The organism is Streptomyces sp. NBC_00090, from assembly GCF_045160815.1.
Taxonomy (GTDB): Bacteria; Actinomycetota; Actinomycetes; order Streptomycetales; family Streptomycetaceae; genus Streptomyces.
Map to the genome: position 1 here is coordinate 8,568,545 of NZ_CP108224.1, position 57,671 is coordinate 8,626,215.

General features: G+C 71.2%; 36 protein-coding genes (2 of these 36 running past the window's edge). 26 read left to right on the forward strand and 10 right to left on the reverse strand.

Features of this window, described 5'->3' with window-relative positions:
- Positions 1-958, reverse strand: partial view of an MFS transporter gene (locus OG361_RS38015; protein ID WP_405861023.1) — the 5' portion only. 311 nt of this gene lie to the left of the window's left edge; only the first 958 of its 1,269 coding nucleotides appear in the window; the start codon lies at positions 956-958; its stop codon lies off the left edge, out of view.
- 56 nt (positions 959-1,014) lie between these two features.
- Here OG361_RS38015 and OG361_RS38020 point away from each other — a divergent pair, with 56 nt between their 5' ends.
- Entirely contained in the window at positions 1,015-1,644 is a 630-nt protein-coding gene (locus OG361_RS38020) for a helix-turn-helix domain-containing protein (protein WP_405861025.1), read from the forward strand.
- A gap of 166 nt (positions 1,645-1,810) precedes the next feature.
- Here OG361_RS38020 and OG361_RS38025 read toward each other — a convergent pair whose 3' ends face one another.
- The 3 genes from OG361_RS38025 to OG361_RS38035 form a co-directional block, all read right to left on the reverse strand.
- Positions 1,811-2,794 (reverse strand): class I SAM-dependent methyltransferase, encoded by a 984-nt coding sequence (locus OG361_RS38025; protein WP_405861027.1) that lies wholly within the window; start codon positions 2,792-2,794, stop codon positions 1,811-1,813.
- Positions 2,795-2,933: 139 nt separating this feature from the next.
- Positions 2,934-3,059 (reverse strand): hypothetical protein, encoded by a 126-nt coding sequence (locus tag OG361_RS38030; protein WP_405861029.1) that lies wholly within the window; start codon positions 3,057-3,059, stop codon positions 2,934-2,936.
- Complete coding sequence (locus OG361_RS38035; RefSeq protein WP_405861031.1) at positions 3,056-12,307, reverse strand: amino acid adenylation domain-containing protein; 9,252 nt, start codon at positions 12,305-12,307, stop codon at positions 3,056-3,058. The genes OG361_RS38030 and OG361_RS38035 overlap by 4 nt, the downstream gene beginning before the upstream one ends.
- 276 nt (positions 12,308-12,583) lie before the next feature.
- Between OG361_RS38035 and OG361_RS38040 the strand changes: the two genes are divergently transcribed.
- The gene (locus OG361_RS38040; RefSeq protein ID WP_405861033.1) at positions 12,584-19,624 is read left to right on the forward strand and encodes an amino acid adenylation domain-containing protein; all 7,041 of its coding nucleotides are present in this window, start codon (positions 12,584-12,586) and stop codon (positions 19,622-19,624) included.
- A 206-nt stretch (positions 19,625-19,830) separates the two neighbouring features.
- On the opposite strand, the gene OG361_RS38045 is transcribed toward OG361_RS38040, so the two are convergent.
- From OG361_RS38045 to OG361_RS38060, 4 genes are read right to left on the reverse strand one after another with little or no spacing between them, the layout of a single operon-like run.
- Positions 19,831-20,067 carry a phosphopantetheine-binding protein gene (locus tag OG361_RS38045; RefSeq protein WP_405861035.1) on the reverse strand — a complete coding sequence of 79 codons (237 nt, stop codon included), beginning with the start codon at positions 20,065-20,067 and terminating at the stop codon, positions 19,831-19,833.
- 23 nt (positions 20,068-20,090) lie between these two features.
- Entirely contained in the window at positions 20,091-21,335 is a 1,245-nt protein-coding gene (locus tag OG361_RS38050; protein WP_405861037.1) for a cytochrome P450, read from the reverse strand.
- Positions 21,336-21,341: 6 nt separating this feature from the next.
- Positions 21,342-22,418, reverse strand: a complete 1,077-nt coding sequence (locus OG361_RS38055; RefSeq protein WP_405861039.1) for a methyltransferase — start codon at positions 22,416-22,418, stop codon at positions 21,342-21,344.
- A complete protein-coding gene (locus OG361_RS38060) occupies positions 22,415-23,908 on the reverse strand; it encodes an AMP-binding protein (RefSeq protein WP_405861041.1) in 1,494 nt (497 codons plus the stop codon). The genes OG361_RS38055 and OG361_RS38060 overlap by 4 nt, the downstream gene beginning before the upstream one ends.
- Positions 23,909-24,034: 126 nt before the next feature.
- Between OG361_RS38060 and OG361_RS38065 the strand changes: the two genes are divergently transcribed.
- The 24 genes from OG361_RS38065 (at position 24,035) to OG361_RS38180 (ending at position 52,465) form a co-directional block, all read left to right on the forward strand.
- Positions 24,035-25,138: a VOC family protein gene (locus tag OG361_RS38065; protein WP_405861043.1), complete on the forward strand. Its 1,104-nt coding sequence runs from the start codon at positions 24,035-24,037 to the stop codon at positions 25,136-25,138.
- A complete protein-coding gene (locus OG361_RS38070; protein ID WP_405861045.1) occupies positions 25,135-26,244 on the forward strand; it encodes an alpha-hydroxy acid oxidase in 1,110 nt (369 codons plus the stop codon). Before OG361_RS38065 ends, OG361_RS38070 begins: the two co-directional genes overlap by 4 nt.
- Complete coding sequence (locus OG361_RS38075; protein WP_405861047.1) at positions 26,241-27,569, forward strand: PLP-dependent aminotransferase family protein; 1,329 nt, start codon at positions 26,241-26,243, stop codon at positions 27,567-27,569. Before OG361_RS38070 ends, OG361_RS38075 begins: the two co-directional genes overlap by 4 nt.
- A gap of 5 nt (positions 27,570-27,574) precedes the next feature.
- Complete coding sequence (locus OG361_RS38080) at positions 27,575-28,642, forward strand: N-acetylneuraminate synthase family protein (RefSeq protein ID WP_405861049.1); 1,068 nt, start codon at positions 27,575-27,577, stop codon at positions 28,640-28,642.
- Positions 28,626-29,435, forward strand: coding sequence for an SDR family oxidoreductase (locus tag OG361_RS38085; RefSeq protein ID WP_405861051.1), 810 nt, complete (start codon positions 28,626-28,628; stop codon positions 29,433-29,435). Before OG361_RS38080 ends, OG361_RS38085 begins: the two co-directional genes overlap by 17 nt.
- A 26-nt stretch (positions 29,436-29,461) precedes the next feature.
- Positions 29,462-31,423: a transketolase C-terminal domain-containing protein gene (locus tag OG361_RS38090; RefSeq protein WP_405861053.1), complete on the forward strand. Its 1,962-nt coding sequence runs from the start codon at positions 29,462-29,464 to the stop codon at positions 31,421-31,423.
- Positions 31,399-32,073 (forward strand): RraA family protein, encoded by a 675-nt coding sequence (locus OG361_RS38095; protein WP_405861055.1) that lies wholly within the window; start codon positions 31,399-31,401, stop codon positions 32,071-32,073. The genes OG361_RS38090 and OG361_RS38095 overlap by 25 nt, the downstream gene beginning before the upstream one ends.
- The gene (rfbD, locus tag OG361_RS38100) at positions 32,073-32,963 is read left to right on the forward strand and encodes a dTDP-4-dehydrorhamnose reductase (protein ID WP_405861057.1); all 891 of its coding nucleotides are present in this window, start codon (positions 32,073-32,075) and stop codon (positions 32,961-32,963) included. The genes OG361_RS38095 and rfbD overlap by 1 nt, the downstream gene beginning before the upstream one ends.
- Positions 32,963-33,607 carry an HAD family hydrolase gene (locus OG361_RS38105; RefSeq protein ID WP_405861059.1) on the forward strand — a complete coding sequence of 215 codons (645 nt, stop codon included), beginning with the start codon at positions 32,963-32,965 and terminating at the stop codon, positions 33,605-33,607. Before rfbD ends, OG361_RS38105 begins: the two co-directional genes overlap by 1 nt.
- A 1-nt stretch (position 33,608) precedes the next feature.
- Positions 33,609-34,892, forward strand: a complete 1,284-nt coding sequence (lat, locus tag OG361_RS38110) for an L-lysine 6-transaminase (protein ID WP_405861061.1) — start codon at positions 33,609-33,611, stop codon at positions 34,890-34,892.
- 247 nt (positions 34,893-35,139) lie between these two features.
- Entirely contained in the window at positions 35,140-35,355 is a 216-nt protein-coding gene (locus tag OG361_RS38115; protein ID WP_405861063.1) for an MbtH family protein, read from the forward strand.
- A 363-nt stretch (positions 35,356-35,718) separates the two neighbouring features.
- A complete protein-coding gene (locus OG361_RS38120; protein WP_405861065.1) occupies positions 35,719-38,484 on the forward strand; it encodes an AAA family ATPase in 2,766 nt (921 codons plus the stop codon).
- Between the two features lie 228 nt (positions 38,485-38,712).
- Complete coding sequence (locus OG361_RS38125; RefSeq protein WP_405861067.1) at positions 38,713-41,766, forward strand: AfsR/SARP family transcriptional regulator; 3,054 nt, start codon at positions 38,713-38,715, stop codon at positions 41,764-41,766.
- Between the two features lie 305 nt (positions 41,767-42,071).
- Complete coding sequence (locus tag OG361_RS38130) at positions 42,072-42,389, forward strand: hydroxyisourate hydrolase (protein WP_384565499.1); 318 nt, start codon at positions 42,072-42,074, stop codon at positions 42,387-42,389.
- A 620-nt stretch (positions 42,390-43,009) separates the two neighbouring features.
- Positions 43,010-43,372 (forward strand): hydroxyisourate hydrolase, encoded by a 363-nt coding sequence (uraH, locus tag OG361_RS38135; RefSeq protein WP_405861069.1) that lies wholly within the window; start codon positions 43,010-43,012, stop codon positions 43,370-43,372.
- A 372-nt stretch (positions 43,373-43,744) separates the two neighbouring features.
- Positions 43,745-44,767, forward strand: a complete 1,023-nt coding sequence (locus tag OG361_RS38140) for a helix-turn-helix domain-containing protein (protein WP_405861071.1) — start codon at positions 43,745-43,747, stop codon at positions 44,765-44,767.
- A gap of 532 nt (positions 44,768-45,299) precedes the next feature.
- A complete protein-coding gene (locus OG361_RS38145; RefSeq protein ID WP_405861073.1) occupies positions 45,300-46,082 on the forward strand; it encodes a 2-keto-4-pentenoate hydratase in 783 nt (260 codons plus the stop codon).
- A 52-nt stretch (positions 46,083-46,134) separates the two neighbouring features.
- Positions 46,135-47,028 carry an acetaldehyde dehydrogenase (acetylating) gene (locus tag OG361_RS38150; protein ID WP_405861075.1) on the forward strand — a complete coding sequence of 298 codons (894 nt, stop codon included), beginning with the start codon at positions 46,135-46,137 and terminating at the stop codon, positions 47,026-47,028.
- Positions 47,025-48,062 carry a 4-hydroxy-2-oxovalerate aldolase gene (dmpG, locus tag OG361_RS38155; RefSeq protein WP_384565341.1) on the forward strand — a complete coding sequence of 346 codons (1,038 nt, stop codon included), beginning with the start codon at positions 47,025-47,027 and terminating at the stop codon, positions 48,060-48,062. Before OG361_RS38150 ends, dmpG begins: the two co-directional genes overlap by 4 nt.
- A gap of 55 nt (positions 48,063-48,117) precedes the next feature.
- A complete protein-coding gene (locus tag OG361_RS38160; protein WP_384565344.1) occupies positions 48,118-48,348 on the forward strand; it encodes an acyl carrier protein in 231 nt (76 codons plus the stop codon).
- 217 nt (positions 48,349-48,565) lie between these two features.
- A complete protein-coding gene (locus OG361_RS38165) occupies positions 48,566-49,570 on the forward strand; it encodes an LnmK family bifunctional acyltransferase/decarboxylase (RefSeq protein WP_405861078.1) in 1,005 nt (334 codons plus the stop codon).
- A gap of 56 nt (positions 49,571-49,626) precedes the next feature.
- The gene (cysC, locus tag OG361_RS38170) at positions 49,627-50,196 is read left to right on the forward strand and encodes an adenylyl-sulfate kinase (protein WP_384565348.1); all 570 of its coding nucleotides are present in this window, start codon (positions 49,627-49,629) and stop codon (positions 50,194-50,196) included.
- Positions 50,193-51,128, forward strand: coding sequence for a sulfate adenylyltransferase subunit CysD (cysD, locus tag OG361_RS38175; protein WP_405861080.1), 936 nt, complete (start codon positions 50,193-50,195; stop codon positions 51,126-51,128). The genes cysC and cysD overlap by 4 nt, the downstream gene beginning before the upstream one ends.
- A gap of 2 nt (positions 51,129-51,130) precedes the next feature.
- The gene (locus OG361_RS38180; RefSeq protein WP_405861082.1) at positions 51,131-52,465 is read left to right on the forward strand and encodes a sulfate adenylyltransferase subunit 1; all 1,335 of its coding nucleotides are present in this window, start codon (positions 51,131-51,133) and stop codon (positions 52,463-52,465) included.
- Positions 52,466-52,489: 24 nt separating this feature from the next.
- On the opposite strand, the gene OG361_RS38185 is transcribed toward OG361_RS38180, so the two are convergent.
- Together OG361_RS38185 and OG361_RS38190 are read right to left on the reverse strand one after the other, a co-directional pair.
- Positions 52,490-56,380, reverse strand: a complete 3,891-nt coding sequence (locus OG361_RS38185; protein WP_405861084.1) for an amino acid adenylation domain-containing protein — start codon at positions 56,378-56,380, stop codon at positions 52,490-52,492.
- Positions 56,377-57,671: the 3' portion of an amino acid adenylation domain-containing protein gene (locus OG361_RS38190; protein ID WP_405861086.1), read on the reverse strand. The gene runs 6,538 nt beyond the window's last position; the window shows 1,295 of its 7,833 coding nt (coding positions 6,539-7,833); its start codon lies beyond the right edge, outside the window; it ends in the stop codon at positions 56,377-56,379. Before OG361_RS38190 ends, OG361_RS38185 begins: the two co-directional genes overlap by 4 nt.

Here is a 57,671-nt window from a genome sequence, read left to right on the forward strand (position 1 = left end):
GGAGGGCCACCGCGACCGTGGTCAGCGCGGACGCGGAGAGCAGCAGTGCGCCGGGGCTGAGCAGCCGGTTGAGCCGCGGCACCAGCGCCGAGCCGACGAGCATGCCGACGGCGGTACCGGAGAGAGCCAGACCGATCGTGCCGGGGGAGTGGTGCTGGTCGCGCAGGGTCACCATCACCATCAGGATCGCGGCGGTGATGCTGAAGTAGAAGATGCTGATCAAGAGCAGTGCGGACCGTAGAAGTCGGTCGCCGAGCAGTTCGAGCAGTCCGGAGAAGGCGGTGGTCAGCGGCCCGAGCGCGCTCTTCGGCGCGTTGCTCACCGGCTCGGTGGGGTTCGCCGCCCTCGGTACGCGTATCACCAGGGCGCAGACGAACGAGATCACGAAGCCGGCGATCGCCGCGACGAACGGGAACGTGCGGGAGACCAGGTAGAGCGCGCCGCCGAGGGGCGGTCCCGCCAGGGCCGCGGCTCCGCTGCGAGCCTCGTCCTGACTGAGCGCCGCGGTCAGCTGATGGTCCGGCACGACAGCGCGGATCAGCAGCATCCGGGCCGGTGCGCCGAAGGCCGTACCGGCGCCCAGGACGATCGCGGCCAGGATCAGAAGACCGAAGTTCGCCCGGCCGGCCATCAGACTGAGGACGATGAACGCGAGAGTGAGCGCCCGGACCGCCTCGGAGATCAACAGGATTCGGCGCCGGTCCCACCGGTCGACCACCACGCCGGCCGGCAGTCCGACCAGGAGGGCGGTGCCGATCTGGGCGAAGCCGAACAGGCCGGCCAGCGCAGGTGACCCGGTCAGGGACATGATCAGCAGGGGATAGGCGACCTCCACGGTTTCGAGGCCAAGGTTGGCTGCGGCAGCCCCGATCCACAGAATTTGAAAGCGCCGGTTACGGCGCAGGGGCACTGACGTGGTGGGAGCTTCGCTATCACGCTGACGTAAGCGTTCACTCATGCGTGAACGGTAGCATGTGGGTGAATGGTTCGCTATGAGGAAACGGAGATGGGTCAATGGCTGACGATGCCGACGCGATGGCGGTCGTCCGGGAGGTGGACGACGTGGAGACGCTGAAGGCCCTGTCCGACCCGCTGAGGTTGGCGATCCTTCGCACGATGATGAGCGACGTGCGTGGGTCGCACAGGGTGAAGGACATCGCCCAGCTGCTGGACCAGCCGCCCACCCGGCTCTACCGGCACATCAAGGTGCTCGAGGCGGCGGGCCTGATCAAGGTGACGCAGACCCGGATGGTCTCCGGCATTCAGGAGAGCCAGTACCAGGTGGCGCAGTTCGCCCTGCGGCTGAGTCGCGATCTGCTGGCCGCGCCGGGCAACGCGGGCGATCTGGCAGACGCGTTCGCCGTGGCGCTGAACGACTTCCGCGACCGGCTCGTACGGGACATCATCAGCGGCCGCTTCCAGCCGGAGCCCGAGGCCGCGGAGAAGCCGGACCCGCTCGGCCCGATGGTCGTGGCGCTGGACCGCCGGCTGACGCCGGAGCGGGCCACCGAGTTCCGGTCCCGACTGTCCGCGCTGATGGAAGAGTTCAACCGCCCCGACGACGAGGAGAACGCTGTCGTGCCGGTCGAGTTCCTGCTGATGTTCTGGGCGCCCAAGGAGCCCACCGGAGAGTCGCCCGCGTAGGCACCCTCATCCCGGTCGACGCCGACTCGTGGGCGGTGCCGGAGCCGCGGATCCGCGGCGGCACGCCGATGACCGCGCCGGACGTCGTCTCACGTCTCGGCGCGGTCATGGGCATGCAGGGAGGAACACGTCACTCCCGGGATGGTCGTCAGGTGTGCACGACGACCTACTTGGCCGCGATGAAGAGCCGGCCGCCGGGGAACCGGTGCGGCACGCACCGGGCCTGGTCGAAACCGGCTTGCCGGAAGCGGGCCAGCCAGTCCTCCTCCTGAGGCAGCGCCACGTTCATGAACCCGGCGTGCAGGTAGGTGAACAGCGCGCTGAACCTGCGCTCGCGTTCCGCCGACGCGTACGGCACCGCGTCGGTGATCGCCATGATGCCGCCCGGGCGCAGGGCCTCCCGGCACCTGCGCAGCACCCGGTCGAAGACGTCGCCCTCCTGCACGATGTCGTGGAAGACGAACCCGGCGTGGATGACATCGGCACCGACCACCGGCGCGGGGTCGTCGGCGACGGACTGGATCGGCCGCTCCACCACCTCGAGACGGTCGCCGACGCCCGCTGCCAGCGCCGCGCGGGCCGCCTCCTGGCAGGCGCCGGCACTCATGTCCAGGGCCACCCCGGTGCTGCCCGGCAGCCGGCCGAGCAGGTCGATCAGCAGACCGGCGGCACCTGCGCCGAGGTCGACGATTCTCTTCGGCCGCGCGGCGAGGATCACCTCGGTGGCGGCCGGGTAGAAGCCCTGACTGCCGATCCACCGGGAACTCACCGCCACCTCGCGTCCGTTCCGCTGGTACCGCGCGGCGGCACCGGCTGGGTCGCGCAGGAACTCGGCGGGGTTCTGGAGGTACGGCTGGTTGGCCCGCAACGACCAGGTGAGGTAGCCGGACTGGTGGATCCGGTCGGCGAAGTCGTCCGCGATCCGGAACTCCTTGACGCCGGTCGGCACCAGCAGCGCCGCGGCGACCAGCACGGACAGGAAGTTGCCCATGCCCTCTTCCGGCACGTCGGCGGCCACGGCCAGCTCGGCCACGGTGACCGGCTCGCCGCGCTCCAGCAGGGGGACGATGCCCAGCCGGTCGGCCATCTCCAGCAAGGCGGCGACGGCGGCGAGATCGGCTGCGGTCTCAGGGGGACTGATGCTTGACATCGCGTTCTCCCACTCCATTTCGACGATCATCTCGAGTTCCACGGTGCCGGGCCGGTTCTGTGTCCGGCCGGCGGGCGCGGCACCATCGGCGCCGTGCCGGTCTTCGGTCCCCTGCCACCGGGTGGCAGGGGAGAGCCAGTCAGGCGGCGCGCGCGAACCGGTCGGGTTCGTCGAGGTCCGCGCCGCCCGGCACGCCGGCGGGGTGGTTGTCGTGCCGACCGGTCCGGTGGGCACCGACACGCAGGATGTTCGCCCGTGGCCTCATCGGGAATCCGCTTCTTCACCGGTGGGGCCGGTGCGCCGGCGAAGTTTCGGCCGGGTGCGGTCCGCGGCCTGGCCGAGATGTGCGGTGAGTGCGGCGACCGTCGGGGACTCGAAGAGCGCGGCCACGCTGAGGCTTGCACCGAACCGGGTGCGTACCCGGTTGAGCAGGCGGGTGGCGAGCAGGGAGTGGCCGCCGAGGTCGAAGAAGTTGTCGTGCACGCCGACCCGCGGTGCCTTCAGGACCTCGGCGAACATCGCGCACAAAGCGGCCTCCCGATCGTCCCGGGGTGCCACGTAGGCCGTGTCGGACGCGCTTGGACCGGGTGCCGGCAGCGCCTTCCGGTCGACCTTGCCGTTGCCGGTCAGCGGCAGCCGGTCCAGCGTGACGAAGACGCTCGGCACCATGTAGTCAGGGAGCGTCCGGGCGGCGTGCGCCCGCACGGCGGCCACGTCCACATCCGGTGGTACGAGGTAGCCGATCAGCCGCTCGCCGTCCCCGGTGACCGTCGCGTGGGCCACGTCCGGGTGGCCGGTCAGGGCCGCTTCGACCTCGGCCGGTTCGATCCGGAACCCACGGACCTTCAACTGCGCGTCGGCGCGGCCGTCGAACTCCAGCACCCCGTCGGGCCGGTACCGGGCGAGGTCGCCGGTGCGGTACATGCGCCCACCGGCCGGGCCGTACGGGTCGGCCACGAACCGGGCGGCGGTCACGTCCGGCTGATGCGCGTAGCCCCGGGCCAGGCCGGTCCCGGTCACGTACACCTCACCGGGTACCCCGGGGGGCACCGGCTGCAGACGCTCGTCGAGCAGATACAGCCAGGTGTTGTCCATCGCCCGGCCGATCGGCACCGTACGGGCCGGCGCCGCGGCGATCGGGTACCAGGAGGAGATGACGGTGGTCTCCGTGGTGCCCCAGGCGGCCGCGACCGCGGTGTGCGGCGCGTCGGCCACCAGGTCCGCGACCGACGCGGGCGACACCACGTCACCGGCCACCCACACGAGGTCCAGCGCGGACAGTGCCGGTCTCGCCTCGGCCACCATCAGGTTGAACAGCGCGGAGGTGAAGACCGCGGTGGTCGCCCTCCCGTCGACGATGGTGCGGGCCAGTACCTCGGTGTCCAGGTCGCCCTCGGGCGCGATCACCACCCGGCCGCCGGTCAGCAGGGGCAGCCAGATCTCGAACGTGGACGGGTCGAACGATGTCGGCGAGTGCATCAGCGTGTCGGCCGGTCGCAGTCGCTCCCAGGCACGGTCGGTGACGAACTCGGCGACACTGCGGTGCGAGACGCTGACCGCCTTGGGGGTGCCGGTCGAGCCGCTGGTGAACATCGTGTACGCGGTGCGGTCCGGGTGGGTGGTGGCCGTGGGACCGTGCTCCTCGGTACCGGGGGAGAGCGTGACGACCGTGACCCCGGTCAGCCCGGTGGGCCGGTCGGTGACGAGCAGGCGGGCCCGCATGTGGTCGACCATCCGCTGCTGCCGGGCGAGCGGCGCGGACCCGGGCAGGGGCAGATAGCCACCACCGGCCTTGACGACGGCGAGGACCGTCACGAGGTAGTCGATACCGCGCGGCTGACGTACCGCCACCGGATCGTCGGGCGCGCAGCCCGCCGCCACCAGCACGTGCGCCAGATGGTTGGCACGCCGGTCGAGGTCCCGGTAACTGATCGACCGGTCGCCCTCGACCGCGGCGATCGCGTCGGGGGTGGCGGCGGCCTTCCGGGCGAACAGGACGGCGAGGTCCTCGTCGACGACCGGTCGCACGCTGTCGCGCCGGCCCGACAGCGCGGCCTGTCGTTCGGCGTCGGAGAGCAGGTCGATCCGCCCGATCGGCGCGTCCGGATCCGCGACGGCCGCGCTCAGCACCCGCAGCAGCCGGTCCGTCAGAGCGGCCACGGTGTCCCGGTCGAACAGGTCGGTGCGGTAGCGCACCTCACCGGTGATGCCCTCGGGCACCCGGCCGTCTCCGTGGTGCTCGACGAAACTCAGGTTGAGGTCGAAGTCCACCGGACCGACCCGGATCGCCTCGAGCGCACCCTCGGCCGGCGCCGGCGACACGTCCACGCCGGACAGCGCGAAAGCGGACTCGGCGTTGTTCTGCAGCACCAGCATGGTCTGGAAGAGGGGGTGCCGGCTCAGTGTGCGGGCCGGGTTGAGCGCGTCGACGATCCGGTCGAACGGCAGCTCCTGGTGGGCGTAGGCGGCCAGGTCCAGGTCCCGCACACGACCCAGCAGTTCGCGGAAGCTCGGATCCCCGGCGGTGTCGGTCCGCAGGACCAGGCTGTTGACGAAACAGCCGATCAGGTGGTCGAGGCTGTCATCGCTGCGCCCGGCGACCGCGGTGCCGATGGGGATGTCTGTGCCCGCGCCGAGCCGGGTGTAGAGCGTCGCGAGTGCGGCGTGCAGCACCATGAACAGCGTGGTGTGCGTACGCCGGGCCAGGTCCAGCAGGCCGGCGTGCAGCGGAGCGGGCAGGGTGACCGGCAGCAGTGCGCCACGCAGGTCCGAGGAGTCGGGCCGGGGCCGGTCGTAGGGCAGCGCCAGCTCCTGCGGGAGCCCGGCGAGTTGCCCGGTCCAGTACTCCGAGAGGCGTTCCCCGGTCGGTCCTTCGAGCAGGGCCCGCTGCCACATCGTGTAGTCGGCGTACTGGACCGGCAGCGGGCGCCAGACCGGCGCGTCACCACGGACGCGGGCGGCGTACGCCTGGGCGAGGTCGCGGGTCAGCGGGGCCAGGGACCATCCGTCGCCGGCGATGTGATGCATCAGCAGCAGCAGCGTGTGCCGGTCCGGGCCGGTGTGGAACAGGTGCAGTCGCAGCGGCAGGTCGGTGGTGAGGTCGAACCGGTGGCGGGCTGCGGCCGTCAGCTCCCGGTCCAGGTCGGCCGGGTCCACCGTGGCCACCCGCAGCACCTCGTCCGGGTCGGCCTCTTCCAGGATCTGCTGGCTGGGCGCCCCGTCGACCTCCGGGAAGCGGGTGCGCAGCGTCTCGTGCCGCTCCAGCAGATCGCCCACCGCGGCGCGCAGCTCACCGAGGTCCAGGGCCCCGTCCAGCCGCAGCACCAGCGGCCAGCCGAGACCGTTCCACCGGGAAAGGAACCACAGCCGCTCCTGGGCGTAGGACAGGGGCAGCGGACACGGCCGCGCGGCGGGCAGCAGGGCGCTGCGGGTTCGGCTCGCGCCTTGGCCGGAGCCGAGCCGTGCGCCGAGTGCCGCCGCCGTCGGGGCTTCGAACAGGTCCGCGATGCCCAGGTCCGCTCCCAGGTGGGTGCGGACCCGGTTGACCAGACGGGTGGCGAGGAGCGAGTGGCCGCCGAGGTCGAAGAAGTTGTCGTGGGCGCCGACCCGGGACCTGCCGAGCAGCTCGCCCATGAGCTCGACGAGGATCTCCTCGGTAGGGGTGCGCGGCGCCGTGTATCCGGTGCCGGTCGCGAACTCGGGCTCCGGCAGGGCCCGCCGGTCCACCTTGCCGTTTCCGGTGAGCGGCAGCCGGTCGAGGACGACATAGGCACTGGGCACCAGGTAGTCGGGGAGTGCGGCGGCGAGCCGGCCCTGTACGTCGGCGACGTCCAGCTCGGCGCCGCCGGGCACCAGGTAGGCGACGAGCCTGCGGTCGCCGCCGCGGTCCTCGTGGGCGGTGACGAACGCCTGCCCGACCCCCGACAGGGCGGTGAGCGAGGACTCGACCTCGGCGGGTTCGACCCGGAAGCCGCGGATCTTCACCTGGGCGTCGGCCCGCCCGACGAAGTCCAGGGTGCCGTCACTTCGCCACCGGGTGATGTCACCGGTGCGGTACATCCGGCTGCCGGGCGGTCCCCACGGATCGGCGGTGAACCGTTCGGCGGTCAGGTCGGGCTGTCCGGCGTACCCTCGCGACACCCCTGAGCCGGCGATGTAGAGCTCGCCCGGGACCCCGGCCGGCACCGGCTGGAGGTGCCCGTCGAGCACGTACAGCCGGGTGTTGTCCATCGGCGTGCCGATCGGCACCCGGCCGGGCACGGCCTGCGCGTCGGACATCGAGAACCGGGTGGAGCAGGTGGTGGTCTCGGTCGGACCGTACAAGGCCCTGACCGTCAGGCCGGGGTGGCGGTCCAGGATCCGTCCGACCGCCCCGGGCGGCACCACGTCGCCGCCGGTCAGGATCTCCCGGATCCCCGCGAAGCAGTCCGGGTTCTCCGCGAGGGCCGCGAAGAGGCCGGAGGTGAGCCAGATCCTGTCCACGCCGTACGCGGTCACCGCGCGGGCCAGACCGGCGTCGTCGAGGATCTCCTCGGGAGCCACCACGACCGTGCCGCCGGTCAGCAGCGGTGTCCAGATCTCGTGCACCGACGCGTCGAATCCGGTGGCGGAGTGCATCAGCACCGTGCCGCCGGCCCGCCAGAGCCGGTCGCGGACGAACCCGGCCGTGTTCCGGTGCGTCAGGACGACGGCCTTGGGAGTACCGGTCGAGCCGCTGGTGAACATCACGTAGGCGGCCTGGTCCGGGTGCGGGTCCGGGCGGGGAGGCTCGGGCGACTCGCCGTCCCCCGGTGCCAGCACGGTCAGTCCCGTCAGGTCGTGCGGCCGGTCGGTGACGAGCAGGGTGGCGCCGACCTGGTCGGCCATCCGGCGCAGTCGGCCCGCGGGGGCGGTCGGCGGCAGCGGCAGATACGAGGCGCCGGCCTTGAGCACCGCGAGCATGGACACGATCAGGTCGGCCGAACGCTGCTGCAACAGCGCCACCGGCCGGTCCGGGGACGCGCCGGCCGCGACCAGTCGGTGTGCCAGGTGGTTGGCGCGCCGGTCCAGTTCGGCGTAGGTCAGGGTGACCGGCCCGGTGACCGCCACCGTGTCGGGGGTCACCGAGGCACGTGCGGCGAACAGCCGCGGTAACGACGCGTCCGGCAGCGGCCGCACCGTGTCGTTCCAGGACCGGAGGATGGTGTCGCGTTCGTCGCCGTCGAGCACGTCGAGCCGGGCAAGCCGCTGGTCGGGGTCGGTGACGACGGCCTGGAGGACGCGGATGAACCTGTCCGCCAGCGACCGTACGGTGTCCGGGTCGAAGAGCCCGGTGCGGTAGACGATCTCGCCGACGATGCCGTCGGCGGTGCTGTCCCGCCGGTAGGTGTCGGTGAGGTTCACGAAGAGGTCGAGCTGCGCCGCCGACGGCGTCGACCGGACCACCTCGACGTCCAGGCCGGTCAGGTCGAAGTCGGCGTCCGCGTTGTTCTGCAGGACCAGCATGGTCTGGAAGAGCGGGTGGCGGCTGAGTGCGCGGGCCGGGTTGAGTGCCTCGACGAGACGGTCGAAGGGCAGCTCCTGGTGGCTGAGGGCGGCCACGTCGTCGGTCCTGGTGCGCTCCAGGAGTTCGCGGAAGGTCGGGTCGCCCGCGGTGTCGGTGCGCAGCACCAGGTTGTTGACGAAGAAGCCGATCAGATGGTCGAGCTTGTCGTCGCTGCGCCCGGCGACCACGGTCCCGATGGGGATGTCGGTGCCCGCGCCGAGCCGGGTGTAGAGCGCGGCCAGGGCGGCGTGCAGCACCATGAAGAGAGTGGTCCGGCTCTGCTGCGCCACGGCCAGCAGGCCGGCATGCAGCGACGCGGGTATCCGCAACGGGAGCAGCGCGCCGTCGTGGTCGGCGCCGCTGGGGCGGGGCCGGTCGTAGGGCAGGGCCAGTTCCTCCGGGAGCTCCGTCAGGTAGTCGCGCCAGAACCCGGTCATCTGCTCCTGGTACGCCGTGGAGAGCAGGTCGCGCTGCCACAGCGCGTGGTCGGCGTACTGCACCGGCAGCGGCTGCCAGGCCGGCGCGGTGCCGGCGACCCGCGCCGCGTAGGCGGTGGCCAGATCCTTTGCCAGGGGCTGCATCGACCATCCGTCGCCGGCGATGTGGTGCAGCACCAGCACCAGCACATGCCGTTCCGGCGCGGTGCGCAGCAGCCGCACCCGCACGGGCACTTCCGCGGTGATGTCGAAGGGCTGCCGGCAGGCGGTCCGTACGGCCTGGTCCAGGTCGGACTCGGCCACGTCGAGCACACGGACCAGATCGCTCGCCGGCACCCGGGGAAGGATCCGCTGGTACGGCCGGCCGTCCTGCTCGTCGAACACGGTGCGCAGCGACTCGTGCCGCGCCATCAGGTCCTCGACCGCGGCGACCAGCGCGTCCCGGTCCATCGGGCCGGCCAGGCGCAGGACCACGGGGAGGTTGTAGGTCCAGCCGAGCGGATCCATCCGGTTGACGAACCACAGGCGCTGCTGGGCCCAGGACAGCGGGACGCGTTCCGGTCGCGGGGCCGCGACCAGGGTCGGCGCCTCCTGCCCGGCGGTCTCGGCGATGGTGGCCGCGAGACCCGCGATGGTGGGCGTGGCGAACAGCGCGTCGAGCCCGAGCCGGACGCCGAAGGCGCCCCGGATCCGGTTGAGCAGGCGGGTGGCGAGGAGCGAGTGGCCGCCGAGGTCGAAGAAGTTGTCGTCGATGCCGATCCAGGACCGGTCGAGCAGTTCGGCTGCGAGTTCGCAGAGCAGCTTCTCCCGCGTGTCACGAGGCGCCCGGCCGGACACGGTGCCGCGGAAGTCGGGTTCGGGCAGTGCCTGCCGGTCCAGCTTGCCGCTCGCCGTCAGGGGCAGCGCGTCGAGCACCATGAACGCGGAGGGCACCAGGTAGGACGGGAGCCGCTCCTTGGCCCAGTCGCGCAGCGCCGCGACGAGCAGCCCGCGACGGCGGGTCGCGATCGGGTCGTTGGTGAAGCCGGTGGACCCGGTGGACCCGGTGGAGCCGGTGACGGTGTTGGAGCTGGTGGAGCTGGTGGAGCTGGTGGAGCCGCGGTGCAGGTACACGCCGTCCAGCACCTGTGTGCCGTCGGTGGCAGGGAAGAGAACGTCGAGCAGGTCCGGGCCGTCCGCGGACCAGGTGACCACGGCGGTGCGTCCGTGCGCCGCGGCGAGAGAGTGCCAGTACTCCGGGTCGATCTGGTCGCCCGGCCCCTCGAGCGCGGCGCGCGAGACCTCCACCGGCGCGACCGCCCGGACCGCTCGCGTGGCGGCGACCTCACCTGCGACCCGGGCGTTGCGTACCCCGGTGAGCCGCAGCGCGGTGCCGTCGGCCAGACGCGCGGCCAGGTCCTCGGGACCTCGGACGTCGGGCCCCCAGCTCAGCGCCGGGACCGCCGACAGGTTCTGCGCGTCGGTGCCGTCCTTGTGCAGCACCACGTCGTAGCGGTGCTTGGTCAGTTCGTTGTGGTCGGAGCCGCGCTTGAGCCGCACGTCGACCGCGCCGGCGCCGACGGTGCCGAAGAGGCCCGGGTCGATCAGGAGTTCCTTCTCCAGGGTCACTGCCTGTTCGATCTCGCGGCGCAGTACCTCGGGTCCCGGATCGTGGTCGAGCTGCCCGAGCCGGACGCCGGTCCACATGCTGTCCACGAGTGGCAGGCACCGCACGTCACCGACGAGCAACCGGCCGCCCGGCCCGAGCAGATCGAGCAGCTTGGTCAGAACGTCCCGCAGGTACTGCTCATGGGGGAAGTACTGCACGACCGAGTTGATGATGATCGTGTCGAAGTGGCCGTGTGGCAGGCCGGTGGTGACGTCGGCGGCCTGGACGCGCAGGGTGACCTTCCCGGCGGTGCCCGCCTCGCCGGCGAGCCGGTCGCGCAGCCCCTCGATCGCGGACGCCGAGTAGTCGGTGCCCCAGTACTCGTCCACCTGGCCGACCAGTGGCGTCAGGATCAGGCCGGATCCGACGCCGACCTCCAGGACGCGCCGTGGTGCGAAGCTCCGTACGCGGGTGACGATCGCCTCCCGCCAGCGGGCCATCTGCTCGACCGGGATCCCCTCACCGGTGTAGCTGGAGTTCCAGCCGGAGAAGTCGGCGCCGAAGCCCGCGCTGTCGGACTGGTCGTAGAACGTGTCGTAGATCTGCTGCCACTCGTCGACGTGCCGTTCGGCGTTGCCGTCGTCGGTCTCCGGTGCCTGTGCGGCGACCAGGTAGGCGGCGAGCCGTTTCTCGCCGAGCCGGTCCTCGTGCACCAGGACCCGGGCCTGCTCCACCGCCGGGTGCCCGGCGAGGACCGTCTCGATCTCGCCCGGTTCGATCCGCAGGCCTCGGATCTTGACCTGGTCGTCGGCCCGGCCGCAATAGGCGAGCTGTCCGTCGGGCAGCTGCCGCACCAGGTCGCCGGTGCGGTACATCCGGGTGCCCGGCGCCCCGAACGGGTCGGCGACGTAGCGCTGTGCGGTGAGCCCGGCGCGGTCGACGTACCCGCGGGTCACGCCACCGCCTCCGCTGTACAGCTCGCCGATCTCGCCGGGGGGCGTCGGGCGCAGTCCGTCGTCCAGTACGTACAGGCGGGTGTCGCCGGCCCGGGAGCCGATCGGCGGTGCGTCCGGCCCGGGCACGAGCGGGGCCGAGAGGGTGATCGCCATGCTGGTCTCGGTGGGCCCGTAGCCGTTGACCATCCGGCGGCCGGGGCTCCAGGTGTCCACCAGTCGCGCGCCGCACGCCTCACCACCGACCATCAGCGACCGCAGCGTCGGCAGATCGGTCCGTGGCACGGTCGCCAGCACCGACGGCGGTACGAACGCGTGGGTGATCCGGTTGTCCGCGAGGAACGCCGCCAGGTCCTCGCCGACCAGTGTGTCGGGGGGCGAGACGACGAGGGTGCCGCCCGGCACGAACGCCAGCAGCACCTCGATGATCATGGCGTCGAAACTGGGCGAGGCGAGCTGTGACACCACGCAGTGGGGGGCCGCCGCCATCCGGTCCGCCAGGTCGGCGCCGAACGGCGGCACCCCCCGGTGCGGTACCGCGACGCCTTTGGGCCTGCCCGTCGAACCGGACGTGTAGATGACGTACGACAGTGACAGCGGATGGTCCACCGGGTCCGGGGCGGTCACCGGCGCCGTCGCCGCCTCGGCAAGGAGCTCCGGCAGCGACAACTGGGCGGTACCCGGGGTGTCCGGCAGCCCGGGCAGCACCGCCGCGGTGGCCAGCAGGGCGCGGGGCGCGCTGTCGGCGCACATGAAGGCGATCCGCTCGGCCGGGTGATGGATGTCGACCGGCAGGAACGCGCCGCCGGCCTTTCCGACAGCGAGCATGGCGACGATCAGGTCGGCCGAGCGGGGCAGCGCCAGCGCCACCACGTCCTCGGCGCCGATGCCGCGACCGCGCAGCACGTGGGCCAGCTGGTTGGCCCGGGCGTCCAGTTCGGCGTAGCGCAACTCGACCGGGCCGCAGCGCAGTGCCGGTGCGTCACCGCGACTCGCCGCGTGCCGGGCCACCAGACCATGCAAGGACCCGGGCAGTTCGGTATCGGCTGACGGCAAGCGCTCCGGCGAAAACGGCATCGCGGCTCTCCATGATCAATGTGTGCCGGTGGTCTCATTTGCGGGCTGGCTCATGATGAGCGGACGGCAAGTTTTGCGACAACCCCTAAATGAGGCCGTCAAAACCCCTTTGGGCAAAGCCCTTTCGGACTCGGTGACCTTGCATTCCGTGGAACCGTCCTATCGTGTGCGGCCGACGACCATCGATGTCTCGCAGGCGCAGGAGGATTCGTGTTCCCGTTGTCTTTCGCGCAGCAACGCCTGTGGTTTCTCAACCGCCTCGACACCGACGCCTGGACCTACAACCTGCCGCTCGCGCTTCGGTTGGAGGGTCCGCTCGACACCGCGGCCCTGCGCTCCGCCCTGGGTGACCTGGTGGCCCGGCACGAGAGCCTGCGCACGGTCTTTCCCGAGGTCGACGGCGAGCCGTGGCAGCGGGTTCGCGACACCGTGGACGTCGCCGAGTTCATCACCGAACTGGACGTCACGGCGGCCGAACTGCCCACGACATTGGACCGGCTGGCCAGGCACGCGTTCGACCTGACGGCGGACCTGCCGCTGAGGGTGTGGCTGCTGCGCACCGGCGAGCGGAGCCACACGCTGCACATGGTGCTCCACCACATCGTCGGCGACGGCTGGTCGATGGCGCTGCTCGGCCGCGACCTGGGCACCGCCTACGCGGCCCGCCGGGCCGGTGCCGCGCCGGACTGGGAGCCACTGCCCGTCCAGTACGCCGACTACGCGCTGTGGCAGCGGGAACTCCTCGAGGGCCCGGACGGTGCGGACCTCCTCGCCCACTGGACCGGGCGGCTCGCCGACGTGCCCGACGAGCTGCCGCTGCCACTGGACCGGCCCCGGCCGGAGGTCTCCGGCGACGACGGCGGTGAGGTACGGCTGGACCTGCCGGCGGAGCTGCACGCGCGACTGCTGCGGCTCGCGCGCGATGCCGACGCGTCGCTGTTCATGGTCGTGCACGCGGCCCTCGCGGCCCTGCTGAGCAGGCTGGGAGCCGGCACCGACATCCCGCTCGGCACGATGGACGCGGGCCGCGCCGAAGAGGACCTCGAGGACCTGATCGGGTTCTTCGTGAACACGTTGGTGCTGCGGCTGGACACGGGCGGGGACCCGACGTTCCGGCAGCTGCTCGCGCGGGCCCGGGAGGCGGACATCGCCGCCCTCGCGCACCCAGAGTTGCCGTTCGACCGGCTCGTCGAGGCGCTCAACCCGAGCCGGGCGCTCAACCGGCACCCGCTCTTCCAGGTCGCGCTGGTGCTGCAGAACAACGCCGCCGCGCAGTACACCCTGGACGGCCTGACCGTGACGGAGCTGCGGAACCGGACCATCGCGGCGCACTTCGACCTGTCGGTCGCCTTCACCGACCGGTACGCCGCGGACGGCACGCCGCTGGAGCTGGCCGCGCAGCTCGTCTACCGCACCGAACTCTTCGACCGGGACACGGTCACGGCGTTCGCGCACCGCCTGGTGCGGCTGCTCGAAGAGGTGGTGGACGACCCGGACCGGGCCCTGTGCGACATCGACCTCCTTGCCGCCCGCGAACGCGACACCGTGCTGTACGAGTGGAACGGCACGACCCGACCGGAACCGTCGATCGGACTCGCCCGGGCATTCGCCCTGCAGGCCGCCCGGACTCCCGCCGCGCCCGCCGTGTCCGATACGGACGGCACGCTGAGCTACGTCGAACTGGACCGGCGAAGCGACCTGCTGGCCGGCCGCCTGACCCGGCTGGGCGTGGCGGCGGAGACACGGGTCGCGATACTCCAGCAGCGCTCCGCCGACCTGATCGTGTCGATGCTCGCGGTGCTCAAGGCAGGCGGCTGCTTCGTACCACTGCCGCTGACCGCGCCCACGGAACGGCTGCGCGACATGCTGGACCAGGCCGGCGTGGAACTGCTGCTGGTCGACGACGCGCTGCGCGACCACGACGTGGTGACCGGCGCCGAGGTGGAGACCCTGACGGTGACCGGTTTCCTGGCCACGTCGGCCGACCACGCCGCCGTACCGGCCGGTGTCGCGCACCCCGAGCAGGCCGCGTACATCATGTACACGTCGGGCTCGACCGGTGCGCCCAAAGGGGTCGTCACCACCCAGCGCGGAGTGCTCGCGTTCGCCCACGACCGGTGCTGGCAGGACGAACGACCCCGCCGCGCGCTGCTGCACTCACCGCACGCCTTCGACGCGTCGACCTGCGAGATCTGGGTGCCGCTGCTGTCCGGCGGAGAGGTCGTCGTGGCACCGGTCGGCGATGTCGACGGCGCCGTCGTGCGGGCCGCCGGCCTCACCGACGTGCTGCTGGTCTCCGGCCTCTTCCAGGTCATCGCCGAGGAGGACCCGGACTGCTTCGCCGGACTGCGCGAGGTGATGACCGGCGGCGACGTGATCAGCCCCGCCGCGGTCCGCGCGGTCCTGCGCCGCCACCCGGGCCTGCGGGTCCGCGCCACGTACGGTCCCACCGAACTGACCATGTGCTCGGTGCAGATGCCCCTGCACGACCCGGACACGGTGCCGGACAGCGTGCCGATGGGCCGACCCATGGACAACACCGCCGTCTACCTCCTCGACGACCGGCTGCGGCCCGTACCGGTCGGGGTGATCGGCGAGCTCTACGCGGCCGGTGCCGGTCTGGCGCGCGGGTACGCCGGCCGTGCCGGGCTGAGCGCCGAACGCTTCGTCGCCGACCCGTTCGGCGAGCCCGGTACCCGGATGTACCGCACCGGCGACCTGGCCCGGTGGCGCGCCGACGGGAGCCTCGAGTTCGCCGGCCGGGCCGACACCCAGGTGAAGATCCGCGGCTTCCGGGTCGAACCAGGCGAGGTGGAGAGCGTTCTGGTGCGTCACCCGCACGTGGCGCAGGCCCACGTGCACGCCCGCGAGGACCGGCCGGGCGACAAGCGCCTCGTCGGATACCTGGTACCCGCCGTACCGTCGCCGGACCTCGCCGGGATCCGTGCCGCGGCGGCCTCGGTGCTGCCGCCGTACATGGTGCCCTCCGCTCTGGTCCCGCTCGAACAGCTCCCGCTCACCCCGAACGGCAAGATCGACCGGCGGTTGCTGCCGACACCCGATCAGGACGCCTCCGGCACGGAGTACGTGGCACCTCGCGACGACCGGGAACGCGCACTGTGCGTACTGTTCGCCGAGGTACTGCAGGTACCGCGGGTCGGTGTGCACGACGGCTTCTTCACGCTCGGCGGCCACTCGCTGCTCGCGATCCGGCTGATCAACCGCATCCGTACCACGTTCGGTGTGGACCTCGGCGTGGCGACCCTGTTCCAGGCGCCCACCGTCGCCGAACTCGCCACCCGGCTCGTCGAACCGGACAGCCGGCGACGGATCCCCGCCGCCGCGCGAACCGCCGCGCCGCCGCTGTCGTACCAGCAGGAAGGCCTGTGGTTCCTGCACCAGCTCGATCCCGGCTCCCCGGTCTACAACGTGCCGCTCGCGCTGCGACTGCGCGGCCGGCTCGACGTCGACCGGCTCTCCCGCGCCCTGGGCCGACTGGTCGGCCGGCACGAGAGCCTGCGCACCCGGTTCGTCGCGGTGGACGGCGTTCCGGTCCAGGTGACCGATCCCGCACCGCCGGCCTGGCCGCTCCCGGTGACCCCGATCCACCCGGACGACGTGCCGGAGGCGCTCGCGGAGGCCGCCACCCGCCCGTTCGACCTGGCCACCGACCGGCTGCTGCGCACGGAACTGCTGCGGCTCGGCCCGGTCGAGCACGTGCTGGTGCTGTGCACCCACCACATCATCGCCGACGGATGGTCGGCGGGCGTCCTGCTCGACGAACTGTCCACCCTGTACACCGATCCGGACGCCTCCCTCCCGGCATTGGACATCCAGCCGGCCGACCACGCCGTCTGGCAGCGCACCTGGCTCGCCGACGACGTGCTGGACAAGCAGCTCGGCTACTGGCGCGAACAGCTCCACGCGCTGCCGCAGCTGGACTTCCCGACCGACCGCCCGCGCGGCGCCGGCGCCGGACACCCCGGGGCCACGGTGGAACTCCACCTGCGGGACGGTCTCGGCGCCTCGCTGCGCCGACTGGCCGACGCCGAACGCGGATCACTGCTGTCCGTACTGATGGCCGGATTCCTGGTGGTGCTCTCCCGGCACACCGGGCAGGACGACATAGGCATCGGTTCGGTCTTCTACGGCCGCAACCGCCCCGAACTCGAGCCGCTGGTCGGTTACTTCGCCAACACCGTCGTGCTGCGCGCCGACGTCGCCGGCACCCCGACCTTCCGGGAGCTGGTACGCCGCTGCGAACTGGCCGTGCAGGGTGCCACCGAACATCAGGACCTCCCCTTCAGCACGCTGGTCGAACAGCTGCGGCCTGCCCGTGAACCGGGCCGCAACCCGCTCTTCCAGATCAGCCTCACCCTGCACGCCGACGAGGTCTCGGAAGCCGCGCCGGCGCTCGGCCCGGTCACCGTCGAACCGCTGCCAGTGGCCGGTTCGGTCGCCCGCTTCGACCTGGCCGCGCACGCCACCGTCACCGCCGACGGCGGACTGCGGTTGCAGGCCGAGTACGCCACCGACCTGTTCGACACCGACCGGATCACCCGGTTGCTCGAACACCTGGGCCGTGTCCTGACCCGTGCGGTGACGGCCCCGGACACCACGGTGTGCGACTTCGTCCTGCCCGGGCCGGACGAGGCGGCGCTGCTGCACCGGTGGAGCAGCGCCCGGCGCGAGGTGCCGGCCGACGCCTCGCTGTGGGACCTGTTCGCCGAACAGGTCCGACTGCGCCCCGACGCGGTGGCGGTGGTCGCCGGCGAGGAGCGGACGACCTATCGGGAACTGGCCCGGCGTGCCGAACGGCTGGCCGCCCGGCTGGCGGCCCGAGGGGTCACCCGGGGAAGCCTGGTCGGCCTGTGCACACGCCGGGACACGGACCTTGTCGTCGGGATCCTGGGCATCCTGCGCGCCGGTGCCGCGTACGTACCGCTGGATCCCGACTACCCGGCGCAGCGGCTGTCCTACATGGCCGCCGACGCGGGCCTGTCGGTGGTGGTCACCCAGCGAGGACTCGAGGTGCCCGCGACCGCGCTGCCGCTGGACGCCGACACCGACGGGGACCTCCCGGTACCGGACCTGACCGTGACCGGTGCCGACCTGGCCTACCTGATCTACACGTCGGGCTCGACCGGGGAACCCAAGGCGGTCACCGTCCCGCACGGCCAGGTCGTCCGGCTGATGCGGGCCACCCAGGACTGGTACCGGTTCGACGAGCGGGACGTGTGGACGCTGTTCCACTCGTTCGCCTTCGACTTCTCCGTCTGGGAACTGTGGGGCGCCCTCGCCCACGGCGGTCGGCTGGTCGTGGTGCCGTTCTGGCAGACCCGCTCGCCCGAGGACTTCCAGCGGCTGCTGGCCCGCGAGAAGGTCACGGTGCTCAACCAGACCCCGGCCGCGTTCCGGCAGCTGGTCGCGGTCGACGAGGAGCGCCCGGAGGCACTCTCCCTGCGGTACGTGATCTTCGGCGGCGACGCGCTGGACATCGACTCGGTACGGCGCTGGTTCGACCGGCACGGCGAGGACCACCCGCGGCTGGTCAACATGTACGGCATCACCGAGACCACGGTCCACGTCACGTACTGCCCGCTGACCCGGGAGCTCCTGCGTGACAACGCCGGCCCCATCGGCGAGCCGATACCCGACCTGTCGCTGTGGGTCGTCGACCCGGCCGGGCAGCCGGCACCCATCGGCGTACCGGGCGAACTTCTCGTCGGCGGCGCCGGTCTGTCCTGGGGCTACCTGCACCGGCCCGACCTGAGTGCACAGCGATTCGTCGCCGACCGGTTCGGCGGCACACCCGGCGCCCGGCTCTACCGCTCCGGCGACCTGGCCCGGCGCCGCGCCGACGGGGGCCTGGAGTACCTGGGCCGCATCGACCAGCAGGTCAAGATCCGCGGGTTCCGGATCGAACTCGGCGAGATCGAAGCCGTACTCGCCGCTCATCCCCGCGTCGACAGCGCGTGTGTGACCGTTCGTGACGACCGTCTCGTCGGTTACGTGGTGACGGGGGCGGGCGACCCCGGCGACCTCGGCGAGATCCGCGCGCACCTGGCGGCCCGCCTGCCCGACTACATGGTGCCCTCCGCACTGGTACCCGTGGAGCGCATCGCGTTGACCGGCAACGGCAAGGTGGACCGGGGCGCGCTGCCCGCACCGGAGCCGAGCCGCACCGGCGAGTTCGTCGCGCCGCGCGACGACACCGAACACGCGGTCGCCCGGGTCTGGGCCGGTCTGCTGGGCACCGACCGGATCGGCGTCCGCGACAGCTTCTTCGACCTGGGCGGCACCTCCCTCGACCTGACCCGGCTGCGTGCCGAGATCCGCCGGGAGTTCGGCGTCGAACTGGACATGCGCGACCTGTACTCGGCTCCGACCGTGGAGATGACCGCCATGCTGCTCGATCCGTCCCGCCAGAACCGGACCCGGCCGTCGCCGCTGGTGCCGATCAAACGCACCGGCAGCCGGCCGCCGCTCTTCCTGGTCCACGCCGTCGGTGGATCCGTGGTGCCGTACCTGCCGCTGGCCCGCCTGATCGACCCCGAGCAGCCGCTCTACGGCCTGGAGGACCCGGGCCTTGACGGCGGCCCGGTCACCACGTCGCTGACCGCCCTGGCCGCGCGGTACGTCGAGGCGATCCGCGCCGTCCAGCCGCACGGCCCCTACCATCTCGGCGGCTGGTCCCTGGGCGGCGTGGTGGCCGCGGAGATGGCCGGTCAGCTGACCGCCGCGGGCGAACCGGTCGCGCTGGTCGTCATGCTGGACACCGGAATGCCACCGTACCTGGGCAAGGAGCTGCCGGACCGCGCGGTGCTCCTCGGCGGCTTCGTCCACGACCTGGCCGGCCTGGCGGGCGTGCCGGTACCCCGGTACGACGAGGCCGCGCTGCGGGGTCTGTCGCCGGACCGCCAGGACGAAGCGCTGCTGGACCTCCTGGAGCGCGCGGCCCTCGTCCCGGAAGGCATCCGTGACGACATGCGGGATCGGATACGGGTCTTCGAGGCCAACACCCGGGCACTGCTGCGGCACCGCCCGGGCCCTGTCGACGGCCGCCTGGTGCTGCTGTCGGCGCAGCAGCAACCGCGCAGGCCGAAGATCCGCCCGTGGCGCGTCCTCGCCCGTGCCGGCTTCGAACTCCACACGGTCCCCGGTGACCACCACACCATGCTGCAGCAGCCTCACCTGACCACACTGGCGGAGAGTCTGCGCGGTGTCCTGGAGCGGCTGGTCCGGCCCTGACGGTGGCCGCGGGCACCGGTGGACACCACCCTGGCGTCGGATCCTGACGGTGGCCGCGCACCCGCGCACACCCTGGCGTCGGACGCAAGGCCGGAGGCCGCGCTTCCCGGGGACAGAGCCCTCGGGGGAGAGCGCGGCCGGGTGAGTGCACGCAACAGGACGGCGGGAGCGAAGAATTCGCTCCCGCCGTCCTGTTGATCGGGTTGTCAGGATCGATCCGGGGACTGTTCCCCGGACAGGGCGAGCTGGCCCGCGAAGTCCGCAAGTACGGGGTGTTCCAGCAGGACCCGGACCCGGACCGTGATGCCGAGGCGCAGACGCACCGCGGCCACCACCTCCATGGCCGCCAGTGACTGACCCCCCAGGGCGAAGAAGTCGTCGTCGTCCTGGACCGGGACGCCGAGAACCTCCTGCCATATCTCGGCGATTGTGGTGGTACCCATCGTCCATCAGCTCCTTGGCGGGCTCATGCCGGGCGCAGCAGCACCGGCAGGCTGGTCAGTCCGTGGATGAAGTTGCCGGTGCTCCAGACCGGCTTGCCGGCCGGGGCTATCGTGCGCACGCGGCTGATCAACGCGGTCAGCAGAGCGGTCAGTTCGAGCCTGGCGACCCGGGCCCCGACGCAGACGTGAGGGCCCCAGCCGAACGCGAGGTGCCGGTTGGGGGTGCGGTCGGGCCGGAAGGTGTCCGGGTCGGGGAAGACGGCCGGGTCGCGGTTGGCCGAGCAGAGCCAGGCGGTCACCCGCTCGCCGGGGAGCAGGTCGCTGCCGGAGACCGTTACCGGGCGGGTCACCGTGCGCAGCGCGTGCAGACCGGGGCTGGTCCAGCGCAGGATCTCCTCGACGGTGGTGGGCAGCAACTCCGGCGACGCGCGCAGCGCCGTCCACAGCTCGGGCCGGTCGGCGAAGACCAGCAGCGCTCCGGCCGCCGCGTACCGGACGGTCTCGCTGGCACCGGTCAGCACGCCGCTGCAGTTGAGAATCAGCTCGTCGTCGGTCAGGTCGCCACCGGCCGCGAGCAGTGCGCTGATCAGGTCGTCGCCGGGGCGGGCACGGCGCTGGTGGATCAGGTCGGCGAAGTAGCCGAAGATCTCCGCGTTCGCGTCCAGCCGGTCGATCGGGTCGGGGGAGTCCAGGCCGTCGGTGGTGAGTCTGCCGATCAACGGCCAGTCGGCCCGGGGCAGATCCATCATGGCGCAGATGACCTGGTTGGGCAGCCGCTGCGTCAAGTCACCGACGGCGTCTCGGACCACGGCGTCTCGGACCACGGCGTCTCGGACCAGTGGCCCGGCCGCCTCGTCCGGCCGGTCACCCAAGGGCCCGCCGGCACCCGCCTCGACCACCTCGTCCACCAGGTCGGTGACGCCGGCGACGATCCGGTCGTGCCAGAGCCGCAGCGCTGCCGGGGTGAACGGCGCCCCCACCACGCGGCGGATCCGGCCGTGCCGCGGCGGGTCGCTGACCACCATCATCCGGTCGGCGACCAGGCGGGCCGCCTCGTCCGTTCCGCCCAGCCTGATGCCCTCGCGGGAACTGAACGTGGCCGGATCACCCAGGACCGTATGGACGTCGTCATACCGGGCCGCCACCCAGAATCCGGGACCGTCCGGCTCCGGATGCCAGGTCAGGCCGGGACGGGCGCGCACGGCCGCGAGCTGGTCCAGGAACCGGTGCCCGGAGAAGACGTCCGGCGCGAGCAGGTCGATGTCCATCGCCGGTCAGCGCGCCTCGATCACGGAGAACGGCGACTCCGGGATCGCCAGGACCCGGTGCATGCGGTAGCCGGCGGCCTCCAGGATCCGGGCGAACCCGGCCCGGCCGCGTTCCCGGCCGCCGGTGAGGACCATCATGCCGAGGTCGCTCCAGCGGCTGATGTGCTGGGTGCCGTCCTCCGGTACCAGCATCTCGATCACCAGCAGCCGGCCGCCGGGCGCCAGCGCGTGACGGCTCGACCGCAGAATGTCCACCGCCTGGTCGTCGGTCCAGTCGTGCAGCACGCTGCACAGAAGGTGGGTGTCCGCGCCGGCGGGCACCGCGACGAAGAAGTCGCCGGGCACGGTGCGGCAACCGGGGACACCACCGCGGAGGTTCACCTCGTCGATCACCGTGGGGCGGTCGAACAGGATGCCGCTCGCGTGCGGGGCCGCCGCGAGGATCTCGCCGAGGAGAAAGCCGTCGGCGCCGCCGATGTCCAGGATGGTCTCCGACCCCGACCAGTCGACGGCCTCGGCCGCCTGCCGGTACAGGCGGCCGGTACGTTCCCGCATCCGGCGCAGGAACGCGAGGTTCGCGCCGCGTTGGGTGTTCTTGACCCCGAAGAAGTCACCGCCACCGCTGCCGTCGCCGCCGTCGAAGGATGCCGCACCGGTGCGGAAGGTGTCCGTGGCACGCAGCCAGGCCAGCTGGCTCTCGGCATTGACCAGCGACGCGGAGAGGCTGTGCGGATCGTCCCGGCGCAGCCGCGCGCCGAGCGCGGTCAGCCGGAAGCCGGTGGCGGAGTCGCCGGCGAAGAATCCGGCCGCGCCGAGGGCGGACAGCAGCCGGCCCAGGGCGTCGGGGTCGGCATCGATCAGCTCCGCCGTGGTCGCCACGGACTGTGTGGTCGAGGAGTCCATCACATCGGCGACGCCGAGTTCGATGGCGATGCGCAAGGCGTGCGGCAGCACCGCGACCATGCTGTCGTCGACGAGCGTGAGGTAGTCCTCCACGATCCTGGCAGTGGTCTCGGCGGAGGCGGTCTCGGCAAAGGCGGTCTCGGCAGAGGTGGTATCGGTCGTCTCGATGTGCGTGGTCATCGTCGGCCCCTTTCCTGGGTCGGGACGCGCAGCAGCAGCTCTGTCACGGCTCGGTGGTCGACCTTGCCGTTGGCGTTGTGGGGGAGTTCGTCGAGGCGGCGCACCAGATCGGGCACCAGGTGGCCGGGGAGCCGGTCGCGCAGCTCCGCTCGGACCTGGTGCGGGTCCGCGTCGCCGGTGAAGGCCAGCGCCAGACGTTCGTACGCGCCGCTTCGGCCGGACAGCGCCACCGCCACGCAGTCGCGCACGCCGGCGCGGCCCGCGGCACGGCTCTCCACCTCGCCCAGCTCCACCCGGTATCCGCGGATCTTCACCTGCCGGTCGGCGCGGCCCAGGAAGTGCAGCACTCCCTCGGCGTCGCGTACCGCGCGGTCACCGGTGCGGTAGACCCTCGTCGGCACACCCCGGACTTCGACGGTGACGAACCGCTCGGCGGTGAGTTCCGCGTTGCGCAGGTATCCCTGAGCCAGCCCCGCGCCCGCGACGCACAGTTCGCCGTCGATCAGGTGGACCTCCGTGCCGGGCACCGGCCGCCCGATGGGCACGCCGTGCGGCCGGTCGCAGTCCTCGGGCCGGATGCGATGCATGGTGGCGAAGGCGAAACTCTCCACCGGGCCGTAACAGTTGTGGACGGTCGTGTCCGGGTGCCGCAGCAGCAGCGCGCGCACCGGCTCGGGAGCCAGCCGTTCACCACCGATGAACATCAGGTCGACGCCACGGAAGCAGTCGGGGTCCAGCCGTACCAGCAGGTTCACCACGGACGCGACCAGGACGAGGGTGTTCACGCCGTGTCGTGCGATCAGGTCGCGCAGGGTGTCCGGCAGCAGATGGTCCTCGTCCGGCAGCACCACGGTGCCGCCCCGGCACAACATGCCCCACAGTTCCAGTCCGCAGGCGTCCCAGCCGACCGGGGCGAGCTGCGGCAGCACCCGCCCGGGGCCGAAGGCCGCCAGGGGGCCGCTGTCGAAGAGCCGCAGCACGGCCCGGTGGGGAGTCACCACTCCCTTGGGGACGCCGGTGCTGCCGGAGGTGAAGAAGACACAGGCCGGGTCGTCCGGCCCGATGTCCGCCCGGACCGTCCGGGACCCGGGTGCGGGTGTGGACGGTGGTGTCCAGCACGGTGCGCCGGCGAGCGGCGTGTCCGTGACGAACAGCGGTGCCCGCAGCAGGCGCAGCAGTTCCCGTACTCGCTCGTCCGGCCACTTCACGTCGATGGGGCAGTACGCCGCACCCGTCTTCAGCACGGCCAGCAGGAACGTCACCATCCGGGCCGAGCGGGTGATGCGTACCGGCACCAGGCAACCCGGTCCCACCCCTGCCTCGACCAGTGCGGCGGCATACGAATCGGCCGTTGAAACAAGTTGGGAATAGGTGACCGGGCCGTTGTCGTCAATCAGCGCAATATGGTCGCCGTATTCTGCCGCGCACTCGTCGAGTACCTGATGAATCAGCACGTGCCGCTCCTTGTCCGCAGCTTCGATCGCACGCATATTCACCTGCCACGGTGGCGTGCGCAACCCCTACGAACCCCATAGCGGATACCCCGGTACCCAGGTAAGGGAAGGTGCGTTCCGTACTGTTGGGCGGCTCGCAGCAGGGCGCATTGACATTCTTCTGTGCCCGTCCGTAGCGTTTTTTCGTCGCGGTACCGGGATCTGGCAATTCTTGTTCCCGCCGTTGAAACCGATTATCGAGCCTTGGGGGAATTCGTGTCGTTCGCACCCCAGACCAGAAATCAGCACGCTGTCGACGCCGGGATCGACCACATCACACTCTCCGTCGGCGACGCCCGCGCCCGTGCGGCCGAGTTCGTCGACCGCTACGGCTTCGAGGTGATCGCCACCGGGGACACCCCGGAGTTCACCGCCGTGGCGGTGCGGCAGCGGGACATCGTCCTGGTGCTGCTGGAGGGCCGCACCGACGACCATCCGGCCACCCGGTTCATCGCACGGCACGGCGACGGCGTGAGCGACATCGCCCTGGGGGTGGCAGCGCCGGACCACACGGTGCTCGACGCCTTCGGCGACGTGACACACACCTTTGTGAGCCGGACCGCCGGTGAACCCTGGTCGCTGCCCGGTATCGCACCGGTGCGCACCGAGGAGACCACCGGGACCACGACGCCGGCCAAGCGTCACCTGCTGTGCGTCGACCACATCGCGGTCTGCCTGGAGAACGGCGAACTGGACCGAACCATCGAGTTCTACCAGCGGACGCTGGGCTGGCAGGTGGTGTTCGAGGAGGACATCCACGTCGGCACGCAGGCCATGGAGTCCAAGGTGGTGCAGAGCCCGTGCGGGCGGGTGACGCTGACGCTGCTGCAGCCCATGAGCGGTGCCGCCCCGGGCCAGATCGACGACTTCCTGAGGAAGCACGGCGGCAGTGGTGTGCAGCACCTGGCGTTCGCGGTACCGGACATCGTGGACGCGGTGGCCGATCTCGGCACCGCCGGCGTCCGGTTCCTGTCCACGCCCGAGTCCTACTACGAGGACCTCGAGGAGCGGCTCGGGTCGTCCGCCCATCCGGTGGCGGAGCTGCGCAAGTACAGCGTGCTCGCCGACCGGGATCACGACGGTGAGCTGTTCCAGATCTTCACCCGGTCCGAGCACCCGCGCCGCACCCACTTCATGGAGATCATCGAACGCCGGGGCGCGACCACGTTCGGCAGCAACAACATCCGCAAGCTGTACGAGGCGGTCGAGCGACAGGACCTGGCGTGACGAGCGGACCGGCCGTCCTGGCGACGGATCCGCTCACCCTCGCCGAAGCCGAGGACCGGGCCCGCGCCGTGCTGGCGCCCGAGGTGTACGACTTCGTGGCCGGCGGAAGCGGCCGCGAGTCGACGCTCGAAGCCAACCGGACCGCGTTCGACCGGTGTCACCTCGTCCCTCGCGTACTGTCCGGGGCCGACACCGCCGACACCACGACCACCTTGCTGGGGGTGCCGGCGTCGATGCCTGTCGCGGTGGCACCGATGGCGTTCCACTCGGTGGTGCACCCGGACGGCGAACCGGCGGTGTCCCGTGCGGCGGCCGCGGCCGGCATCCCCTTCACGGCGGCGACCCTGGCCAGCTGCCCGCTGGACGAGCTGTCCTCCGCCGACGGTCACCTGTTCCTCCAGCTGTACTGGCTGCGCGACCGGGCCCGCACCGAGTGGCTGATCGGCGAGGCCGAGCGGCTCGGCGCCCGCGCCCTGATCCTCACCGTGGACGTCCCGTTCATGGGCCGACGGCTGCGCGATCTGCGCAACGGGTTCGCCGTGCCGGCGCACGCCGCACCGGTGAACCTGGCCGACACACAACGCGGCGGAGGACAGAGCGTCGGCGGGCACGCGGCCGCGGTGATCGACCCCACCCTGTCCTGGTCCGACGTGGAGTGGGTGCGGCGACGGACGCGCTTGCCGTTGGTGCTCAAGGGAGTTCTCGACCCGGCGGACGCGCGGCGCGCGGTGGACCTCGGCGCGGACGGCCTGGTGGTGTCCAACCACGGCGGCCGGCAACTGGACGGCGCCGTGCCCAGCCTCCTGGCCCTGCCCGCGATCCGGGACGAGGTCGGTGACGCGTGCGAGGTGCTGCTGGACAGCGGTGTGCGCAGCGGCACCGACGTGCTGCGCGCGCTGGCCCTCGGAGCGTCCGGAGTGCTGCTCGGCCGACCGGTCCTGTGGGGACTGGCCTCCGGCGGCGGGTCGGGTGTGACCGGGGTGCTGGAGCTGCTGCGCGCCGAACTCGAGATGTCGATGGCCCTCGCCGGTGCGCCGGACGTGGCCGCGGCCGGGCGGCTGGGCGTGCGGTGGGCGTCCGGAACGAACGGACGGGAGGAGTCATGACCGAGTCCTCCCACACCTCGACGGCACGGCCCGGCACGGTGCTGGACCTGGCCGACCTGCACGGGTCGCTGTCCGATCCGGCGCTGCTGTCGATGAACCTGCTGAACGAGGTGTCCGATCGTTACCCGGACGCGGTCTCCTTCGCGCCCGGACGGCCGGACCCGGGCGGGTTCTCGGTCGAGGACGTCCACCGGTTCCTGCGTACCTGGACCGATCACGTCACCGACGGCACGGCCCGAGGCGCGGTAGCGGCCCGCAACAGGCTCTACCAGTACGGCAGAACGAAAGGGGTGATCCAGGACCTGGTGGCCCGCAACCTCGCGACCGACGAGAACATCCACGTCGACCCGGAGTCGATCCTGGTGACCGTCGGCTGCCAGGAGGCCATGGTCCTGGCGCTGCGCGCGCTGCGCGCCGGCGACCGCGACGTGCTCCTGGCCACCGCACCGACCTATGTGGGCATCACCGGCGCGGCCCGCCTGGTCGACATGCCGGTCGTGCCGGTCGACAGCGGCACCAGCGGCATCGACCTGGACGACCTGGCGGCCAAGGTGCGGGGCGCACGCGAGGCCGGTCTGCGGCCCCGGGCCTGCTACCTGGTGCCCGACTTCGCCAATCCGACCGGGCTCAGTCTCGACGTGCCGAGCCGGCGCCGCTTGCTGGACCTGGCAGCGGAGCTGGACATCCTGATCATCGAGGACAACCCGTACGGCTTCTTCGGCGACGGTGCGCCCCCGAAACCGACGCTCAAGTCGCTGGACACCGGCCATCGGGTCGTCTACCTCGGCTCGTACGCCAAGACCGCCCTGCCCGGCGCCCGGATCGGGTACGTGGTGGCGGATCAGCCGGTCGTCCGGGACGGAGAGGTCCTCGGCACCCTCGCCGACGAGCTCTCGAAGATCAAGAGCATGATCACGGTCAATACCCCGCCGATCGCGCAGGCGGTCATCGGCGGCAAGCTGCTGGAGAGCGGCTTCGCGCTGCGCGAGGCGAACCGTGACGCCACCGCACGGTACGGGCAACGGCTGCGGCATCTGCTCGACGGGCTCGCCGCGCGGTTCCCGACAACGTCGCCGGTCACCTGGAACCGACCGGACGGCGGATTCTTCCTGGTCGTCTCGGTGCCCTTCGTCGCCGACGACGACCTGCTCGCCTACTCGGCCAAGCGGCACAAGGTCATCTGGACGCCGATGCACCACTTCTACGCGGCGGGGGGCGGACTGCGGCAGCTGCGACTGTCCTGCAGCTCGCTCACGCCGGAGGAGATCGACCTCGGTCTGGACCGGTTCGCTTCGCTGGTTACCGATCTTCTGGAGAGGACCTGAGCACCATGAGAGCGCTGACGGTAAACGACCGGATCATCTCTGACGACAGCGACGCCTATGTGATCGCGGAGATCGGCCACAACCACGAGGGCGACCTGGGCAAGGCGGAGGAGTTGGTCCGACAGGCGGCCGCGGCCGGGGCCAGTGCGGTCAAGCTGCAGAAGCGGAACAACCGCTTGCTCTACACCAGGGCGATGTACGACTCCCCCTACCCCGGGCGCAACAGCTTCGGCCCGACGTACGGAGCGCACCGCGAGTTCCTGGAGTTCGGCACCCACGAGTACACCCATCTCCAGCAGCTGTCGGCCGAACTGGGCGTGGACTTCATCGCGACCGCCTTCGACTTCGCCAGCGTGGACTTCCTGGCCGAGCTCGGCGTGCCGGCGATCAAGATCGCGTCCGGGGACATCAGGAACACACCCCTGCTCGCCTACGCGGCGAAGGTGGGCAAGCCGCTGATCGTGAGCACCGGTGGCGCCGACATGGAGTCGGTGCGGCGCGCCTGCGGCACCGTCCTGCCGATCAACCCGGACCTCGCGCTGCTGCAGTGCACGGCGATGTACCCGGCCGAGCCGGAGGAGTTGAACCTGGCGGTGCTGAGCACCTACAGGGCCGAGTTCCCGGACACGGTGGTCGGCTTCTCGGGGCACGACCTCGGCCCGTGGGCCGCCTGGACCGCGTACGCGCTGGGCGCCCGGGTGGTGGAGAAGCACGTCACCCTCGACCGCACCGGGCCCGGCAGCGACCACAAGTTTTCCTTGGAGCAGGCGGACATCGCCGAACTGGTCGACGGGCTGAGCCGGGTGCGGCGCTCGCTGGGCAGCCGGGACAAGGAGGTCCTGCCGGGCGAACGGCCCGCGATGAACAAGATGGGCAAGAAGCTGGTCGCCCACCGGGACCTGCCGGCCGGGCAACGCCTCACCCTGGAGGACGTGGCGATCAAGTCGCCGGGCGACGGGCTGACTCCCGACCGGCTCGCCGAGGTGGTGGGCCGCCGACTCGGCCGGCCGCTGGCGGCCGATGCCGACATCACCCTGGACGACCTGGTGGACGGCGATGCCGGCCGCGATTGACCTGACCGGATCGGTCGCCGTCGTGACCGGCGTGTGCGGACGGCTCGGCGCGGTGTGGGTGGACGCCCTGCTGGGCGCCGGCGCCGAGGTGGTGGGCCTGGATGTGCGGGACGCCCGCGGGCCGGACCTGCGGGCGGTGCTGGACAGGCACGACCCGAAGCGGTTCACGACGCTGGTCGCCGACGTCACCGACACCGGCAGCCTGCGCCGCGCGCTCGACGACTGTCTCGAACGGGCCGGAGAACCGACCATTCTGATCAACAACGCCGGTGTCGACAGTCCGCCGTCGGCCGAGGGTGCCGGCTGGCGCTTCGAGGACATCCCGGACGAGGTGTCCGGCGGCGTACTCGCGGTCAACGCCCAGGGGACGCTGCGGATGTGCCAGGTGTTCGGGTCGCGGATGGTCCGGCACGGCGGCGGATCCATCGTCAACATCGGCTCGATGTACGGCGGCCTCGCGCCCGACCCGCGGATGTACGAGCACCTGCCGGTGGACCCGCCGTTCCTGAAACCGCCCGCGTACGGCATGTCCAAGGCCGGCGTCGCCTCGCTGTCCCGGTACCTCGCGGCGCTGTGGGGTCCGGCCGGGGTGCGGGTCAACACCTTGTCGCCGGGCGGCGTACTGGGCGCGCAGGACCCCGTGTTCCGGGAGAAGTTCGACGCCCGCGTGCCGCTGCGGCGGATGGCCCGCACCGAGGATCTGACCGGACCGCTGCTGTTCCTCGCGTCCGACCTGAGCCGCTACGTCACCGGTACCGAACTCGCCGTGGACGGCGGGTTCAGCTGCTGGTGACACCGACCCATCCACGAGGAGAAGCCATGGACAGGTCCTTGGCCTGGATACCGCGCACCGAGTTCGAGCGTGTCCTGGGCCACGTCGACGACCGGTACGAAAGGGCCCTCGCCTTCGCGGCGATGTCCCGGATCAACACTCTCTACATGATCGCGCGTGCCGGGTCGGGACACATCGGTTCCAGCTTCAGCGCCGCCGACGTGGTCAGCTGGCTGCTGCTGGAGGAGCTCGACCAGCCGTTCGAAGCCGACGGCGACGTGTACTTCTCGTCCAAGGGACACGACGCGCCCGGACTGTACGCCGCGATGATTGCGCTCGGACGGCTGGACGAGGACCTTCTGCACCGGCTCCGGCGGATCGACGGGCTGCCCGGGCACCCTGACGTCGGCACCCCCGGAATGCCCTTCAACACCGGTTCCCTGGGCATGGGCATCTCCAAGGCGAAGGGCCTGATCCTCGCCCACCGCCTGGCCGGCCGGGTCTCCAGGGTGGTGGTGATGACCGGGGACGGCGAACTGCAGGAGGGCCAGAACTGGGAGGCGCTGCCCAGCGCCGCGCGGTACGGGATGGGCGAGCTGACCGTGGTGGTCGACCACAACCGCCTGCAGTCCGACACGTTCGTCACCGACGTCAGCGACCTCGGTGACCTGCCGGGCAAGTTCACCGCTGCTGGCTGGGGCGTGCTGCGCTGCGACGGGCACGACCCCAGGCAGCTGCAGCAGGCGTTCACCCGCCGCGCCGCGGACCACCCGGAGCAGCCCGTGGTGATCATCGCGGACACGGTGAAGGGCGGCGGATGTCCCACGTTCGCCGCGACCTCGATGGCACCCGGCGAATGGCGCTACCGCCACCACAGCGGCGCGCCGAGCCCGCAGGACTACCACTCCGCGTACAAGGAGCTGATCGACACCGCCGACGAGATACTCCGCAGGCGCGGCCTGCCGTCTCTCCGGGCGGTCGAGCGAACGCTGGACCTGCCGGTGAAACCGGCCGGGGTGCGGCTGCCCGAGCTGTACGGCCGACTGCTCACCGAGGCGGCGCACGACGATCCGCGGATCGTGGCGCTCGACGGCGACCTGGTGCTCGACACCGGCCTGATCCCGTTCCGCGAGGCCCACCCGGACCGGTTCGTCGAATGCGGCATCGCCGAGCAGGACATGGTCTCGATGGCGAGCGGACTGGCGGCAGGCGGTCTGCGGCCGTTCGTGCACTCGTTCTCCTGTTTCCTGCACGCGCGACCCAACGAGCACATCTACAACAACGCCACCGAACGGCGGCCGGTGGTCTACGTCGGCTCGCTCGCCGGGCTGCTGCCCGCCGGGCCCGGACACTCGCACCAGGCGGTCCGCGACGTGTCGGCGCTGGGCGCCGTCCCCGGTCTGACGATCCTGGAACCGTCCCACCCCGCCCAGTTGGCCGCCGCCCTGCGCTACTGCCGATCCACCCCGGACAGCGTCTACCTGCGGCTGTCCAGCCAACCGGTCCCCGCCGAACTGGCGGAGCTGCCGCCCGCGCCCCTGGTGGTCGGCCAGGGACAGGTACTGCGTGCCGGCGGCCGAGCGGTCGCGTTCGGTGCCGGCCCGGTGGTCCTCGCGCAACTCCTTGCCGCCGCCGACCTGCTCGCCGCAGAGGGCATCGAGCTGACCGTGGTGGACCTGCCCTGGCACAACCGGGTCGACCCGGTGTGGCTGGGCGAGCTGCTCACCGGCATCCGGCACGTGTTCGTGGTCGAGCACCAGTACAGCAGTGGTGGCCAGGCCGACCTGATCGCCCGGCAGCTGCTGGAGACGGGCGCGTGGGACGGGGCCGCCTTCCGCGGCGTCGGCCTCACCGACGTGCCGCGCTGCGGCACCGACGCGGAAGTGCTCGCCGCACACGGCATGGACGCGGCGCACCTGGCGCACCTGATCGGCGCGGACGTCCTGGACCGCACCCGTACCACCCAACCGACGGGAGAGACATCGTGGAAACTGTCCGCAACGAACTGAACCGCCCGCCCAAGGAGATCGTCGAGGGCTTCCGCGCGGTGCTCGCCGAGTACAGCCCGAGCTGCCTGGTCACCGACGCTAGGCGGCGAGTCGGCGCGATCGGCGGGCTGCTGCCGGTGAAGCACCACCACAAGATCGCCGGACCGGCGCTCACCGTCAACCTCTCGATCGACGACCTGGTCGACTGCATGCCGGTGCTGACCCGGGCGCAGCCGGGCGACGTGATCGTGGTGGCCTGCCACGGCACCACCCGCACCGCGATGTGGGGCGGCCTGATGTCCACCCTGTCGCGGCAGATCGGCCTGGCCGCCGGCATCGTCGACGGCGCCATCCGCGACGTCGACGAGATCCGCGACCTGGACTTCCCGGTCTGGTACCGCAGCACCGTCCCGAGGCCCTCCCCGACCGCCGTGCACGACCGTACCGAGCCGGTCCAGGTGAACGTGCCGGTGGTGATCGACGGTCAGGTGATCAACCCGGGGGACATCGTGGTCGCCGACGAGAACGGCATCGCGGTCGTGCCGCAGGACGGGGCCGAGACCGTGCTCGCCCACACGAGGATGAACATCGACCGGGAGCGGGTGATCCGCGAGAAGATCAGCTCCGGCCTGTCGGTCGCCGAACTGATCGCCGAGTTCGGACACCTGTGATGCGCGTCTACCTCACCGGCGCGGACGGGATGCTGGGCACCGCGCTGCGGCAGGAGCTCGCGACGCGGCCGGAAACCGCCGACTGGCCCGTCCTCGGGGTGTCCCTCTCCGACTTCGACATCGGCGACGAGACCGCCGTCCGGGACTCGATCGCCGATTTCAAGCCCGATGTGGTGGTACACACCGCCGCGAACGCGGTGGTGGACTCCTGCGAACGGGACCCGGCGCTGGCCCTTCGGGTCAACGTGGGCGGCACCCATCACGTCGCGGAAGCCTGCCGACGGCACGGCAGCCGGCTGATCTACATCTCCAGCGACTACGTGTTCGACGGCCGGGCACCCGGGCCGGCCGGGTACAACGAGGACGACGTACCCGCCCCGGTCAGCGTGTACGGCCTGAGCAAACTGGCCGGCGAGCGGATCGTCGAGGCCGTGCCCGACCACCTCGTGGTGCGCACGTCCTGGCTGTACGGCGGTACCGACCCACGCCTGGACCAGGTGCTCGCCGCCGTTCAGGAGTTCCTCGACGGTGGCCGCCCGCGACTGATCGACGACCAGTTCAGCAGTCCGACCTACATCCCCGACCTGGCGTCCGCGCTGGTACGGCTGCTGCCCGGCGCACTGGCCGTCCGCGGCCTGCTGCACATCGCCAACCGGGGCCGGGCGAGCTGGTACCAGGTGGGTCTGGCACTCGCCGAACGTCTCGGCACCGCCCACCCGGTGCCGATGTCCATGGCCGACGCCGGCTTCGTCGGCGGCCGGCCGCGCGACTCACGCCTGGACAGCACCCGCGCGGCCGCCTTCGTCCACGCGATGCCCCACTGGACCGATTCCCTCGCCCGGTACTGCGCCCGGTTCACCGCCGTCGACCGAGGGCCGGTGAACCACTGATGCCCAAGCCGTTCCTGCTGCTGGACTTCGACGGTGTGGTGTGCGACACCGAACGGGCCGCGCTGCTTGCCTGGCAAGACCTGTACGACCGGCTCGGGGTGCCCCTGAGCGCCGAGGTACGGGCCGGGATGCTCGGCAACTCGGCCGGAGCCCGGGTCGCACTGGCCGACCTGGCCGCCCGGCTGGGCCGGCCGGTCGGGGACGGCGAGTGGGCCTGGCAGCGGCAGCGGCGGACCGCCCGGTGCGCCGCCGCGCCGGCCCGGCCCGGCGTGGAACGGCTGCTGCGCACCGCCGAGGGCGCCGCGATCGTGTCCAGCAGTCCGGCCGCCTGGGTGGAGGAGCACCTGCGGCGGCTCGGGCTGCGGCACCGCTTCGCCTTCCTGGTCACCGGCGACGACACCGACCGGCACAAACCGGAACCGGACCTGTACCTGCTCGCGCTGGAACGCGCCGGGGTGGGTGCCGACGACGCGCTGGCCGTCGAGGACTCCCCGGCAGGGGTCCGAGCCGCCCAGGCCGCCGGTCTGCGCTGCGTGGCGGTGCCCTGGGGGCCGGACGGGGCGTCCGACCTGGCCGGTGCCGACGCGGTGCTGCCCAGCCTGAGCGAGCTGGATCTGCGGCGTTATCAGCGTAACGAGGTGTGACATGGAGATCACGGCGGACAACGCCCTGGAGGAACTGTCCCGGCACGTCCTGATGGACGGCCTGGACCTCGTACTCGACCTGGAACGCAGCCGCGGCAGCACGCTGGTCGACGCGCGCGGCGGCGAGGAATACCTCGACCTGCTCACGTTCTACGGGTCACTGCCCCTGGGCATGAACCACCCCGGCATGGCAGGCGACCGGACGTTCCTGGCCGAACTCACCCGGGCCGCGCTGCACAAGGTGACCAACTCCGATATCTACACCGCGCAGTACGCGCGGTTCACGGCGACCTTCAGCCGGGTGCTCGGCGACCCGAGGCTGCCGCACCTGTTCTTCATCGACGGCGGCGCCCTGGCGGTGGAGAACGCGCTGAAGGTGGCCTTCGACTGGCGAGCACAGCGACCGCGACGCGACCCGACGGTGCCCCTCGAAGTCCTGCACATGGAGAGCGCCTTCCATGGGCGCAGCGGCTACACGCTGAGCCTGACGAACACCTCGCCGACGGTGACCGCGCGGTACCCGGTGTGGACGTGGCCGCGCGTACCGGCGCCCGAGCCCGGCGCCGAACGAGAGGCGGTCGAGGTCGCGCGACGGCAGCTGGCCGAGCGCGGCGACCGGATCGCCTGCTTCATCGCCGAGCCGATCCAGGGAGCCGGCGGCGACCGGCATCTCGGCAGGGAATTCCTGCTGCGCATGCAGGACCTGTGCCACGAGTACGACGTGCTGTTCGTGCTCGACGAGGTGCAGACCGGTTGCGGCATGTCCGGCGCGCCGTGGACCTACCAGCGCCTCGGGCTCGAACCGGACGTGGTGGCCTTCGGCAAGAAGACCCAGGTGTGCGGCCTGATGGCGGGCGGCCGGGTGGACCAGGTGCCCGAGGGCGCACTGGCCGTGCCGGACCGGCTCGGTTCCACCTGGGGCGGCAACACCGCGGACATGGTGCGGGCCACCCGGATCCTGGAGATCATCGAGCGGGACGGCCTGGTGGAGGCGGCCGAGACCAAGGGCGGACATCTGGGCCGGCTGCTCGCCGACCTGGCCGCGGCCCACCCGGCGCTGGTGCGCAACGTGCGTGGCCTGGGCCTCATGTGGGCGTTCGACCTGCCGGATCCGGCGCTGCGCAATGAGGTCCTGGACCGCCTGCGCCGCTTTCACCGGGTGCTGCTGCTGCCCGGTGGGGCGCGCGCCGTACGGTTCCGCCCGGCACTGACCATCGGGCTCGACGACCTGGACAAGGGCGTTGCCGCCGTGGACGCGGTTCTCACCTCGCTGAGCGTGCGATGACACCGTGATCCACCGGCGCGTTCATCGGCGCTGACAATCACACGGGGCGACCCCGGAATTTCACCAATTCGACTGTCAATTGCCGTCGAGATACTTCCGGTCACGACTCGCCGAGTGACCCGACCGGCATCCTTGCCGGGTGGAGTCGATATCGCGTACGGGGTCGTAGGGGTTGTCAGGAGGTTGTGATGCGGCCAGGATACGGGCGGCTCTGTATTTCGGCAGCGATAAAGGAGTGCGATGGCTCATGAGCAATCCGTTCGAGGATGAAAGTGCCTCATACCGCGTTCTGGCCAATGCGGAGGAGCAGTATTCCTTGTGGCCGGATTTTGCGGAGGTCCCGGCCGGCTGGACCGTCGTCCTGCCGAGTACGACCCGGCAGGAGTGCCTGGATTACGTGAACGAACACTGGGTCGACATGCGCCCGAAGAGCCTCGTGGACGCGATGCGCCAGGCCGACTGACGCGCCCGCCCCGAGGCAGCCAGGGATCACGCCGTCAGGCCGCGTGATCCCTGGCTGCGTTCCGCGCCGGCCGCCCCCACCGCGGGCCGGGATCGCTTGTGGCCGCGGCGTCGAGGAGCTGCCGTCGAAGTCCTGCCGTCGAAGGCGCGGACGAAGACGAAGCGGACGGTGAGTTGACCGCCCGAACGCACAGGCCGGTGAATTTCCCCCGGCACCTGTGACCGCCGATAGCGCACTGATAGCCGGTCGATGAGCCGGGCGGACAGCATGGGTCGAGTCGGCGACCGGAACGCCCGGTCCGCGTACTGCCTGGCCGAGGAATGGATTTCCCTCTTTCTCACCGACCCATGGGAGGAGTTCGCGGTGGAACTGGTGGAGCGCGAAGCACCGTTGGCGTTACTGACCGCGCTGGCCGAACAGGCGCGGGACGGACACGGACGCGCCGTGCTGGTCTCCGGAGCGGTGGCAGCGGGCAAGAGCGTGCTGGTGCACAACTTCGCCGATCGCGCCCTGAGCCTGGGAATGCTTCCGTTGTCGGCGCTGGGATCCAGGGACGAGCGGCACCTGGCCCTGGGGGTGGTGAGGCAGCTGGTGGACGACGCGCCGCTGGACTCCGAGGACCGGGCGCGGGCCGTGGCGCTGATCGAGGAAGGCGTGCGCACCGCCCGGTGCCAGGCAACCGGCGACCAGGTGGACGACGGCATCGTGCACGGGCTCTGCACCGTTCTGCTGGAACTGGCCGAACGCTGCCCGCTGTACATCGCCGTCGACGACGTGGAGCAGGCCGACCAGGCCTCGCTGACATGCCTGGCGTACCTGGCACGGCGGCTGAACAGCGCCCGGGTGCTCGCGGTGTTCACGCACAGCGGGCACGGGTGCGACACCGAGTTCCGCTTCGGGGCCGACCTGATGCGGCAGCCCAACTGCCACCGTGTCGAGGTGACACAGGTATCCCCGACGGGCGTGCGACAGCTGATAGCCCAGCACCTGGGCGAGGTGATCGCCGATGAGCGGTCCGCTGACTGGCACGCCTACAGCGGGGGCAACCCGCTGCTGGTCGAGGCGCTGGTCCGCGACCACCTGGGTGGTGGCGAGGCGGGTCCGCGCTACCGCGAGGCCGTGCTCTCCTGCCTGCGCCGCGGCCGCCCGGACATGGTCCGTGCGCTGAACGGCTACGTGGTGCTCGGCGAGCTGGACAACCTGGACAGCCTGGTGGACCTGAGTCCGGCCCGGACCACGGAGGCGGTGCATGCGCTGATCGCCGGCGGACTGCTCACCATGGACGGTTTCCGGCACGAGGCGGCCCGCGCCGCGGTGGTCGGCGCGATCGAGGCCGACGAGCTCGCCCGGCTGCACGCCCGCGCGGCAGTCCTCGCCCACGAGCGCGGTGCCGGCACCGCCGTGATCGCCGACCACCTGCTCCAGGCCGGTGCGCCGGCCGACGGCAGTGTGCTGGCGGAGCCGTGGGCGCTGCCGGCGCTGGAGGACGCCGCGGCACACGCCCTGCGCGACGGCGCGGCCGGCCGCGCGGTGGACTGCCTCCGACTGGCCCGGCAGGTCTGCGCGGACTCGCTCCGGCGGGCACGCATCACCGCCGCCCTCATCCGGGCCGAGTGGAGCATCAACCCCGGTGTGTCCAGCGGCCGGCTCGGCGAACTCGTCGAGGCGATGCGAAAGGGCTGCCTGCGTGGTGCCGACGCGCTCACACTGGCCCGGGCGCTGCTCTGGCACGGCCGCTTCGAACAGGCGCAGGAGGTCCTCGGTCACCTGGCCGGAGCCGGGCAGGTGACCGACCCGGAGGCAGCCACCGAGCTGCAGATCACCCGGCGCCGGCTGAGGCACACCTACCCGTCGTTTCTGGCCGCGCTCGGCCCGCGGTCCAGCGCCGGACGTCCCCCCACGCACTCGGTGAGCGCCGACCGCCGGTTGCAGGCGGTGTCCGCGCTGGCCGCCGTGGTCAGCGAGGGGCCCCATCCGGAGGCCGTCGGCGTGGCGCAGCGGGTGCTCCACGGCACCCGGCCGGACGAGTTGTCCACCGAGACCGTCGAAAGCGCCCTCCTCGCCCTCGCGTACAGCGGGCGAGCCGAGCGTGCGACAGCCTGGTGCGATCTGTTCCTGGACCGGATGCAGGCGCGGCACACGCCGAGCAGACAGGCGAGGCTCGGCGCGGTGCGGGCCGAGATCGCCCTGCGCCGAGGTGACCTGACCGACGCCCAGCGGTACGCGAGTGAAGCGCTCGCCACCCTGCCGGCGATCAGCTGGGGAGTGACCGTCGGCGCGCCGCTGAGCACACTGATCCTGGCCACCACCGCGATGGGCCGCTACGACGAGGCACAGACCTACCTGGACCACCGCGTTCCGGAGGCGATGTTCGACACCCGTTACGGCATGCACTACCACTACGCGCGGGCGCGGTTCGGGCTTGCCACCGGCCACCTGGAGATGGCCCTGGAGGATCTGCGCCGGTGCGGTGCCACGCTGTGCCGATGGGGGATGGACACGCCTGGCCTGATCCCGTGGCGCACCGACGTCGCCGAGGTGTACCTGGGGCTGGGCCGCCCCGACGATGCCAAGCGGATACTGGAGGAGCAGTCGGCCAAGTTCACCGTGATGCCGAACCGGGTCCGCGGCACCGCGACCCGGGTCATGGCCGGAGCCAGCGCTCCGAGGCACCGGCCGACGCTGCTGCGCCAGGCGGCCGAACTGCTGCAGTCCGACGACGGCGACCGGTACGAACTCGCCCTGGCCTTCGCCGACCTGGCCCGGGCCTACCGGACCCTGGGTGAGTTCCGGCGTGCCGCGGCGGCCGAGCGACGCGCGGTCATCGTGGCCGCCGACTGCCACGCCGAAGCACTGGTCCGGGGCCTGGTGGTGGAGAGCACCACCACGCTGCCGACGCCGGACGCCGGCGGCGACGGGCTCACCGAGGCGGAGCGCCGCGTGGCCGCGATGGCCGCGGTCGGCTGCTCCAACCGGGAGATCGCCGAGGGTCTGCACGTCACGGTCAGCACGGTCGAGCAGCACCTGACCCGCACGTACCGAAAGCTCCGTATCAGCCGGCGCGCGGACCTGCCGTCCCTGCTGGGCGGACCGGCGATGGGGGACCTCACCGACGCGCAGCGGCGGTGAGTACGGCAGCGTCACACATTTGACGGGTCTCGTCCCGCGGCCGAATTCCGACCACATGGCTCAACTGCTTCTCCGAGCCCGCGGCGAGTCAACACGTTGCTTCCCGCCGCCGAATCCCTGGCCACTTGAGTAACACCGCTCTCTGGACAGACCCGATCGGGTTAGGTAGATATGGTGTTGCTGCGTAGCTGACCGGCGAAAACTATGGCGGGGATGTGAAGGACGGTCATGCGCTTTCGATTACTGGGGCCGTTAGAAGTGGTCGGCCCTGGTGGCCCAGCGCTGATCACCGCCGAACGTCAGCGAATCATATTGGCGGTTCTGCTGATGGAGCCCAATCGGATCGTTCCGATGGGCCGGCTCGTCGACGCGGTCTGGGGTACATCCCCGCCGCCCACCGCGCGCGCCCAGATCCAGATCTGTGTCTCCATAGTCCGCGCCAGCATGGCGAAGGTCGGTCTGCCCGATGTCATCCAGACCAGGTCACCCGGTTACCTCGCCGAAGTCGGGGATGACGAGCTGGACCTCCATGTCTTCGAGCGGGCCGCGTCGGACGGACGTACCGCCGCGGAGGCCGGCCGCTTCGACGAGGCGGCAGCCGCCTTCGAAGCCGCTCTCGGGCTCTGGCGCGGGTCCTCGTGCTTCGGCGGTGGCACCACCAGCACGGCGCTTCAGGCTCCGGCCGCGCGGCTGGACGAACAGCGGCTCGCCGTCGTGGAGCAGTGGGCGGACGCGCGGCTGGCCCTTGGCCTGCACCAGCAGCTCGTGGCGAGGCTGATCGACCTGGTCATGCAGAATCCGCTGCGTGAACGCCTTCGCGCCCAGCTCATGGTGGCGCTGTCCCGGTCGGGCCGCCAGGCCGAGGCGCTCGAGGTCTACCGGCGTGGTCGGCGCGAGCTGATCGACGAACTCGGCATCGAGCCGGGGGAGGAGCTCCGCCGGCTGCAGGAAGCGATTCTGGCCGGCCGACCGGACGGTGCGCCGCCGGTGAGCGCGCCGCCCGCGGCGCAGGCAGCACCAGCAATGCCCGCGGCACCCGCAGCAGCACCAGCACCAGCGGCGCCGACGGCGGCCGCGACGGTCGTCGAACCACCGGCCGTGCCCCGTCTGCTGCCCGGTGCGATCGCCGATTTCACCGGACGCGACGACCTGCTCGCCAGGCTCAAAGCGGCGCTGGAAGACGCCACGGAGACGTCGTACGCCCTGCGGATCGTCTCGATCACCGGCAAGGGAGGCGTCGGCAAGACCACCCTCGCGGTGCACCTCGGACACTCGTTGGCGAATCGATTCCCCGACGGCCAGATGTTCGTCAAGCTGCGAGGACCGTCGGCCCAGCCGATCCTGCCGACACGCATCCTCGAACGCTTCCTGCGCAGCTTGGGCATACCGGGCTCAGCCGTGCCGTCGAGCATCGAGGAGCGGGCGGAACTGTTCCGGAACCTCGTCGCCGACCGGCGCATGCTGATCGTTCTCGACGACGCGATCGACGAGGAACAGGTGCGCTGGCTGTTACCCGGATCGTCCAACTGCCCGGTCCTGATCACGAGCCGGTCCCGGCTGGCCGGTCTGGAGGGCACGAGCTCCGTACAGATCGACGTGTTCTCCACCGAACAGGCGCTGCAACTGCTCAGCCGGATCCTCGGCGCCGAGCGGATCCACAGCGAACGGTCCAGCGCCCTGCAACTGATACAGCTGTGCGGCAACCTCGCGCTGGCGTTACGGATCGTGGCGGCGCGGCTGGCCGCTCGGCCGCACTGGCCCCTGAGCAAGATGGTGGCTCGGCTTCGTGACGAACGCCAGCGCCTGAACGAACTGACCCACGGCGGGGTCGGCGTCCGGGCCGGCCTGGCCATGGCCTATCAGGGGCTGCCTTCCGACGCGCAGCGCCTCTTCCGGCGTCTGTCCATGCTGGAGGCGGCGGAGTTCTCCAGCTGGGTCGCGGCACCCTTGCTCGACATTGCCGCGGCGGAGGCCGAGGACACCCTGGAGTTCCTCGTGGACGCCCAGCTCGTCGATGTCGAGGTGGTGAAGGGCCGCCGCCCCCGATATCGCCTCCACGACCTGGTTCGGGTCTACTCCCAGGAGTGCCTGGCCGAGTACGAGAACACCGCCGAGCGAGCGGTCGTGCTCGGCCGAGTCCTGAGTACGTGGCTGCTCCTGGTCGAGGAGGCGCACCGGCGGGCTTACGGCGGCGACCACACGCTGATCCACGGACAGGCGCCGCGCCTGGCACTCGACCAGTCGGTCATCGACCGCGAACTCGCCGATCCGCTCGGGTGGTTCGAGGACGAACGGGCCAGTCTGATCACGGCGGTCAGACAGGCCGCGGGCGCGGGTCTCGACGAGCTCTGCTGGGATCTGGCGCTGACGCTGGTCACGCTTTTCGAGATGTACGGCTACTTCGACGACTGGCGCACGACGCACGAGATCGCGCTCGCGGTCACTCGGCACAACGACAACCGGCGTGGTCAGGCAGCGATGCTGTACTCCCTCGGCACACTGCACATGTTCGAGTACAAGCTGGACGAGGCACGACGCCGGCTGGGGCTCGCCTGTGATCTTTTCCATCAGGTCGGCGACGTCCACGGCGGAGCGCTGGCCCTGCGCAACCTCTCGTTCGTCGACCGGATCCAGGGCCGCCTCGACGAGGCGATGGCGGGCTACGAGAAGGCGCTGGTCATGCTCGCCGAGGTGAACGACTCGACCGCCGAGGCGCACGTGCTGAGCAACATGGCACAGATCCACCTGGATCGCGGCCTGATCGCGGAGGGTAAGCAGACCATGGCGGCCGGTCTGGCCGCGGTGGAGCGGTCGGGCAACCGGCGGGTGCGCGCGCAGATTCTGTGCCGCCTGGGCGAGGCGCATCTGCAGATCGACGAGGTGACCGAGGCCGAGTACGTGTTCACACGGGCGCTCGAGACCGTCCGTTCGGTCGGCGACCCGGTGGGCGAGTGCTACGCACTGCGCGGTCTGGCCATTGTCCGGTCGCGCCAGGGGAGTCACAGCGCGGCCTACGAGATGCTGGAACAGGCCATGGTGATCGCTTCCCGGGCCCATGAGACTCTCGCCATCGGCCGGATCCAGCTCTCGCTCGGTGAGGTGGCCGCGGACAGGGGCAGCTACGAGCGCGCCAAGGAGCACATCACCGCGGCACTGGACATCTTCGGGCGGATGCAGGCCGTCAGGTGGCAGAAACAGACGCTGCGCCTCATGAGCGACGTCTGCGCGGCCTCCGACGACGCGGCCGCGGCCGCTGCGTACGCACAGGCGAGCTCGGGCTGATGCCGGGGCCCCAGAGCGATCGGCGGCAGACCGTTCCGCCGCCGTCCGCGTGTCCGACAGGCGGGCCCGAGGACCCGGCACCGGAACCGGCCGGCTGGGAACGGAACTCCCGCGTAGCCTCCGGCCGCGTGGCATCATGCCCGCTTCGGCGGGGGGCTCCGTCCGGACAGCGGAGGCCGGACGGTGGGAAGGGAGGAACGAACCGTCGCGGTGGCGACGGGGCTGATGTTCGCAGACGGGACGCATCCGGTGTTCCGTCCCACAAAGGATGCAATCGATGAGGCCGGTGTCACGTGAAGCTCGGAGTGTGTGTCTCTGATGGAACCAATGGGCGGCCCGTCGACGGGCTGATGATCCGCATCGAACGGCCTCGCCTGGACGAGTGGCAGACCGTGTGGCACGGGCTGACCGGCACGGACGGGCGGCTGGACCGCCCGTCCCTGCCGGAGGACATCTCCGGGCCGCTCCGGCTGATCCTGGAGACCGACCGGTATTTCACGACGCTCGGGATGCGGCCGTTCTACAGTCACATCGCGGTCGTGTTCGCCGAGTGGGAGACGGACCAGGAGATTCCGATCGTGATCGCCCCACACGGCTATGCGGTGTGCGCCGTCGGCCAGTAGCCGTGGCGCGCGAGTGATGCACGACGACAGGCGACCCCACCCCGGTCATCTCCCCCGCGGTGGCGCGGCCGCCTGAAGTCCGGCGGTGTCGTCGCCGGCGCGGACGGAACCCGTGCCGACGTCGAGGAGGCAGCGGCGGGCGAAGGCGATCCCTTCCTCGCGCCCCTCGCCGAGCGGCGGTGGCCGGCTCCGGTGACCAGGCCGCCCGGCGCCGATGGCCCCGTCACGAGGGGAATCGGCCTCCGACAGCGGACGCTTAGCGAGTACTTAGCGTTCCAGTAGGAGGACGAAAAGGGAACTCACTAGAACTGGAGGCGTCCACCCAGACCTCCGGGTCACGAGTTTCCGCATGGGAGATCATTATGTTGGCTCTGCTCTACACCCTGGCCGGATTCGCGGGCGTCTACACCGCGGGCGACACGATCTGGGGCTGACTTTCCGCCGCTTGTGGTTGTCGCCGGGGTTGGCACGGAGGCCCGCGACGTGGCGCGAGAGAAGGGCCGGACCGTATTCGGCCGGCGAGTGCCTCCACGTACTTATGACGCAGGATGTGATGCGGTGTTGATGGCATGTGAAGTGCGCACGGTGAACGGCCTGTGCCGACTGGGAGGTGGCACCGGATGAGCATCTCGGTTCGGGTCATCGATTCCACCAATGGTTGCCCGGTCGCGGATCTGGCCGTCACCCTGCACGCCCGGGAGGGGCGCTCGTGGCCCGCCGTGGCCCGGTCGCGGACCGACAGCTCGGGGAAGATCGGCTCGGTGTGCAACCAGGCCCTGCCGCACGGGTCCTACCGGCTGGTCTTTGAAACCGGTGAGTACTTTGCCGAGCGGGCGGTCGACAGCCTGTACGCGGAAGTCATCGTCTCGCTCCACTATCCGGGCGACCCGGGCCACCTGCACATTCCGTTGCTGTTGAGCCCGTTCTCGTACACCACCTATCGGGGGTTCGCCCCCGAGACGGTGGCAGCCGAGAAGGTGTGAAGCCGGGCAGACGGCGCGAGTGCCGGAGTCCGCCGGTCCATCCGTCATCGGCCTCGATCCGCCGGCGGGCCGTGCCCGGCGGTCTCCTCCTCCCGCGCAACCCGCCCATCACAGCGGCCCGTTCGAACAACTCCACAATGCCGCCGACTGGCCCCGCCCGGCCGTGACACGGGTGGCGAAGACCGCCCGGCCGCTTTGCTCGGGCCGCCTTAGTCCCCTCCGCCGCCGCGCCGGGGCTCACCCGTTCCTGCGGACACGCATGAGCGGATGGGCGAAGGCCGCAGTGAAGGCGCCTGCAGACACGGCGCAGGGGCACCGCAAGCAGAAGGGGTGGAACAGTTGTTTGACGAATCGCAGTCGACGATTCACACAGTGCCGGTCGAATCCCTGCTGCCGGCGGACTCGCCGCGTCTGGAGGGTCTGCACGAGGGCCATGTGCGGGCACTGGCAGAGAGCGGGACCGAGTTCGAACCGATCCTCGTGCACCGTGACACGGGACGCGTGGTCGACGGCATGCATCGGCTTCGGGCCGCGATCCTGCGCGGGGAACCCCGCATCACGGTCCACTATGTCGACGGCGCATCGGCCGATCTGTTCATCCGGTCGGTGCAGGCCAACATCAGCCACGGCCTTCCCCTGACACTCGGGGACCGCAAGGCGGCGGTCCTGCGCATCCTCGCGACCCATCCCCACTGGTCGGACCGGGCCATCGCCGCCGTCACAGGGGTGTCGCCGAAGACGGTAGGGGCAGTACGGGGGAAGCGTTCGACTGAGGAATCTCCTCAGTCGAATCGCTCGATCCCGCGCGTGGGCAGGGACGGCCGGGCGCGCCCGGCGGACATGCCGGAGCGGCGGGAGAAAGCTCGGTCCCTGCTGGCGGAGCGGCCCCGCGCGACCCTCCGCGAAGTGGCCCAGGAGGCCGGTGTCTCCGTCAGTACCGCGCACCGCCTGCGGCAGGAACTGCGGTCCTGTACGGCCGTCCCCGCCTCGGTCGAGCAGACGCCGGCCGAGGCGGGGACGGCCGTGCACGAGGACTCCGCGTACCTCGCCTCCCTCGTGGTCGCGGCGTCCCAGCGGTGTTCCGGCCTGGCCTCCCTCCCGACCCCGGCGGACCCCTCCTCGCGAGGGACCGCGCGCATCCGGGTGCGGGCCCTGGACGTCCTGTCCAACGATCCTTCGATTCGGTTCACGGACAGTGGCCGCGCTCTGCTGCGCTGGCTCAACGGCCAGGCCCACGGGCTGGCGGCAGGCGAGCAGCTGCTGGCCGCCGTCCCACCGCACTGCGCCCGGGCCCTCACCGAGGTGGTGAGTCATTACGCCAGGGAGTGGGAACGGTTGGCCGCCGGGCTGCAACAGACCGACCCGATGAACGGCTCCTGGCGAGCGGTCCGGTGAGACCCCACCCTCGGTAGGACGGAGACCGGCGAACCGGCCCTGTGCGGTCGGCAGTTGGCCGGCTGCGACGTGCGTCATCGACGCGCCTTGGCGCATTTCCAGGACAGGTGGCGAATATGAGAAACCGTGAGTGATGAAGCTCACGTTTGAAGTGAGGATCGCATCCCTTGATGCCGTTTACGTGGGGGACGGAGTGGCGTATATGCCCAATTGTCGGACTCATGGGCATGGGTGAAGCCTTCTGTGGTGCTCACTTCGTGGCTACGGTGAGACGCGAAACGAGGGGGCAGGCATCGAGCCTCGGGCTTCGCGGCCGTGCTCCCCTCGACCGGATCCGATCTGCTGATCCGAGTGATTCGGTCCGCACGTCATGTACCTCGTGTTCCCCGGGTGCCGGTGGCAGTCCGTCAGAAGCGGGCCGGCGTCATGGGTGTCGTCGACGCGTCGGAACACGAGACGGTCGCGTACAGGTGACTGGCGGGCCCATGCGGCAGGTGCGATGTGTTCTGACAGGAGCAGAGTGAACATCTCGGTGGACGACGTCAGAGTCAAGGCCAAGGCGCTTTACGAGTCACGCGCGACGGGCTGCCCCATCCCTCCCCTCACCGACGAGCATCCGGCGCTGGACATGCACGACGGATACGCCATCCAGCGCGAACTGGTCGGCATGCTGACAGCGGCCGGCGACAGTGTCGTCGGCTACAAGGCGGGACTCACATCCGTCCCGATGCAGGAGATGTTCGGTGTCAGCACCCCGGACTACGGACCGGTGCTGGGCTCGACCGTGTACGAGAACGGGGCCACCACGCCGAGCGGGGCGTTCATCGCGCCCAAGGTCGAGGCGGAGATCGTTTTCCGGCTCGGAAGGCCTCTCAAGGGGCCCGGTGTCACCGTGGCCGCGGCACGGGAGGCGATATCCGAAGTCATGGCGGGGCTCGAGATCGTCGATTCCCGGATCGAGGACTGGAGGATCCGGCTCGCGGACACGATCGCCGACCTCGCGTCGAACGGCGCGGTGGTGCTCGGCCCTCCGGTCGCACTGCCCGACGACTGCGATGTGCGCCTCGTCGGCATGGCGTTCTCCCGCAACGGCGCACTCGTGGCGACCGGAGCCGGTGCCGCCGCCCTGGGGGATCCGGTCGCGGTGGTCGCCTGGCTGGCGAATGTTCTCGGCGAGCACGGTGTGACGCTCGAAGCGGGCCAGCTGATCATGACGGGCGCCCTCCACGCCGCGGTCGCGATGTGTCCCGGCGACAGCTTCGTGGCCGAGTTCGACCGGCTGGGCACCGTCACTCTTCACGTGGGCGACGCGTAGACCACCGACGCGCCCCGAGGTGAACCTCTAGACAGGGAAGGGAGAAGCAGTCATGAAGCGAATCGGGCGCCTGCCCGTGGCCGTCCTCGGCGCCGGCCTCATCGGAGTCGACCTGGCAGAGAAGATCATGCGTTCGGAGTTCCTCGACTGCGGCCTGGTGGTGGGACGCGACGAAAAGACGCCCGGCTTGCGGCAGGCGGCCGAACTCGGTCTTCCCATCGGTACGCGCGGTATCGATTCCCTCCTGGACGCTCCGCAGCCGTTCGGCATCGTGTTCGACGCGACCAACGCCATGGCACATGCCGACCACGCGGAACGCCTGCGTCTGTCGGGCGCGAAGCTCGTGGACCTGACGCCGAGCAAAGTGGGGCGGATGGTGATTCCGAGCGTGAACGGGGTGGAGGTCCTGGGCTGCGACGACATCAACATGATCAGCTGTGGTGGCCAGGCTTCGATACCGATCCTGCACGCGATCACACAGGGACACAGGGTCGAGTTCGTCGAAGTCGTCACGACGGCCGCCAGTCCGAGTGTCGGGCGCTCCACCCGGCTCAATCTCGACGAGTACATCGAGACCACGCAGGACGCGGTACGTGACTTCACCGGCGTCAAAGACGTCAAGGCGATTCTCAACATCAGCCCGGCCAGGCCGCCGGCCACCTTCAGAGTCGCCATGTCGATGCTGGGGGAAGGGTTCGGCACGGCGTCGGTGAACGCGGCCGTGACGGCCGCGGCCGAGCAGGTTCGCTCCTTCGCCAAGGGGTACCGGATCACCGCGTGTGTCGTGGAGGAGAACAAGGTGTTCGTCGCCGCGGAGGTCACTTCGTCCGGCGGACGCATCCCCCGGTACGCCGGCAACCTCGACATCATCAACTCCGCCGCGGTTCATGTCGCCGAACAGTGTGCGGCGGTCGGCCTGGCGAGCATCGGTACGGAGACGTCATGAGCGCAGCAACATCTCCCGGCGGCGCCGGAAAGCCGGTCCTCATCCACGACGCGTCCCTGCGCGACGGCCATCACGCCGTCCGTCACCAGCTGGACCGTGAACAACTGCGTGCCTACGCGCGGGCGGCGGACGCCGCCGGCGTACCGGTGGTCGAGGTGGGCCACGGCAACGGTCTGGGAGCCTCCTCCCTCCAGGTCGGGCAGGCCCGGCTCGGTGACGACGAGATGCTGTCGGTCGTGCGGGAGGCCCTGCGCGACAGCAGGATGGCCGTCTTCATGCTGCCGGGATGGGGCACGACCGCGGACCTCGAGCGGGCCATCCATCATCAGGCGGACGTGGTCCGGATCGGCACGCACTGCACCGAGGGAGACCTCGCCGAACGGCATCTGGGCTTTCTCCGCGAGCAAGGGGTCGAAGCCCAGGCCGTTCTTCTGATGAGTCACATGGCGACCCCCGAACGGCTGGCGAGTGAATGCGCCCGGCTGGTGGAGTTCGGCGCGAACGCGGTGGGCATCATGGACTCCTCCGGCCACTATCTGCCGGCCGATGTCACGGAGCGCATCAGTGCCATGCGTGAAGCCGTCGAGGTGCCGGTGATGTTCCACGCCCACAACAACCTGGGGATGGCGGTCGCGAACTCGATCGCCGCCGTGGAAGCGGGTGCGGACATCCTGGACGCCTGTGCCCGGGGCTTCGGGGCGGGCGCCGGGAACACCCAGCTCGAGGTCCTGGTGCCCGTGCTGGAACGGATGGGCTTCCCGACGGGAATCGACCTGTACGGCCTGCTCGACGCGGCCGACCTCGCCGAGCGCGAACTCATGCCGGCCCCACCCACCATCGACTCGGTGAGCGTCGTCAGCGGTCTGGCCGGAGTGTTCTCCGGGTTCAAGAACCGGGTCCTGGACATCTCACGGCGTGAGGACGTCGATCCGCGCGACGTCTTCTTCGAACTGGGCAAGAGACAGGCCGTGGCGGGCCAGGAGGACCTCATCGTCGAGGTGGCCCTGGCTCTGAAGGCGGCTCGTGGTGCGTGAAAGCCGCGAGCCCGCGGCTTCCGGTCGGGTGAGGACAGCGAGGGAAGAGCCAGCCGTGTACGACGTACTCAAGGACATCCTGGTCAGCGACCTCCACGTACGCGAGAAGGACGTCGTGCCCACCGCCACCCGTGACGAGGTGGGGCTGGACTCCCTGGCGGTGCAGGAACTCGCCACCGTACTGAACGAGCGGCTCGGCATCGAGGTCCACGACTACGAACTCCTTGATACCCGCACCCTCGCCGACGTGGCCCGCCTGATGGCGGAACGGCGGCCGGGAGGCTGAGCCCCACAGTCGATTCGGGCCCCGTTCGCACGACCCAGCGCGACGGAGTCCTCTCCATCGGGAGTCCCATGTCCTCTCCACCACTGCGTGCGGTTCTCGAAACCGTCACCTCCGACAACGACCAGTTCCTCGCCGCGGCCGACAAGTGGTGCTCCGCACGGCAGACGGCCACGGCCGGAGCCGGGCGGACGCGCCGGGTCCGAAAGGAGGCGGAAGTATGACCACTCTTCACACCGCGCGCGGTGCGCTGGCCCCGGACGGCGCCGGGGTCTCCCGTCACGTGGTCGTCGCGCCGGGCATGTGCAGTGGCGGCTCACTGGTGTTCGGCCGGATCGGGGACTGGACCTGGGAGGTGGTGAGCGAGTCGTGCCGGATCAACGTACATGCGGCCCGGACCGCCGAGGGAGACCCCGCCTACCTGTCCTTCTACTACTTTCATGTGCGCGGCGGAGACGTCGTCCATCCCCACGGGCTCACCTTCGGCGACGAACTCCGGGTCGACTCCCGCGCCTTCCAGTTCGGCAGCCAGTCGGTCATCACTCTGCACCGGCTGGCACCCGCCGGTCTGGAGCTGCCCGACGGACCACTGGACCCGGCCGAAGTGTACGAACACCCGCACCCGGACTGCCTCTACGCGGAGAACTTCAACCGGTGGATCGCCCGCACCACCGCGGGCAGCAACCGAGGTCTCGCTCAGGTGACACCTCCGGATTTCACCTACCAGGAGCTGGCGCCGCTTCCGAACGCCTACTCTCCTCGGTCCCTCGTAGGCCGGGCCCGGGCCACCGGAAGCTTCCACTCCGCGGGTCCACCGGGATTTCACGAGGCCGGGCGGCCCCAGACCTTCGAATACACCCTGGACGTCGTGCGCGACCTCAACGGCGCCGGGCTGATGTACTTCGCCTCGTACTTCTCCGTCTTCGACACGGTGCTGCTGCGTCTGTGGCGATCGCTGGGACGCACGGACGAACAGTTCCTGCGGCGCAAGGTGATCGACCAGAAGATCGGCTACTTCGGCAACGCCGACCCCGGCACGGTCTTCGCCGTCACCGTACGCAGGTGGCGGAGCGCCGGCTCTCCGGACGTCGAGGTGGCCGACATGGCCCTGCGCGACACGGCGACCGGGCAGCTGATCGCGGTCACCGCGATCGAGACCGAGACCGGGACCGGGACTGAGACCGGGACCGGGGCAGCGGGCATCCGCTCCTCGGACGGCGGGTGATGTCCCGACGCGGTCCGCCCGCACCGGAAAGCTCTCTTCGACGAACCGTACCCCGGATGGAGCACATGACCGACGACTTCATGAACGGTGGCGCCGCCGGCGCGACGGTGTGGCTGACCGGCCTCCCCAGCGCGGGCAAGACCACGATCGCGCTGACCGCGGCCGCCGAACTGCGGTCCGCCGGGCGTCGGGTGCACATCCTGGACGGCGATGAGCTGCGGGCACACCTGACGGCCGACCTCGGCTTCTCCCGCAAGGACCGGGAGGTGAACGTGTGCCGTATCGGCTACGTCGCGGAGCTGCTCGCCTCCCACGGTGTGACGGTGCTGGTACCGGTCATCGCCCCGTACGCGGACGCCCGCGAGGCGGTGCGCGAGCGACACGAGGCCGCCGGTATCGCGTATGTCGAGGTGCACGTGGCGACGCCGGTCGAGGTGTGCGCCGTGCGCGATGTGAAGGGTCTGTACGCCAGGCAGGCGAGGGGCGAGATGTCCGGACTGACCGGGGTGGACGATCCGTACGAGCCGCCGGCCGCACCAGATCTGCGGATCCCGGCGCACGAGCAGAGCAGGGCGGAGTCGGCGGAGGCGCTTGTCGCGTTGCTGCGGGAGAAAGGGTTGGCATGACGACGGCGACGGCTCGGTCCGAGAGAACCGACAACCCGTGCACGCTCACGCATGCGGATGCGCTGGAGTCGGAGGCGGTGCACATCATTCGAGAGGTGGCGGGTGAGTTCGAGCGGCCGGTGATCCTCTTCTCCGGCGGCAAGGACTCCATCGTCATGCTGCACCTCGCGCTGAAGGCGTTCGCGCCCGCCCCCGTGCCGTTCGCGCTGCTGCACGTGGACACCGGACACAACTTTCCGGAGGTCCTGGAGTACCGGGACCGTGTGGTGGCGGCACATGGGCTGCGTCTCCATGTGGCGTCCGTACAGGACTACATCGACCGTGGTGTGCTCAAGGAACGCCCCGACGGGACCCGTAATCCGCTGCAGACGCTGGCGCTGACGGAGCGGATCCAGTCGGAGCGGTTCGACGCGGTCTTCGGTGGCGGCCGTCGCGACGAGGAGAAGGCCCGTGCCAAGGAACGGGTGTTCAGCCTCCGGGACCAGTTCTCGCAGTGGGACCCGCGCCGCCAGCGCCCCGAACTGTGGCAGCTGTACAACGGCCGGCACGCTCCCGGCGAGCATGTACGTGTCTTCCCGCTGTCCGACTGGACCGAGCTGGACGTGTGGCAGTACATCGCCCGCGAGGGCATCGAGCTGCCGGAGATCTACTTCGCCCATGAGCGCGAGGTCTTCCAGCGCTCAGGGATGTGGCTGCCCGTGGGGAAGTGGGGCGGCCCGAAGGGCGGCGAGACCGTCGAGAAGCGGCTCGTCCGCTACCGCACCGTCGGTGACATGTCCTGCACCGGCGCGGTCGACTCCGACGCGGTGACCTTGGATCAGGTGATCGCGGAGATCGCCGTCTCCCGGCTGACCGAGCGGGGCGCGACACGTGCCGACGACAGGCTCTCCGAGTCCTCCATGGAGGACCGCAAGCGCGAGGGGTACTTCTGAGCATGACCAGGACCATGGAACCCTCGACCACCACCCTTCTGCGGTTCGCCACCGCCGGCTCCGTCGACGACGGCAAGTCCACACTGGTGGGCCGGCTGCTGCACGACTCCAAGTCGGTTCTGGCCGACCAGCTGGAGGCCGTGGAGCGGGCGTCGGCCGGCCGTGGCCAGGACGCGCCCGACCTCGCCCTGCTCACCGACGGTCTGCGCGCCGAACGCGAACAGGGCATCACGATCGATGTCGCCTACCGCTACTTCGCCACCCCGAAGCGGCGGTTCATCCTGGCCGACACACCCGGGCATGTGCAGTACACCCGCAACATGGTCACGGGTGCCTCCACCGCCGAACTGACCGTGATCCTGGTCGACGCCCGCAACGGCGTCGTCGAGCAGACCCGCCGTCACGCCGCCATCGCCGCGCTGCTGCGCGTTCCGCAGGTCGTCCTGGCGGTCAACAAGATGGACCTGGTCGGCTACCGCGAGACGGTGTTCGCCGCGATCGTGACGGAGTTCACGGCGTACGCGGCCGAGCTGGGCATCCCCGAGGTCACCGCCATCCCGATCTCGGCACTGGCCGGGGACAACGTGGTGGAGCCGTCGGCGGTCATGGACTGGTACAGCGGCCCGACGGTGCTCGAGTACGTGGAGACGGTCCCGCTCAGCCGCGACCTGACCTACCGCCACGCCCGGCTGCCCGTGCAGTACGTCATCCGCCCCCGGACCGCCGAACACCCGGACTACCGCGGTTACGCCGGTCAGATCGCGGCCGGGTCCCTCCACGTCGGCGAGTCGGTCACGATCCTTCCGTCCGGCCGTACGACGAGGATCTCCGGTATCGACCTGCTCGGCAGGCGGGTCGACACCGCATGGACCGGGCAGTCGGTGACCGTCCTGCTGGAGGACGACATCGACGTCTCGCGTGGTGACCTGATCGTGCCGACGACGGACGCTCCGGCGACCATCCAGGACATCGAGGCGACCGTCTGCCATGTGGCCGACCAGGCATTGACCGTCGGGCACCGTGTGCTGCTCAAGCACGGCACCCGCACGGTCAAGGCCATCGTCACGGACATCCCCTCCCGGCTCACCCTCGACGACCTGTCGCTGCACCCCCACCCCGGTCGGCTCGTCGCCAACGACATCGGCCGTGTCAAGATCCGTACCGCCGAGCAGCTGCCCGTCGACTCCTACGCCGACTCGCGCCGCACCGGCTCGTTCATCCTGATCGACCCCGGCGACGGCACCACCCTGACCGCGGGCATGGTCGGCGAGTCCTTCGCCGCTCCCGAACCGGTCAGGGGCACCGCCGCCGACGACGACGACGGCTGGGACTTCTGACGAGCGACCGGCCCGTCGCGCCGGTCATCGCCCTGCCGCCCAACCTCCTGCCGTCCCTTCCGTGGCCCGGTCCGACAGCACCTCGCCGATCGAGGCGAGCGGAGCCGGATCCAGCATCTCGTAGTGGCCGCACGCGACGTCGAAGGTCGCAAGCCGCCCGCCGCCGCACACCTGCCAGGCGTCCGGGGCGGCGCCCGAGCCGTCCGACGCGGCCCGGAAGTGGAGCACGTCCACACCGCGCGTCCGCACCGGAGAGGTCCGCAGCGCGTCCACCGCCGACCGCACCGCAAGCCGCGAGCCTTCCACCGCCCGCTCCCCGAGCAGCGCGATCTGCTCCGGTGGCGTCCCGTCCGCGGCGAACCCGGCCGACCCGGCCACGTGCCGGTGCGTCTCCTCCCAGTCGGGCAGACCCTCCTCGGGAGCCGGGTACGAGTCGAGCAGGGCCACGAACTCCACGGCGTGCCCCGTCGCCACCAGCTCCGCGGCCACTCCGTAGGCGAGGATGCCGCCGACCGACCAGCCGAGCAGCCGGTACGGCCCCTCCGGCTGCACCTCCCGGACCCGCCGCGTGTACTCCCGCACCAGCTCCTCCGGCTTGCGCGCACCGCCCTCCGGGTCTGACAGGCTCGGCGCCTGCAGCCCGTACAGCGGCACGTCCGGATCCAGGTGCGGCAGCAGCCGGGCGTACGGCCAGGCGAGGCCGCTCGCCGCGTGCACCGCGAACAACGGCCTCAGACGTCCGCGGGTCCGCAGCGGCAACAGCACGTCCAGGCCGGAGCCGTCGCCCTCGCCGTCGAGCCGGCGTGCCAGGGCCGCCGGGGTCGGCGCCTCGAACAGGGCACGGACGGACAGGTCGGTGCCCAGGACCGCACGCACCCGGCTCACCAGCCGGGTCGCCAGCAGGGAGTGCCCGCCCAGATCGAAGAAACCGTCGTCCGGGCCGACCCGGTCCACCCCGAGCACCTCGGCGAACAGCGCGCACAGCGGCTCCTCGTGCGCGTGGGCCGCCTCCCGGCGGGCGGCGGCGCCGTACGTGGGGGCCGGCAGCGCCCGCCGGTCCAGCTTGCCGTTCGGCATCAGCGGGAACCGCTCCAGCTGCACCACCGCCGACGGCACCATGTAGTCCGGCAGCGTGTCACGGGTGAGACGCCGCAGCTCCGCGCCGTCGAGCGGCGTCCCGGGCCCGGCCGCCACGGCGTACGCGACCAGCCTGCGGTCGCCCGCCCGGTCCTCCCGTACGACCGCGACGGCCTGCGCCACGCTCTTGTGCCGCAGCAGGGCGGCCTCCACGTCGCCGAGCTCGATCCGGAAGCCACGGATCTTCACCTGGCCGTCGAGCCGGCCCAGATACTCCAGCTGCCCGTCGGCCCGCCACCGCACCTGGTCGCCCGTGCGGTACATCCGGCCGCCGGGCGCGCCGAACGGGCAGGCCACGAAGCGCTCCGAAGACAGCGCCGGCCGGTTCAGATAGCCGCGGGTGACGCCCGCGCCGGCGATGTACAGCTCTCCCGGCTGCCCCACCGCGACCGGCTGGAGCCACGGATCCAGCACGTACACCCGGGCGTTGGGCACCGGCCGGCCGATCGGCGGATCGCCGTCGCCGTCCTCCTCGCCACTGCGCCACCAGGTCGAGTAGGTGGTCGCCTCGGTCGGGCCGTAGATGTTGGTGACCGCGCAGCCGGGCACCCGCTCCCGCAGCTCGCGCAGCAGGGCGTGCGGCACCGCCTCCCCGCCGAGCACCACGTGCCGTGCCGACACGTCGAAGGCGCCGCCCGCGGCCAAGCTCGCCATCGCCGAGGGAACGCCGCTGACCAGGCTCCCCTCCCAGCCGTCCCGTTCGAGCAGGGCGAACAGGTCGTCGACCAGCTCCAGACTGCCGCCGAGCGCCAGGGTCGTGACGATCTCGAAGACCGACACGTCGAAGCTGAGCGAGGTGGACGCCAGGACCCGCGCCATGCCGTCGGCGCCGAAATGGTCCTCGACGGTCGCCACGAAGTTGACGGCGTTCGCGTGCTCGACGACCACGCCCTTGGGGACGCCCGTGGTGCCCGAGGTGTAGATGACGTAGGCGGGGTGCCGGGGGAGGAGCGGTCCCGGCCGCTCCGCGTCCACGACGTCCGCGTCCTCCTGCTCCTCGACGCGCCGCGCCACGGCGGGGTCGTCCAGGACGAGCGCGATCGCCCCCTCCGGCAGCGCGCCCCTGGTCGCCTCGGTGACCACCGCGAGCCGGGGCCGCGCGTCGCCGAGCATCCGCGCCACCCGGTCGGCCGGGTAGCGCACGTCGACCGGCACATAGGCGGCCCCGGCCTTGAGCACGGCGAGCAGGGCGACGACCACGTCCGCGGTCCTCGGCAGCGCCAGGGCCACCCGGGTCTCCGGACCCGCACCCTCGGCGATGAGCACGCGCGCCAGACGATTCGCCCGGCGGTTGAGCGCGTCGTATCCGAGGGCCCGTCCCTGGTGCGAGAGGGCGGGCCGACGCGGGTTCCGCGCGGCTCGCGCCTCGATCAGGGCGGGCAGCGTGGCCGGTGTCACCGGGCGGTCGGTGGCGTTCCATTCCTCAAGCACCCGTCGGCGCTCGGCGGCCGAGAGGACCGGCAGGCTGCCGGCCGCGCGGTGCGGATCCTCGGCGATCGCCACCAGGATCCACTCGAACCGCTCGGCGATCCCCTCCACCGTCCCGCGCCCCAGCAGATCGGGCCGGAAGTCGAGCCGGATGCCCAGCTCCTCGGCCGGCGTGCAGATCAGGGAGAGCGGATAGTGGGTGGCGTCGAACCCTGTCACGTCGACGAGCAGTGCCTCGCCGAGACGGCGCTCGCCCGAGCCCATCGGATAGTTGTCGAAGACGGTCGTGGTGTCGAACAGAGCCCCGAAGCCCGCCTGCTGCTGGATCTCCGTCAGCCCGACGTGGTGGTGCTCGAACAGGTCGAGCTGCTCGTCCTGGACCCGTTCGAGGAGATCGAGCAGCGTGTCCCGCGGGCCGATCCGCACCCGCGCCGGAACGGTGTTGATCAGCAGCCCGACCATCGTCTCGACGCCGTCGACCTCGGCGGCCCGCCCCGACACCGTCATCCCGAACAGCACGTCGCCCTGACCGGTCAGCTGCCGCAGCACCAGTCCCCAGGCCACCTGCATCACCGTGCCGAGGGTGACCCCCGCCTCCCGCGCCCGGTCCGTCAGCGCGGCGGTGTGAGCGGCGGGCAGCGTGCGCACCACCCGTGCGGGCACCACCGTGCCCGTGCCCTGCGCCCGCGGCGCCACCAGCGTCGGCCCCTCGATCCCGGAAAGCGCCTCCGCCCAGGCGTCCAGGGACCACTCCGGGTCCACCTCGCCGAGCCAGTCCAGATAGGAGGTGTACGAGGGGGCGGCCGGCAGCAGGTGCGCCGCGGCACCCGCTCCGGCGTCGTACAGCCGGAACAGCTCGTCGAGAAGGATCGAGGTGGACCAGCCGTCCAGAATGATGTGATGGTTCGTCAGCGCGAAGCGCCAGCGCGTGCCGTCCAGACGGATCAGCAGGAAGCGGACCAGCGGCGGTCGGGCGGTGTCGAAGCGCCGCCGCCGCTCCTCCTCGACCAGCCGCGCGGCCTCGGCCTCCCGGTCGTCGGGCGCCGTCCCGGTGAGGTCGGCCGTCCGCCAGTCCAGCCGGACCCTCGGCGGCACGAAGCGAACGGGCGCGCCCGACGCGTCCGTACGGAACCCCGAACGCAGGCTGTCGTGCCGGTCAAGGAGTACCTGGCAGACCTCTCGCAGAAGAACGGGGTCGACCGGACCGTCGAAGTCCAGTGCCAGCTGGGTGGTGTAGATGTCCTGGCCGTCCGTGTCGAACGCCGTGTGGAAGAACAGCCCTTGCTGGAGCGGCGCCGGCCTCGACGTCCGCTCGTGGGCGTGCTCGTGGGTGCGGTCTGGTGCGGTCACGCCGTCTCTCCCGGTTCGCCGGTGCGTGCGGTCAGGGTCTCCAGGGCTTCGAACCAGGCGTCGGCCAGGGCCTCCACCCGGGGCCGCTCCAGCAGCGCCTTCGGATACGCCCAGGTGACGTGGAGTTCCGGCCGGTCCCCGCGGTCGTGGACGACCGCGGACACCTCCAGGAGGTGCGTCAGGGGCATCTCGGGGTCGCCGCCTCCGGCGACCGCGCCGGCTTCCGGCGCCAGGCCCCAGTCGGACTCGTCCGGCCGGTCGAACCGGCCCAGGTAGTTGAACAGGATCTGCGCCCGGGGCCGCGCCCCGAGCACGGGCGCGGTCTCCGGATGGAGATGGCGCAGCAGACCGAAGCCGAGCCCCTTGTCCGGCATGCTCCCGAGCTGGTCGTCCACAGCCCGTACGGTGCCGGCCGGATCGTCCGGATCGCCCGGCCGCCCCGGGAGCCGTACGGGGAACATGCTGGTGAACCAGCCCACGGTCGCCGACAGGTCGAGGCCGCCGGCGATCTCCTCGCGGCCGTGCCCCTCCACGTCCACGAGGAACGGCGCGTCGCCGTCGGACGCCGTGCTGTCGGAAGCATCGCTGCCGGACGCCGCGCAGTCGGGAGCATCGCTGTCGGACGTCGCGCCGCCGGAAGCGTCGCCGGGGCCGAGCGCCGTACGCCAGTGCCCCGCGGCCGTGCTCAGCGCGCCGAGCAGCACCGCGTTCACGCCGACGCCGAGCCGGGCGGGCACGCGGGTCAGGAGCGGCTCCGTCCGGTCGGCGGGAAGGACACGGGTGACCGTGTGCTTCGAGCCCTCGACATCACGGGCGGCCACGAGATCCGCACCCTTGACGAGATCGTCCGTCCCCTCGACGAGCCCCAGCCAGAAGGGGAGTTCGGGCACCCGCCCGCGCGCCTCGCGCTCCAGTAGGCGTCCCCAGTCGGCGAACGACACCGGCGTGAAGTCCGGCCCCGCCGTCCGCGGGGCCGCGCCGGCGCTCAGGTCCTCCAGGAGGATCCGCCACGAAACGCCGTCCACGACGAGGTGGTTGATCATCAGGAGCAGTCGGCCCGGCCGGCCGGGACCCGCGTCGAACCACACCGCCTGGAGCATGTTCCCGTCCTCGGGCGCCAGTCGCCGCCGTGCCGCGTCCGCCTCGGTGCGGACCACGTCCGCGAGGCTCCCGGCGGCGAGGCCGACCGCGTCGATCCGTACGACGTGCCCGGCCGCGTCGACCGCACCGCGCGGCAGGACCTCAAGGCGCCACGCGGGGGTGCGCGTCAGCCGCATCCGCAACGCGTCGT

Bases quoted from the DNA above. Each gene is read 5' to 3' on its own strand.
- rfbD (WP_405861057.1), top strand. From the start codon at position 32,073: ATGCGCGTCTACCTCACCGGCGCGGACGGGATGCTGGGCACCGCGCTG.
- uraH (WP_405861069.1), top strand. From the start codon at position 43,010: ATGAGCATCTCGGTTCGGGTCATCGATTCCACCAATGGTTGCCCGGTC.
- cysC (WP_384565348.1), top strand. From the start codon at position 49,627: ATGGAGCACATGACCGACGACTTCATGAACGGTGGCGCCGCCGGCGCG.
- OG361_RS38075 (WP_405861047.1), top strand. From the start codon at position 26,241: ATGACCGAGTCCTCCCACACCTCGACGGCACGGCCCGGCACGGTGCTG.
- OG361_RS38150 (WP_405861075.1), top strand. From the start codon at position 46,135: ATGAAGCGAATCGGGCGCCTGCCCGTGGCCGTCCTCGGCGCCGGCCTC.
- OG361_RS38085 (WP_405861051.1), top strand. From the start codon at position 28,626: ATGCCGGCCGCGATTGACCTGACCGGATCGGTCGCCGTCGTGACCGGC.
- OG361_RS38045 (WP_405861035.1), bottom strand. From the start codon at position 20,067: ATGGGTACCACCACAATCGCCGAGATATGGCAGGAGGTTCTCGGCGTC.
- OG361_RS38080 (WP_405861049.1), top strand. From the start codon at position 27,575: ATGAGAGCGCTGACGGTAAACGACCGGATCATCTCTGACGACAGCGAC.
- OG361_RS38050 (WP_405861037.1), bottom strand. From the start codon at position 21,335: ATGGACATCGACCTGCTCGCGCCGGACGTCTTCTCCGGGCACCGGTTC.
- OG361_RS38060 (WP_405861041.1), bottom strand. From the start codon at position 23,908: ATGCGTGCGATCGAAGCTGCGGACAAGGAGCGGCACGTGCTGATTCAT.
- OG361_RS38125 (WP_405861067.1), top strand. From the start codon at position 38,713: ATGCGCTTTCGATTACTGGGGCCGTTAGAAGTGGTCGGCCCTGGTGGC.
- OG361_RS38055 (WP_405861039.1), bottom strand. From the start codon at position 22,418: ATGACCACGCACATCGAGACGACCGATACCACCTCTGCCGAGACCGCC.
- OG361_RS38165 (WP_405861078.1), top strand. From the start codon at position 48,566: ATGACCACTCTTCACACCGCGCGCGGTGCGCTGGCCCCGGACGGCGCC.
- OG361_RS38115 (WP_405861063.1), top strand. From the start codon at position 35,140: ATGAGCAATCCGTTCGAGGATGAAAGTGCCTCATACCGCGTTCTGGCC.
- OG361_RS38090 (WP_405861053.1), top strand. From the start codon at position 29,462: ATGGACAGGTCCTTGGCCTGGATACCGCGCACCGAGTTCGAGCGTGTC.
- OG361_RS38105 (WP_405861059.1), top strand. From the start codon at position 32,963: ATGCCCAAGCCGTTCCTGCTGCTGGACTTCGACGGTGTGGTGTGCGAC.
- dmpG (WP_384565341.1), top strand. From the start codon at position 47,025: ATGAGCGCAGCAACATCTCCCGGCGGCGCCGGAAAGCCGGTCCTCATC.
- cysD (WP_405861080.1), top strand. From the start codon at position 50,193: ATGACGACGGCGACGGCTCGGTCCGAGAGAACCGACAACCCGTGCACG.
- lat (WP_405861061.1), top strand. From the start codon at position 33,609: ATGGAGATCACGGCGGACAACGCCCTGGAGGAACTGTCCCGGCACGTC.
- OG361_RS38025 (WP_405861027.1), bottom strand. From the start codon at position 2,794: ATGTCAAGCATCAGTCCCCCTGAGACCGCAGCCGATCTCGCCGCCGTC.
- OG361_RS38180 (WP_405861082.1), top strand. From the start codon at position 51,131: ATGACCAGGACCATGGAACCCTCGACCACCACCCTTCTGCGGTTCGCC.
- OG361_RS38020 (WP_405861025.1), top strand. From the start codon at position 1,015: ATGGCTGACGATGCCGACGCGATGGCGGTCGTCCGGGAGGTGGACGAC.
- OG361_RS38030 (WP_405861029.1), bottom strand. From the start codon at position 3,059: ATGAGGCCACGGGCGAACATCCTGCGTGTCGGTGCCCACCGGACCGGT.